Genomic DNA, 57292 nt, shown 5'->3' on the forward strand with positions numbered 1-57292 from the left:
TCGACCTGACCCAGTCCGCAAACGGCCGACACACGGTCGCATGTGAGGTGGACGAAAGATCAAGCCCGACAAGCTTGTATGTGTAACCTGATCCGCCAAAGGGATGGTGGTGGATCAGGTCACAAATCAGATCTTCCGTTGATGCGAGCTCGCCCGCCTGCTCCAGCAGGGTCTGTCCCCTTTGACCGGCTGGCGAAATTCCTCGGAAGGGATTGGCAACAACAACGCCAGTTACCCACTCGGCGTGTGGCGTGCGATCGTCAGGATCTCGTGACACAAGGTAGGCGACAGGTTGAATATCAATTGTTGTCGGGCTCATAAGATGACGGCGGATTGACTTTTCGGCCCGTGGACGAAAGTAGAGACCGTCATGGGCTCCGAGGGTGCGGCATAGTTGTAACAGTGGTTCGGTATCTAGCGGTATGCCCTGCAGTTGGAACGAGACGCCTGTCATCGTCGTTCGACGAACTTCATGTGCGGCAACATTTGCGGTGACTGTGTAGAAGCCGCCATCGCATCTGTCCACATAGCACACTTCCTCGCTGTGGTGAGCACTAGCGGAGGACGCCCGGGATTTCCAGAGCTTGAGTTCTTCAACGAACGCAGAGAAACCCAAACCATGCCACGTCCTAGCAGCCTGACGAACACTCCATCGTCCTTCTGAGCTAATCCAGCCGAGGTCTGCCAGCGTGCTAAGTAGGCCATGCAACCCTTCCTGATCAAATACCGGTGGTTCCACATCCAGAGTGACTCCGTGGCCTACCGCAGGCACCCAATCGATATCGGGAAGTCTATGAGCAAAAACCGTCTGTCCGTACTCTCCTCCAAATTCGATGACGTGACTTCGGTTGCCGTCCGTCGTGAGGTAGTAACTTTCATTGTGGGGCAGCCCTGACTTACTGAAGTTCGAAGCACGCTGAACAGGCTCGTCAAGGATGACCCTGCCGTCTACAAGCAGCGCCTGCTTCTTCTGCCAAAGCATCCCGGACAACGTCCGCAAGCCGCTTACAACTGTCTGCAGCTCATCTCCAGAAACGAGTAGAACTGGCTGATCCCTGTGCGATTCTACATCGGCCAGCACAGTTTGACTGAAGCCTCGGAAGCTGATTAAGAGTCCGACCACCCCTCCACTGGTTCGTCGTAACCGCGACCGTAGGCTGTCTATGTCATTGATGTTTGCCTTGTCGCTTCGCCACTTGCATTCGATCAGATATGCTTCGGTTCCCCTTATAGCCAAGACGTCGGTCTGCCTGGGCCGTGCTGTACCAGGATTCTTTATTACATTGAAGTGATATTGGCGAAATAGCTCTGCGGTGAGGGACTCCAACTCCAGTCCCCTCTTCGTGGCGCGCTCAATCTGGCTAATAGCATCCAACTGTTCCCGCAGCGACCGGTCTGTCATGGAGTTGTCATCGCCCATCTTCTACTGGAACTGCTGTGTTGATACGCGCCGCGTTGTCGGGCATTGGACGGCTACGGCTCAAGCGCGGCCCAAGAGTCGCCGATGATTTGGGGGACGGTGGAGTTCGGGGAGGTCCAGCCGAGGTCTGTGCGGATGCGGATGCTGTCGGCGATCAGGGTGTGGGGTTCGGGCTTGGGTGGCTGGTGCTGGACCGGGACATCGCGGCCAGTGCGTTCGGTGACCGTTTTGATCAGGTCGGCCATGGTGATGCCGGTGCCGCTGCCGACGTTGTAGAGGCGGCTCTCGCCGGGCTTGGTGGCCTCTAGAGCGAGGCGGTAGGCCTCGGCGACGTCGAGGACGTGGGTGAACTCGCGGACGGCGGAACCGTCGCCGTTGATGGCGACGTGCAGGGCCTGGCCTGCGGCGACGCGGAGGGCTTTGGGGAGGATGCGGGTGTCGTCGGGGTCGCCGATGCCGTCGCAGGCGCCGGCGATGGCGAAGGCGCGGAGGATGGTCGTGCCGATGGCGCCGGTCTGGGCTTGGTAGGTCAGGAGCTGTTCGGCGGCGTACTTGGTGGCCGCATAGGGGGTGTCGGGGCGAGCCGGGTCGTCTTCGCTCAGCTTGCCCTCGGCACCGCTGCCGTAGACGGAGCCGGTTGAGCCGAAGACCACCGTGGTTGGCTTGTTCAGGGAGCTGAGGCCGTCGAGGAGGCTGATGGTGCCGCCGACGTTGACGTCAAAGTACTCAAGTGGCTGCTCGAACGACGTCCGGACCTGGGCCAAAGCGGCGAGATGGCACACGCTGTCGGGGCGGAACGACACCAGCGCGTCGCGCATGCCGGTCCGGTCTCGGATGTCGGAGATCTCCAGAACGGTCACGTCATCGGGGCGAGGGCGGCTCTTGCCGCTGTGGGTCAGGACCGCTACGTCATGGCCGGCGGCGACCAGGTTTCGGGTCACCGCATGGCCGACGAAGCCGAAGCCGCCTGTCACGACAACTCGCATGGCACCACCTTCATGTCGCGTGCGAAGCGTCCTACGTTAGCTCCCAGTCGACGGTCGGTACGGCGACGCGGGGGCCATTGAGCTCGGCGAGGCGACGCAGGCCCTGCATGAAGGCGAACAGGCCTTCACTGGTCCAAGCCGGATCGTCGAGCAACTCGGCGAGCAGGCCGCGGTCCAGGCTGGAGTATCGCCGCAGGCTCGCGGCCTCCCAGTTCGCCTGGATCTGGCCACCGAAGCGAGCCCAGAACTCCTCGTCCTCGATCACGATCAGGCTGGCGAACTCGAAGTTGCCGCTGACCAGGTTCAGCCCGAAGCCCGTGCACTCCATCCGCAGCCGTCCCGGCGTCTCAAGCAGCCAGCTCATCGGCTCCGACAGCCGGCTCGGGTGCATCGGGTCGGCACTGCGCTGCTCGGACATCGTGTTGTCGATCTCGTCCTGGCGCCCGAACAGCTCCTCCTCCATCTCACGCCGGAGCGTGGCTCCGATCTGCGTGTCGCCGCTGATGTCGGTGAGCGGCTGATGGAACGCCTTCGGGATCACCGCGAGCCTGCCCGCCGCGTTGACCACACTGCTGGAGCGTTCCTGGACGAGCAGCAGATAGTCGGGGTTCGGATGGGTGAACGTCGCCGGGCGAGCGATGGCGCACAGGGCAAGCGCGCCACCACAGCACAGCCTGCCGGGCAGGTCGAGAACGCTCGCGAGGTCGGGTAGCAAGCTATCCCGCAGTGGGAGGGAGCCGGGCCGAGGTTCGACGCCTGCCGCGAGGGCGTCGAGCAGCTCGCCTTCGAGAGGATCAATCGTGAGGGCGTATTGGACGAAGCGAGACATGCCCACGTCGCCGGCAATGTCGCCACTGCGGATGTCGGCGGTCAGCAGTCGGTACAGCGGCATATCGACGAGTCTCGTCCCCAGGGCGAGTGTCTCGGCGAGGCGCTCCGCGGCTTGGGCCGCACTCCCCTCGTCCAGCGACGGTCCTTCGTACGGAATCGCGCTCGTCAACCTGAGGCGATCGTGCGCTGGAATCAGCGGCGCGCCGACATCCAGCCAGCTATCGGACGTGAGGATGCTGGTCTCGGTTCGCCCGCCGTCGAACCGTCCGGCGTACCTGCCGAATCCCGCGACTGCGTCGCCGTAGTACTGGCCGAGCGCCCTAACGGCGTCCTCGCGGCGGACTCGCGTCCTGCGCACTCTGCGGTTGTGCAGCTCGCTCGCATCTTGGCTGGTCAGTAGTGCGACGACCTTCCGCCGGCTCCCTCCCGGCTCCCATCCGGCGTGTTCGTCGAGCCAGTCAAGCGCCTTGCCGATGTTCCGATCTTCGTCGAGCCGTCGCTCCACCTCGGCCGATGACTCAAGATCCGGCGCACCGACGAGTTCAGCGAAGCGCGCCTTGATCTGTGGCGGGGCTTGCTCATACACGGTGTCGAGAAGCTGTTGCATCTCGGACCGGGGCACGAGTTCGGGCTTCTGGTGCCATCCAGCGACGGTCCGAAGGGCGATTCCGAGGCGCTCCGCGAAGGCGTCATGGCTGTCCCGTAGAGCCTCCTGGAGCGCACACGCGGTATGCCCGGTCCAGCGGGAACTCACTAGGTTCATCGGGCCGCGCGAAAAACCGAATGATGCATTGAACGTGCATTGGAGCTGCATTCCTCATGCATGGGTCGCCCGCCCGATCCAGCCTTGAATTCTAGGCATGAGCAAAGCATCAGAGTTTCCCCCTCTTGACGTATTCGACCACCGTTGCGAGATCGGCCTTTACGTCGTCCAGCCGTTCGGTGATTTCCGTCATGCGCGATTCGAGCGCATCGAGGCGGGAGTGCAGGCTCGGCTGACCGGTGGCAGCCAAGGGCTCGTCGGGGTCAGGCGGCTGGCGGCGGTTCAACACGGCGTGCAGGTAGCCCGGGTGCCAGCCGAGCGCCGTGGACAGAGCCTCCAACGTTCGGGCGCTGCGTCGGCGCTCGACGGTGTGGTTCTGGAGTTCGCGGACGGTGGCTTGCGAGACATGCGACCGCTGCGCAAGCTCCCGTTGGCGCCAGCCGAGCTCCTCAACGCGATCGTTGATGGCTCTGGCGACCGCCTTCCAATCCTCCGCCACGCCACAGAGATTAGCGGCTCTGGCATTTCGAATCGCGCCCCTCGGCGGCGCTATCTGCGCCACTTTCAAGGCAGAGCTGAAATCAACGAAATAGAGCTGAAATCAGCTATTCATTGGTCCATATTCGGCCATTTCTCGGGCGCTTTCGCTCACGAATCAGCGGCGCTGTCACGGATCGAGTCCGGCGTGTCGCGCAACGCCTCGCGAAGGGAGTCACGATGAAGACCAGGTTCACCTACGAGATCGCCACCAGCGAGGGCGACGGCCGCTGGACGACCGAGGTCGGGCGCACGCAGACGTTCGTCCGCCAGCCTCGCGAGATCGCACGCAGCCTGCTCGAACTCTGGATCCTCGAACACCGCGGCGACGTACCCGGCGGCGCCCGAGTCATGGTCTACGGCGGGCTCACCCGCGTCCGACCTCCCGTCGCGTACGTCCGGGTCCGGATCTACGAGGACGACGCCACCGACGCGCGACCGGTCGCGGTCGCCTACCTCGGAGAACGCGCCAGCGACTACCCCGACAACCGCATCGGGCTCGTACGGAGCTGGCGACTGGCGCGGGAATACCGACGCCACCTGGCCCGCCGGCACGACCACGACACCCGCCAGAACGGGGGTGAGGTCGCATGAGCCTGGCCATCTCAGTGCCGTTCGTCATCGCGCTCGGCGCCCTGATCTTCATCCTGCACAAGTTCGCCGGCCTGAAGTGGTGGCACGCCGCCGTCTGCGCGCTGTTCGGGTTCTACGTCGCCACGACCGCGTTCGCGCCCACCGTCACGAACCTCGTCAGCGGCCTCGTCCGCCTTCTGTCCGGGAGCTGAAGATGACTGACGAAACCGAAGACCTCCGGACGGTACTCGCACGCACCCGAGCGGCATACGCGAACCTGCTCGCCGCTGCCCGAGCGGCCCTCTCCGCCGAGGACGAAGGCGAACCGGACCCGCTGTACTACCTCCGCGACGAGCTGGACCCGTGGGGGCTGCGATGACTGAGCAACCCACCTCCACACCGAACCCCGAGACATCACCTGAGGCTGATGCGCCTCCCAACGCGGAGACGCAGCCAAGCACGGACTCGCCCCGGCCTGGCTTGCAAGGCGTGGTCATCGCCGTGGTGGTCGTGTCCGCGGTCTTCGTCGTCGCCGTGTTCGCGCGGTCTGGCTGGCCGGGACTGCTGATCGGCGTGCTCACGGCGATCCTCTTCGTGGTGCTGTTCATCGCCAGCCGGCGGAAGCGCCACCGGCAACGGTGGACGTTGCCGAGGCAGCGGCGCGCACGACCGGCCGGAAGCCGAGGACTCCGTTCCGGCAACCCCGGCAAGGCGATCACGGGTCGTCGGCATAGTGGCGGCCCTCGCGGAGGCGAGAGCAAGCGGCGAGGCTTGGCGGGGCGGCTCGGACAGTTGGGACGCTCCGGCCGGAAGAGCAACGAAGCGCGGCGGACAAGAGGGCTCGGTCGGAGGCAGCCCAACGGGCGCGGCGCTGTCGAGCCCCGGTCCGTCAAGCGTGCGTTGGGCTCGGCCGGGAGACGTCTGCGCGAGCGACTGACCGGCAAGCGAACCCAACGCCACCCGAAGCCATCCGCTGGCAACAGCGCGACGACGAGGCCGACCAAGCCCGCCGCTCGCCCGGGCGCACGTCCCAGCCGAAGAGCTGGCGTCCAGGGCCGTCCGTCCGGCGGCGCGGGCGCCAACCGACGAACGCACCCGTTCCGATCGTCGTCGTTCCGGGGCGGCGCGGCACGTCACGTGGCTGCGGCACGTCGCGCAGCCGGGCGGATGTTCGGCGGTCGGACGCCCAAGCCGCCCGCCGGACGGCAACCCACCACACCCACGCGCAGACCCGCCCGCAGCCGAACCCGAAGCGCCAAACCGCGACACTCACGCGTTCTGGCCTGGGTCGCTCGCACGTCGCGCGCGGCGTTCTGTCGAGTCTTTCGACGCCGGCCACCTGAACAGTCCTCGCCCGCCACGAACGCCAAGCCTTCCGGCCGCAAGCCGCTGCCGGAGATGAAGCCGGGCACGCCAAAGCAGCGCCCGAGCAAGAACCCCCAACCAGTGAAGGGAGACACCACCATGTCCAACGCACCCATCGAGAACGCCGCCGAAGCCATCACCGCGATCGGCTCGTGGGAGCCGGAGAGCATCACCGAGGTCGACAACTTCCTGCAGGACCTCGGCCAGCTCTACGAAGCGCTCGCTGTCACGCAGGCGAACCTCGCGCAGCGGTTCGCCTCTGACCTGCCGATCGGTTCCGCCGTGGTCGAGCACCTGTCCGAGTTGGCCTCGGCCGCCGGGTCGCTGACCGACCACGCCAGCCAGGCACGCGGGATCTTCCGCCAGCAGCACGCCGATGAGTTCGAGCGCCTCGAGAACCCCCGTCCACGCGAAGAGCTCTGGGACGTCCAGACCAACCGGTAACGACAGAAGGGAGGAGACCATGAGTCGCACGACAGCACGGCCAAGCCTGCTCGCCACGCCGTGGCGCTGGTCGGTCATCAGTACCCCGGTTATCGCGGCGTTCGCGCTCTACACCGCCGGAGCCGTCCTCGACGTGGTGCGAGTGAGTGCCTTGTACGTTGCCGCGGTCGTTGTCTGCGCGCTGATCGGCACCATCGCCGCGTGCCGGCGGGCCGACCCTGGACGGTTCGCCAGCACGTATGCAGTGATGGTCGTCACCGCTGCCGGAGCGTGGTTGGTCTGGACGACGGCGACCACGGCGTGGTCGATGCGGGCTGTCACCGGGCTGTCGTGCGGGCTCGGCCTGCTCGGCCCGCTGTGGTTCCTGGCCCGCCACACCCACTACCGCAAACGCTTCAAGGAGGAAGAGGAGCTACGCCGACGCAGGGAGGCCGCAGAGGCTCGCCGTTGGCCGGACCTCCTGGCGATGCTCGGTATGCCTGGCATCGTCCAGCGGGATCGGGTCGAGCATGGCCCTGGCTGCTACTCGCTTCGCCTTCTGCTCCCCGTGGACGGGAAGGTCAAGTACGCAACCCTGCGGAACAAGACCGAAGAGATCGAGATCGCCGCCGGTCTGCGGTACGGGGCGCTCTACGTGGAGCGTGGCAGCACGGCAGCCGACGTGTGGCTGCACCTCAACGAAGTCGACGTGCTGTCCAAGACGATTCCCATCCCTCGCGACAACCGGCCGCTCACGATCAACGATCCCTTGCCCCTCGGCGTGTACGAAGACTCCACCCAGCTGGAGGTCCCGATGCAGGGACGCGCGTCCAAGACGGTCGGTCTGCGCGGCAAGGGCAAATCCAACCTGATCAACGTCAAGGTCACAGGACTCACCCGCTGCGTCGACGCAGTCGTGTGGATGATCGACGGCAAAGGCGGACGCACCGCCCGGCCGTGGCTCCAACCATGGTTCGAAGGGCGTACGCATCGACCGGTCATCGACTGGGTAGCCACCACGCCAGCCGAGATCTCCCGCATGCTGCTCGCGGCAACGGCCGTGATCGACCACCGCGCCAACAGCGGAGCGGGCGGTGACAAGATCACACCCACGCCGCAGCTTCCCGAGATCATGATCCTCTGCGAAGAGGTCGCGCTGATCTTCGGACAACACGATGTCAGCAACGCCACGAACGCCCGGCTCGGGTTGAAGATCGTCCAACTCGGCCGCTCCGAGGCCGTCAGCGTCGACCTGGTCGCCCAACGCGGAACCGTGACCATGCTCGGGTCCGGCGACCTCAAGTCGCAGTTGGAGAACACGTTCGGGCTCGGCGTCGCCGACGCCAACGACGCCCGGTACATCTTCGGCGACACCAAGATCGCCGCCGACCTCGCCAAGCTCGAACATCCCGGCACCATGCTCGTCCAAGCCGGACAAGACACCCGCATCCTGCCCGCCAAAGCCTGGTGGGTCGCCTACGAAGAGATCGGCGGACCAGGCGGCATCGCCGAACGCAACACCCCCATCGGCCCCGACCTGGACGCCGGCTCGGCCGCAGCCGCCCACGCAGCCGGCAGATACCACGACCGGTGGAGCCACGAACGCGCCGGACACCTCATGCCCGGCGCCCAACCCCAACCCACCACGACCTACCAGCCGCCGACCGAACCGCAGACGACCGCCGAGAAACTCGGCCTCGAACCGTCGACGCTGATCCCGTCCCCGTTCCGCCGAGACGAGCAGCAGCCGAGCCAGCCGGGCAATGGCGGTACAGCGAAGGTGCCGCCGATCCTCGCGGCCGTCGACGCGGTCTTCCGCAAGCGCAACGTCGATCGGCTGCACACCACGTTCCTGCTCGCCGAGCTGCGCCCGGAGCTGTCCAGCAAGCGGCTTGGCATGCTGCTCGCCGCGTGTGGTGTCCAGCCCACCATGCACCCGTTCACCGAGGACGGACAGCGCGGCCGGGGCTACCTCCGGGCAGACGTCCGCTGGGCACTGCGGCAGTACCTCAGCGGCGCGGCAACCCCGCCCGAGGTCGCGATGACGTGGCCCGGCGGGAGCCCGGAAGGGCTCGACGATGTGTGACACGATCCGTGCGCCCATCTGTGCAGCGCACATATCAACCCGTGCGCCGCACGGATCGGTGCACGGATCCAAACCAGTCGATGACCAGGGCGGACAGTCGAAATGTCCGGGTGCACGGATCACGGATCGGATGCCCCGAACCCCGCGAAACAAGGCCGATTCCGAGGTCATCGGCCCTTCCGATCCGTGCGCACGGATCGATCCGTGCAGCCGCGCCGAGGAGGCGATCGCATGACCGCCAGGCCCGACGACCGCCGGCCGCTGAAGGTGACCTACGAGATCCTCGTCGTACGCGGCGAGGAGGCGAAGCTGCTCCGGCGTCGCCAGGCGGACGCGATCCGCGCCCTGCTGGTCTGGCTCACGGAGGAGGAAGACGGCGGAAGTACGGCAGCGTGAGGTGTTGACGATGTATGAACAACGCGCCTATCTTGTTCACATGCCGCCGACCAAGACGCCCAACACGCCGACACGCGGTATCCGGGTACCCGATCACGAATGGGAGATCTTCCAGGAAGTGACCGCCGCCAACGGGGAAACCGCGTCAGCCGTCGCGCGCCGGCTGTTCCGAGAGTACGTCCGCGAGAACGATCCCGAAGCCTACGCACGACTCCGGGAAGCTGCCGCGAAGAAGGGAGGCAGACATGCTTGAGTCTGTGGAACAAGCGATTCCCGCCGCAGCGGCGATGATCCCGATCGCCTGGGCGGCTCGCGTCTCCGACAAGGACTCGCAGGACCCAACGCTCTCGCTGCCACGTCAGCTCAATCGCATCCGTGAGGCGCTGCCGTCCAACGTGGTGATCGTGGCGCACTTCTGGGACGTCGAGTCCGGGCGGATGGACCTGGATAAGCGCGGGCACGGCACCGACCACACCGCGTTCGACATCAAGGTTCCCAGGGACGGCGGCGTGCAGGACTTGCTTTCCGAGGCAAAGGACGCGAACCGGCGCTTTGTCGCCGTCGTCTGCGAATCAGTTGATCGGATCGCCCGCGTCACCTACTTCGGAACCAAGATCGAGTACGAACTGGAGCAAGCAGGCGTTCCGCTGCTCGCGCTGGACGAAGGCGTAAGCCCAGAACAGCTCTCACAGGCTCTGCAAGGCATGGGCAGCAGCCGGCCGAGGAAGGCCGGAACCGTCCTGACTCGGCGGATGAAGCAAGTCATCTCCGAGTGGTACGTCCTCAACATGCTGGAGCTGTCCTGGGGCGGCTCCGTCGAGCACACCAAGCAGGGTTGGAACATCGGCAAGCCGCCGTACGGGTACAAGGCCGCGAAGGTGCCGCACCCCGTACCCGCCCGCCGCGCTGAAGGGCGAACGAAGCACCGGCTCGTACCCGACCCCGTAACCGGGCCGGTCGTTACGTACATCTTCGCGCTCCGAGCAGGTGAGCGGCTCGGGTACGACGACATCGCCGAACGGCTGAACGCCGACCCCGACCGATACCCGCCGCCCGTCCCACCAGACCCCGCGCGGGCACGCGGGCGCTGGACCTGGTCCTCCGTACGCGAGCTGCTGCACAACCCGAAGTACACCGGGTACATGGTGTGGAACCGCCGCGCCCGGAAGAAGGGCGGACGGAACAACCCGCCGAGCGAGTGGACCTGGTCGCCCCAGCCCGTACACGAACCGCTGGTCACGCGGGAGCAGTTCGAGAAGGCCGCTGAGATCGCCAAAGAGCGCGAGCGCACCCGTACGGGTACAGCCGCGAACGCGCACCCGGACACCAGGTACACGTACCTGCTGCGCTCCTACGTCGTGCACGAGGACTGCGGCCGGCGGATGTACGGCAAGACCGAGAGGTGCAACGACAAGTACACGTACCCCTACTTCCTCTGCTACCGGAAGACCCAACGGGATACGGGCAAGGCGTGGGCCGAGGAACATCCCACCTGCGTCCGCGTCCGGGAGAAAGCACTCAACGACGCCGTACACGAGTTCTTCGCAACACGGGTTTTCGGACCAGAACGGCAGCAGTTGTTTGCCGACGCCCTCAAAGCCGTCACCCACGACGACAGCGCCGAGCAGGAAAGACGGCACCGCACCGCAGCCCTGCACAAGCTGATCGCCGACATCCGCGCCAGGCAAGACCGGGTACTCGACGAGATCGAGGACCTCGACGACGACATGGACGAGGACACCCGCAAGGCGTTCCGGCAGCGGCTGCGCGAACGCTTCGCCGACCTCGCGAAGCAGCTCAAGACACGCCAGGCCGAGCTTGAGCAGCTCGCCGCCCAGCCAGCCCAGACCGGCCGCCAGGACGCGAGCCTGCTCGACCGGCTACCCACGCTCAGCAAACACCTCAGCAAGGCGCCCGAGCAGCTCCAGCGCGACCTGTACGACGCACTGAGGCTCCAGGTCGTCTACAGTCACAGGCGCAAGGAAGCGCACCTGAAAGTAACCATCACCGATGAATCCGCCGAAACCCTGACCACCGCGACTCGCGCCACGGCAGCCGGGTTTGCGGATCTGTTGAGTGCCCCTGTTACAGCGCTACTCGAACCGGCCTGGACTACTGGAAGGGCTGGTCAGCGTGCTGGAGCGTCTCCAGCGTAAGCGCTTGATTCCGCCGGAAGATCCCGGCGATACCCCACCACAACCACCACAGCCGTCGAGTGACCACGACGAGTGATCCGCTCGACCGGCGGTCTGAGGCTCGGCGCAGCCGGTTTCGGACACCACCCATCCCCAGGTCGGCCGCACCGGCCGACCTGGGGATCACCCACAACTTCATATGGAGGAACAGCCATGGAACAGCACCCCAACCAAGGAGGTGATCTTCAGGACACCCCAGAACCAACCAGCGCCACCGATGCCGAGCACAGCGAGTCTCGTGAGCACGTCGAGGCAGGTCTTCAGCCGCGGATCTACGCCGCCAGCGTGCACGACTTCAACTTCGGCATCCAGCACGGCGTGTGGCTCGACGCCGACCAGCCGCCCGAGGAGCTGCTGGCCGGTATCGAGACGATGCTCCGAACCTCGCCAATAGCCCGCGAGTTCGGTCTAGCCACCGACGAGTGGGAGATCCACGGCCACAGCGGCTTCGCCGGGCTCGAGGTCGGTCCGGACCACTCCTTGTCCGACGTCTCACGACTGGCCCGCGGCCTGGTCGCGCACGGCGAGGCCTACGCCCACTGGGCGGCTAGCACCGGCCTGGACAACGCCGTCCAGCTGAACCGCTTCGGCCAGGCCTACGTCGGCCGGTGGGAATCGCTCGACGCCTTCGTCGACCACGTACTGGATGACCTCGGCGCGCCGACCTACATCGCCAACGCACCCGAGTCGTATCGCCGACACCTGCGGCTGGATCGCCAGGCGCTCGCTGCTGAGCTCGAAAGCCAGCTGCACATCGCCCGCGGCGGCGACGGCGTGTACGTCTTCGACCCGTCCGAATGACTCAGCAGGCGGCACTTCGTCGGTGCCGTGCGGCCGCAACCGTCATCCCGTCAGAGGGATGGCCGGCCGCACCAACACCGAGGAGGATTCCGTGTCGGAACCCACATCCGGTCGAGGCACCGGCATCAAGACGCTGGCGCTTCGGCTACCTGACGCCATCCACGCTCGCTTCGCGCTGGTCGCCCAGGTCGAGGACCTGTCGCTGGCCGACGCTGGCCTGAAGGCCGTCGAGCTGTACGTGGCTCAGAAGCAGCAGGAAGGCGACTTCGCCGCCAAGGCCCAAGCCATCGTCGACGAGATCGAACGAGAGGCTGAAGCCCGCCGCAGCGCCATCCAAGGCCTGTTCGGCGCGTCCGACCAGGACGATGCGACGCCTCTCTCCAAGGGACGGGCCAAGCGCCACCCGAGCGGCCAGGCCGAGTAGTCGCGGAGGCGCGACCTCGCCAAGGGAGTGGAGCAGTGCCCAACGCACCTGCTCCACTCCCGAACAACAAAACCTCCACGCCAGACCGTGTTTCCCGAGGGCGGGCGATCGGCCTGGTGTGGAAGCGGACCCGCCCGCCAGGCAACCAAGCCATCAGGGTCCGGAAACGAGCAGCCATGCTGAGTGCCATCGTCATCCCGGCCGATCCGGGACAACCAGTCGCTATGGAGCACCTCGCCAAGGACGACTTCACCGCTTACCGGCGTCTGGTCGGTGGGCATCTGGAGGTCGTCAACCTGGAGCGACCGGCCGCAAGCCTCTACCTCAACGAGGAAGGCAAGCTCCTCGAGCTCCCACTTAACGCACGGGCTACAGCGCTGGCCTGGGTGCACAACACGACGATCCGCGGGCGCGACGTCATCGTCGGCGACGCCTTCATCCTCGGACCAGCCGACGAGGAGGGCTCCGACACCACGACGCCCGACGACCTCGTGGACCTGCTGTTCAGCACCGAGCGGTACCAGGTCCAGTTCCAAAGGGCCGACAACGATGGCTGGGACGTCGACAGCGAGGTCTTCACGGACTGGCATGAGGCCTACATCCCCGGCCTCCGCCTCGTGCACTGGCGACGGTTTGTCAACGACGTCCGGATCCTGCCCGAACCCTTGGGTGAGCTAAGCAAGAGGTGAACCTCAACCGAGCCGGTTCCTGGGCTCGGCTCCCCGCGGGAGACAGCGAAGAATGCTGCCCCCCGCTCCACCCAGCTAACAGGACCTGCCGCTTTCCATGCTTTAGATTACTGTTGCGCCTCCGTTGTTCTCGATAGAAGACTCAGAATAATACGATTCGTGGACTCAGCCTGTCGAGCCATCGCATCACGTTGAGGCTCCGCAACAGTGGGGTCGAGCGCATCCTCGACAAAGTGCGCGAGATGTATTAGTTCCAGATCAAGATCTGGATGTAGTTTCGAGAATAGTGGCGACAGTCCAATACAGATACCTTCAAGGGCTCGCACTGACGCCCCATCCGGCGCACATAGGATTGCGCTACGAAGTGCGTCCGCAAGGTGTGATAACTTGAGAGCAAAGATGCCCTCATTCGCGTCGCGTGGAAAATCAGTCATTCCATTTCAGTTTACCACACAATCATCCCCCGGGGATTACAAGGCTTCCGATTAGTGATCGGGTCCTGTGTAGTACCCTCTGTCTTCATTGAAGAACTCTCCGGGCCTACCGGCGTCCGGACCATAGTGATTGTGGTCGGCGTTGAAGCCCTCGGGATCGTCGGAGAAGTCACCGTCCGCGATTAGGGTGTGCCCATCGCGCGGACCACCTGGAACACCGACTTTGAACGAAAACACGCCCTTGTGTCCAAGGATCACGCCGACCTCTGGCGGCTCGGGGCGAGCAGGTGTCCAGAAACTCTGCCCGGGTTTCGGGTGATTCAGGTGTGCTGGCTGACTCCCGAGCGCGTCGCGCGAAATGTCAGGGTTGCCGCATGCCACGGTGTACCTCCTGCGTAACCGGCGGACAGATGTGACGCCCATAGTACATACGCTCATGTCCGCGTCCGATGGTTTCGGGGAGGAAGCAACGATGGCGCAGAGCGACCTGTCAGAGGTGATCGACGCGTACTGTCGTCGACAGGGCCTGATCGCTCCGCCCCCTCTCTTGAAGGCTCATGCCGCAGGTCATACGGAGGTTGACACTCTTCTATACCGACCGGACCCGGATACAACCCGTCCGCCGAGCGTTGAGTGGGCTATTGATCTGATCAATGCCAGCCCGTGGCCCTTGCCGCCCAATCTTGTTCCGCTCTTGCCGGTCGACGATGCATCGTTCGCGTGCGTCGTGGCGGCCACCCACGACAGGCCGGATCTACCTGGGGCTGGCGCTGTCGTGCGATGGCACATGAACGTCGGGGAGCCGCGACATCAGGCTGGGATGCTCGATACGGCCGCCGATGACTACGTCGATTCTGTCGCCGCCGAGCTTCGAGCGCGGCCCATCGGCTTGCGCCGGATGCTGGACGAGATCGGCCCCGCGTACGGATCGGAGTTTATTGATCAGGATCGACGACCGCGTGACTTTGTAGTCCGTCCTGTTCGCCTTGCCTGCCAGAATGTCATCGTCGGCCTGGCCGCGTTTGCGCACGATTCAACCATTGATGGCATGTCTGTGGTCGCCTGGCAGACCTGCGAGGTCCCTCACGTGGGGACGCATGAGGGTAATCGCGCACTGGCCGCTCTCATGCTGTGCGATGCCTTCCAAAGCGGTGGGACCATGGAGATTCGATTTGATCGGGCTCTGCGTATTGAAGGGTCGCACGCGAAGGTCGACGTCCGCTATCAGGGACACCCCGAGATGTGCGTTCCCGCCAGCCTCCGCCGCTTTGGACGTACCCGAGGCCTGGAACTCGGACGGGAGGACCCGGCTTGCATCAGTCCGGCCGAGGCCAGAGATCTCTTCCTCGCGGTTACCCCGATGCCTCCGGACCTGGCGGACCGGGCTCGCGAGGTTGTCGCGCTCGGGGTTACGACTCCAGAACGGCTGTGCTTCACACTGCTCTCGCAGACCTGGAGGGAAATCGAGCTTGACTTCATGTTGGCGGTCTCGGAGCGTGCGGGCTCGATACTAGACGGCGGTGCAACTTGGCGGCGTCGCCCGGATCGCCAAGCTGAGTCAGCAGTTGCTAGGGCGGCGCTTATCTTGGGGATGCTCTTCGGACGGCTCAACACCAAGGATGCCGCTGGCACGGGGGTCGAAGCGCGTGTCCTCGAGGACCACAAGGTCGGTATCACCTGGGAGATCGACGCAGATTGCGCTGCCGTTATGTTCCGCGGGCTTGCCGCCTGCCAGCTACCGTGGCAGGCCCGAGACATTCGGCTCGAGGCTGGGTCCGAGCTGGTCGTCCTGCCTCGCCACGAAGTAGATGACGAAGACATCCGCCTGGCCGTGGGCCTCCGCGACAAAGGTCTTGTCGCTCTCGCGGTCCCTGCTGATGCCGATGTCGATGCTCTGCCCGATGGCGTGCTGGTCGTTCGATGCCCCGACCGACTAGGTGAGCTTGATCACCAGATCGACGGACGGCTCCTACGATCGCGAACGGCGCGAGCATGACTGTCGAGCGCGCGCTTCTGGTACGAGTGCCTGGGGATTCCGCCGTTGCCGCTCTACTCGCCGACATTCGCGGAGCATACGCACGCGCTGCCAAGGCCCTGCCTGGCGATCGGACGGACATCAGTCGGTATGAGCTGGTCTCATCCCAGCTCGAGATCCTGGCGCATCGCGCTTACGCAGCCGGTGCAGCGACACTGTCCATTCCAACCTCTGACGTTGACTCGACGGCTGTAGTCGAGAGCCTGACTGATCCACGACTACCTCAGGTCGCTAGTACTGCCATCGACGAATGGATTCGATCCGGCGACGTCGCGGTCGAGTTGCGGCGCCCTTTCAACGCTGGGAGCACTGAGCATAAGGCGGCGCCGGTACCGGCGCGGTCACCAGCCGACCGCTGGCTTGCACCGACCGGCGTCGTGGGGAAGCGGGCTGTCGCGCTTCGATTTCGACAGCAGGTCGAGAGCGTTCTGGACGGCGCACCCGGCGCTGTTGTCAGCCCCGGCGGCGTCTCGCACGGCGTCATCACGGAGGTCCTACGCGAGTACGTAACCAGAGCTGGCCGCCCGGTTCAGGCTCCCATCGTCTACCGGGACGGCTCGGAGGCTCGGCCCTTCCCGCTTCGTGCGACGCAGATGGTTGAGGACATCCCAACGAGACTGTGGACTGAACTGCGCTTCGCGCTCCTGTCCATACGCCATATCGAGATGGACGTCGAAGTCGACGGCGCGTGGCTCCGCAACGCTGACATTTCACGGCTGCGCCCCGCTGGAGAAACCGATGAACTGGCGTTCGAGCTCAGCTGCCGACAACTGGGCCAGCTGTGCGAGACCGGGCCGTGCCTCATCTACATGTATCAGACGGGCCTTCAGCCAGCGATCGTCGGGTTCTACCGAGCCGTCACTCTGCATCTGATCAAGAACCCTAACTCTTTGGCCGTTGTGCCGATGTTCTTCCGACAGCCTGGCACTGAGAGCGGCTCGCACACGATGTTCTCCCAGGGAAGGCCGTGGGCAGTATGAGCGAACCGGGCCAGCGTGGCATCTCTAGGACTGTGATGCGCGACGTGCGCTGCAAGGACTGTCTGCGTGAGATGGCCAACGTCGCTTCGCCGGCCGACAGCCACTTTGAGTACAGCGAAGCCTGGGCCCAACGCCTCATCGACCGCGGAGGTAGTCGGACCGATCGTTGTCCGCGCCACCGCAAGCAGCATCGCCAAGTCATCCAGAGTATGGCCGTCGCCTACATCGATCTCCAGACGATCGGTGAAGTCTCCGACCGCTCCAATCCAACTGGGCCCCTTGGTGGGCTCGGCGAGCTGCCTGAGACGCACCGACCTGTCAGCCAAGCGGTTGACCTCGCGCCGTACCAGTTCGGGATGACGGACAACGACATCCTGGAGATCCTGAATCTTCTCCAGAGCAAGCGTGTCCTAATCCTCAAGGCCGGAACGGGGACCGGGAAGTCGACGTTCGCTCCATTCCGTCTCCTAAACCCGCCGAACGATGCAGCGATCAGGCTGGCTGATTACGGGCCCATCATCGTTACTGAGCCTCGAGTACAGGCGACGATTGGTGTCGCTCGTTTCGTGGGGGAGAAACTCGTTCGCGGTTGCCAGTGGCGAGAGTGCTCCGTACACGGAGCGTTCGAGGATGAGCATCCAGACACAATCGAGGCTCGGTGCATTATATCTGACTGCGCTCGTCATATCGGTCCCGGGTTTCCTGTTGGCTACCAGGTCAAAGGCGACAAGAACCATGACGACAGTTGCCAACTGATCTATGCTACGGATGGCACCGTGATCAACTGGCTCCGCGAAGGGCGGCTCAGCAAGATCGGGGCTGTTGTCGTCGACGAGGCCCACGAGCGAAGTTCCAACATCGACTTTATCCTCGGCTTTCTCAAACGGGAGCTTGACCGCTATCCACACCTCCGCGTGATCATCACATCCGCGACTTTTGACGTCAACTTCTACGTCGACTACTTTGGCGGACCAGAGAGGGTTGCTTGGAAGGACGTGCCTTCGGTCAAGTCATTCGGATACGGTGCACCGCTATTCCCAATTGGCAATGACGAACCGCTGCCGTGTAGCTGTGCGGATCCTTCCGAACACGGGGATCTGACGTTCAACGACTGGCTGACGATTCACTGGCCTGTGCGCCCCGGTCCGCTCCTTGACGACGGATATCAGGAGGACCTGTGGGACACAACACGACAACTCCATGAACTGCGGTTCGACAAGACCCTCCCGCTCGACGACTGGCGGCACAACATGCCCGATGCCGTCGCACAATTCGTGATCAACCTCGTCCAAGAGCTGGATCGACGCCAGATCTATGGGGACATCCTCGCCTTCTTGGCTACCGAGAAGACGATCACACCGGTGGTCGACCGGATCAGGAAGGCCCTAGCGCCAGAGCAGACGGATGTGTACCCGCTTCTCGCAACAGCCGAAGCCTCGGTGAAGGAGGCTGCCCTGGCTGCTCGTGGTCGCGACGAACGACGGAAGGTTGTGGTCTCGACCAACATCGCCGAGACGTCGGTCACGGTCCAGGGCGTGCGATTTGTCGTAGACAGCGGGTTGATCTGCCAGGAGGAGTGGAATCCGACCCTCGCGACCGGAGACTTTCCCACGAAGCCCCACAGCCAGTCCGGCCTGCAACAGCGTTGGGGCCGCGTCGGGCGGGACGCACCAGGCTGGGTGTTCCCGCTGTACTCTAAGGCGCAATTTGCCAGCCTTCCGCGAGAGACTCCCCCAGGCTCGACGCGGGCGAACCTGGAACAACTCGTCATGAAGGCCAAGGCCGGCGGCGTCGACGACCCGCTGAAGTTTCCTTGGCCCGCCGCGCACATCGTCCCAGACGTGGAGCTCGACGAGAGCGCCGAGCATGCCATCCAGACGTTCCAAGCCGAGATCGTACGATCCATCCGCGCCGCTCGCTCCAATGGAGTCCTCGACGCCGATGGCGACCTCACGCCATACGGCAAGGAGCTGGAGCGCTTCAGCGGGCTTGGGTCAGCGGCCTTCGCGGTCGCGGTCATGTACGCGGACCAACTCGCTTGCCTTCCCGAGATCGTCACGGCCCTGGCGCTGCTGGAGAACACACGGCTAGTCGGGGCACCGAAGGCCTCCACACGATACCTACTGCCAGAAAGCTTCCGCTGGCCGACAGAATGGCGCGTTCGTGCGCATCTGGCCCACCGCGCCCTCTCAGAAGGTTGCCGGGACGATCTCGATCTTGCTCTCCGGATCGCAAGCGCATGGGAGCGCGCCGACCCTGACCGCCTCCCGTGGCAGGACTCCGACAGACGTCGAGAGTGGGCGGCCAACTGGTGGATCGACCATGAGCTGATCCGTCGTGCTGTCAGCCACCGGCGCGATGTACTGAGCCTGCTCTCACCCCGCATGAAGCAGGAGGCCAAGCGCCAACTGGAACCGCGGTTGTTCATGCGTACGCGAGCGGTGTTGTCTCACGCTCTCCAAAGCCTTCAGTACCAGCTGGAAGATGACGGCAGCTATCGACCCACTGCCGATCCCACCCAATCGCCTGTATTGATTGAACCGAGCTCCCGGCTTTCGGGTCGGCAGGCTGGGCGCGTCGTCGCGCTTCGCCGCCGCCTTGATCGCGACGGCATTGGACTGATCGGAAACCTCATCGAGGTTCTGCCCTGGGCGGTCGACACCCTCGATCCGATCGAGCTGGTTCGGCAATGCGCGTTGCACTGCGCCCCGCGGAGTCTGAGCCCGGAATCTATCGATCCACTCGCCGACTACCTGGCCGTGTGGCCAACCGGTGCCCGCTTCCTCGCCGCTTTCGATGAAGACTCTGATGGGCTGCGCTTGACTGGCGTCCGTGACTATAGAGCGCCGTACGGCTATACCCAAGCGGCAGCAGCCGCAGCCGACGAGTCCGAGGAGGACGGCGGCGAAGACGACACCGATGATCTTGGGGTCGAGGGACGCGATCAGCTCGATAGCCTCGTAGCGGAGAGCGATGTCGCGGCCGATGAGGCCGCAGAAATCGACGTTAGGTGGCCGGGCGGCACCGATGCACCGGAGGAGGACGAGGAGGTCGTAGAGCGTCTCACCGTCCTGGATCCAGAAGACCCGGAGACCGGCCTCGAGGAGAACGACGATGATGAGCTTGCCGCCCTCGCAGGGCTTGCGTCGCCCGTCGACATCATGGCGACCTGGCGCGAGAGGGCGACTGGCACGAGGTTCGGCCAACCCCAGGTCATCGTCGACCACGCACCAGACGGTGAATCATGGTTCGTCTGCACCGGCTACCAGGTCGGCGACGGCGCCCGGGTAGCAGTTGTCCTGGAGCCTGACTGGCTAGCACCGGATATCACGGGCGATCCATCGCTTCACCCTGATCTTGAGATAGGGACCACCGTCCAGGTCATCGTCGGGCCGACCGTCAGCGACGGGCAGGCACGCTTCCGGGTCTTCTACCGGGAAGACCGCCGCGGCCGATTCCTCGTACCGGAGCAGTCCAACCCACGACGAGGCGAGGCGCCAGTCGCGCTCGACCCACGGGACAGTCAGCTCATCGCAAACCTCGTCGAGGGGGCAAAGCTCTCTGCCGTCGTAGTTCCTGGCCCAGCGAACACCAGAACGATCTCGCTGCTTCCCACGCTCTCGAAGCACGTCGACAACGCAGCACGCAGCCAACTCGTACCTCCTGGCCGGCCCGGCGGGAGCCGGGCTTCCTTCTGGCCCGCCGTCGTCACCGACGAACCAGCGGAGGGTCGGTGGGCCCGTGTCGAACTGATCCACAAAGATGAGTCCGTAGGCTTCCGGCACGCGTTCGGGATCCCTCCCTTTGCCACGGTGAGTGACGACGTACTGCTTTCGGCTGGAACCGAGGTCATGGTCCAGCTGGTCTCCGACCGGCGGCCGGCTTTGAGCGGGCGGCCTACCCGCCTCGCCGAGGTTGCCCTCAAACACGATCACCATGTCGTCCTGAGGAACGAGGATGGCACGAAGCCGCTCGAGTTGCGTGCGCGACGGCCGCTGTCGTATGACGTTGTTCGCTCGCTGCTCGCTGGCACGACGGGAGCCGACTGGTCCAGACGAGTCTGGAACTTCTATCTCGCGAGCCATCAGCGCCAGGTCCGGGCTGTTCTACCCGGCCAGCCGCCCGCCTCGCCACCGCCCGCGCCAACCGCTGCCTACGAGCAGTTTCGATCCGGGATGCTGGTCAACGGCAAGATCGGGTCCGTCGGTCAGAACGGCCTGACGATTCTTCTGGCAGACGGCGTCACCGGCTTCGCCGGCGGCGCTGGCGTGCCGCCTGGACACATCTACGGCGAGGGTGAGCCTGTCGTTGCACGGGTTCACGAGGTCGATCCATCGCGTCGTCGGCTGATGCTTGACCTGCGTGTATACATCGTTGAAGCCACAATCCCGCCATACTGGCGCGCCGCATTCAAGAGCAACCAGTCCCGCATCGAACAGATCGTGCACGCGGAAGTACAGGTCAACTCCACCGAAGCCAGTGCTCGCTTCTTCGATCGTCCAACTGCTGACAACGCTGTGAGGGCCCTGACACTGATCTTGAACAGTCCGGCCGCTCGAATCTCAGTGCTGCCGGACAAAAAGGGAATGGTTATCGGGACTGGCGGCCAACGCATTAAGCGACTGCAGCAGCTGACAGGGATATGGGATCTTCGGTTCGACGGAAGCTCCGCGGATCTTGTAGTCATCGCCGAAATGCCAGAGACTGTGCGGGAAGTCGTCTCACAGGTCGCACTCGCATGCACGACCGTTGAAGCCACGATGCAGATTCCGTACCCCGCGGCGAACCGCGTCCTGCTCGGCAAGGGTGGTGAAACGATCAGGCGGTTGATCAAACAGTCTGGCTGCACAGGTGCCGCCAAGGGCGACCATTCCTGGCAGTTGCGAGCCCGGACGCTGGCGGCCGTCGAGCGGTTTGTCGAGCTCGCCGAGCAACTCGTGTCCGGCTGCGCGCTCACCGAGGTTCTCGTTGACCAGCCGAAGGTAGTAGACCTTGCGACAAACCTCCCGGTCGCTGACTGGGAGACGCATCATTTTCACACACAGAACCGTGATGCTTGTGTGCTTAAGAATGGTTGACCTAATTACGGCCGTTTCAACTGACGGGCACGTAGTCGTCCAGAAAGACTCTCTTGTTGGGGCGCAGGTGTCTTGCCTTCTCGGCCACATCGTCGAGTTGCACCGGTGGTCAAGTCTGCCGGCTACGACCGCGTCACAGAAATGATGCACTATCTGGGCCGCGATACCGGCGGTACTCGTCCTGTGGCAGTTGCGCGGGATTGAGGTGCCCAGACTCCTCACGTCCGAGGCGGGGTTCAGCAAGGTCCCTGTCTTCGGCCGCCTCATCCTCCGGGCTCCAAGACGGCAGCCATGGAGAACCCACGTTGCCTTGCTCCCACTCCGCTCGGCAACCCCTTACGGCTGACGCATCATCGCCCACGTCGTCTTGTGACAGGTCGGCGCCGCTGTCTGTATCTTGCCGCCTTGACCGCTCTGGGCTGAGCACGTCCTCGACGAGCTCGCTAGCCCCCGCGGCCACCTTCGCTGTGCTCGTCGACCTGCCGCAGGATCGGTGGCAGCGGGCACCTATCGATGACGGCCACATAAAGCGCGTTGGGTTCCGTGGTCTTGAGCAGGAGCCGGCTTGCGCCGAAGGCGCCGGCATGGCGGACGGCGTTGCTGACCAGCTCGGAGAGCATCAACTGGGCGTGATCGGCTTTGTCAGTCAGCTGCCAGACGGTGAGAAGACTGGTCAGCCGACGGCGGGCCAGGCTGGGTGCCCGGGCATGTGACGGAAGCTCGATGGCGGCTTCCAGACCGGTGCGCGGCGGCGCCAAGACACCTTGGCTCAACGTCATCAACCCCTATAGCCGACTTGCGAGGTTCGCCGGATACCCGCTACGAGCCGGGTCATGCACTCAATCAGTGCCTGTCCGGAGGCGAACTCAAGCTGCAAGGGCGGCAAGGTCCCGTCGCTGCCCACGCTGTTTGACCAGCCCTGGCGTAACTTAGAGACGCGGCGACGTGACAGACGCGTCTCGATGTGGCATCTTGGTGCCGCTTCACTTGCGTACTGGGGCGCAAGCTTGCATGGCCGGGGAGGGTCATGGACGGTGACAACGGCGAGGAGCTCAACGGCGCGGGGGCGGGTAGGTCCCGAAGGCACCGCAAGACTTCCGGACTTACGCAGCGACTGCGGTGGTGGTTCAGTCCTCGGCGACTACGAGGGAGGGGTCAAACTTCGACACTGCAGGCAGAAGCGGCCCAGAGTGCCGTATCCGGCGAATCAGGTAAGTCCACTAAGCCCGAACCAATCACCAGTAATCGGTCAGGTCCTGAACAAAAGAGCCCGCCCCCGAAGATCTGGAATATCGATCGTCGATTGGCCTTCTTTAGCGGCGTGGTGATACCGCTCCTTATAGCAGCTGCAATTCTAGGTTTCGACATCTACAAGGACAATAGAGATAGATCCCAACCAAGCCCAAGCCCCGAACCTTCACGTTTCGACACCCCGCCGCCGAGCGCCAGTGTCACGCCGACGAATACCACCGTTGCGCCATCATTTACTCCAACGTCTACTCCGACTCCAGCGTCCACTCCGACTCCAATGCCTACTCCGACTCCGGTCAACCTTCCTTCATACCTATGTGGCCATAAGAAGCAGCCCTCCACTCAGCAAGGGGAGCGCCTCGGCGTGGAGATTCAGGTCACTGCCTGCACCGTGACGCCGAGGCCGGACCACAGACTAGTATTTAACATGAGCGGATCGATAAAAGGTGCGCCGCTAAGTGGCGAAGCGTTCCGGATGCTCAGGACAGATAACCCTCTTACGAAAGACTCAACGGACGCCAAGAATCCGGGAGTGAAGAACTTCTTCTTTTGGCGCGACGACAAGTTCGACCTGGAGCCCAACGGGCAATGGCGTGTTGACCAGGTCATAATTGGCTACGCCGAGTACTGTGGCATAGCTCCGAGGTTCTTCCTGGTGAGTATGCCCCAAGCCCTCGAAGACGACCTAGCTGAAAAGCTCGTCGCCGATCCTAGGCTGGACGATGACGGATTCACGGCAGATGAAGTCGCTGGCGCGACTCGACTGGACTGGTTCGAGATACCGACGCGTCGCGACTGCTGAGGCGGTCGACAACGTAGGGCGGCTAGAGGTCAACCGATGGGATGGAGCAGCCTCCAATAGGCACGAGCACCTGCCTCGTGCGAATATTCCGTCTGCCACAATCGCCTCCCTCCTCGCCGCTCGAGCGGCGTACATGGCTCGACAGTTGGGATCTGCCAGCGACTCATACCCGGCTTCAGCCTTGGTCTGATGTCTAGATTTTCGAGGTTCATTACTTCTATAAGAATACTTTTGGTCCTTCACCATTGGTGCGCGCCCGATCTAGCTCCACGCCTGAGACGCCGGACCGCACTCCCTCCATCCACCAAGTCCACAACGAGGGCTCGATGAACAATGCCCCTACGCTGCGCGCTGACCACAGTTTGTGGCATCTTATGGCCAGGCGGTTACAGAGTCGAACGCAAGCAGAGTGATCCGGGAGAAGCCATGGGCAAGGAAGGCTCGGAGGGTACTTCTCGCAATTGGCGCCATATAGCGTGGAAAAGTCGAAATGTCCGAACCGCGTTGAAGAGGGCGCGTTCGTGGCTGACTAGCCTACTTGCCATTGGTCATCAAAAAGTAGGTCAGAGTGAATCTGCGCCATCCCTTACCCCCGAGCCTTCACTCTCAGTACACACGTCTCGAAGAAGAGAGCGCGTGGCACGATGGGTAAAAAGAAATGCTCCTCATCCAAAGCGACAGCACTTCGCACGGGCAGGCCTCGTTGCCATCGTGATGATCTATATAATGACAGTGCTTGTCGCAGGGCTGCTGGGCCATCGCAACATGGCGTCCCTGGCACCTCCGGACCCGCCGGCGCACAGACCAATCATCTATGCGTGGCTTCGAGTGGACAGCGTGGACCTCAGCAGCGGTACGGTAACAGGGCTGCTTCGTCTGGCCGCGCACATCGACCAAGTTGACTCACTGGCACGTTCGAAAGCGACGTTTGACCTCGCGTTCAGCACCACTCCAACTCCTACGAGAATGCATATTGTAGTCGCCAAACTTGTGACACAACGACCGGAACCCGAACGCCAGGTCGATTCTTTCATCTCCCTTTACGAGCGAACAGTAACAGTTTCGATCCGCGGGACCGCACGTTCGTATCCGATGGATCGCTATGTACTCGGATGGGGGCTGCGGTTAACGGGAGTAGAGAAGGTCGATACGGGCCACGAGGGCGTCGACATCGACCTGTGGACCTCATGCAATTATAATGTGCTCGAAGAGTACGACTTCGAGCACCATATTGGGCTGACCCGGAAGATGGGGGATCAGGCCTTTGTCTGGGCCCTGTCGCTTGCGCCGCTGTTGCTTTTGATTCCAGTTATCAGCCGGCACGCGCTCTCGAACCATGGAGCCCTATCTCTTGAACTGGCAGTAGCACTATTTTCTATACTGCCGCTCCGGCAAGTACTCGTACCGTCCTCCATCACAATCCCCACCCTGGTTGACGTGGTCCTTGGCGTCGAGCTGGCCGCATTTTTGGCCATTGCCGCGGTAGGTTACCTCCTGAGCGACCGCGGGAGCAAGGATAAGGAACGCCTCCCGTAAGCCTACGCGACAATCGCTGCCTGGCCGGTTCGCAGGGTTGAGGCACCCAGCCTCCTTACGTCCGAGGTGGGTTCAGCAAAGGTCCCCATCGTCCGCCCCTCACGCTCCAGGCTCGTACCCACGACGGTAGCCATTAAGAGCCAATTCGCCTTACTCCCACTCCGCTCGGCGATCCCGACCACATCGCGAACCGACACCGCCCCGCCCTCATGACATACGCCAGGCGTAGTCAGAGCCCGAGAAACTACGTGCCGCATCGTTCTGGTCCGAACCCGCAACATCTACGTCCGAGCGGCGTATCGTCATCCTCAGCCGGACATGCAGTGGTCCGAAGATCTCAGCCCCTGATTCAGCACTGGAGTCCGGCGAGGGCCAGCCTCAGACAACCCCCTTGGTCGAGGCTGGCCCGCCCTGCGGTAGCTCGAGTCCGACATCCGCAGCGAACTCAACACCGGCGTAACCAGGCAAGAAGCTCGTCGTCTTGGTATCGACGCATCCATCATGGGGCCATGCGTCGGCAGGGCCAGGTCAGCCATTCCCGCTCGGCAGGACGGGCCCTGCCACTCATCTCGTGCCGCAATGAACCGAGCTGCACGCGGCCCGGCACGACGATCGGACTTATCACCGAGCCGACCCCGGCGAGCCAGATCAGCGCCCGCGCAACACCTCGGTGCCGTACAGGCTCAGCTGTGCTTGTCCGTAGCCTCCGGCGACGACGAGACCCTCACTGACCAGCAGCGTCATCCGCTCCCGTAGCACAGGAGCGAAGTGGCCGCCCTGGGCCGGCCGCGGGTAGGCCGTCAGCCGATCGCCGTCCGGCGTATCGAGCGCCACACCGCCGTTCGCCACCAGCGCGAGCAGCACCAGGTCGAGTGCGGTGGGCGCGAAGGTCATGGTGCCAGCATGTGCGGCCAGGAGCAGCCATGGACTGGCAGTTGGTCATCCGGTGGCGGTCCGAAGGTCCCAAGGCCGCCAGCAGGACGACGCCGGCGGGGTTGCGCCGCGTCGAGCAGGGCGCGAGAACGGGCTACCAGGCCAGACGTCCGCCTAAGCCGGGGGCGACTGCTGGCGACACAGGCATCTCTACTGCGTCAAACTTTCTGGCATGGTCCCAAGCAGGAGCGTCCGAAAGGGGGTGAAGAGTCCGCAGACCAACGGGGTGGTCGAGCGGTTCTTCGGCACGTTGAAGTACGAGTATCTGTACCGGTGCGATCCCCGATGGCGACGTGCTCGCGGTCGAAACGAACCTGTTCCGCCAGCTCTACAACACCATCCGGCCGCACCAGACCCTCGGCGACGCACACCCCCGGTATGCCTACCTCGAGCCCGGCCCATGACCCAGGTCCAGCCCTGGACGGCATGAGCGTGCCGCAGAACGTTGGAGGGGTCTGCGCGGCACGCTCAGACAAGGCCCGGTCGAGCCGGACCCCTGTGCTGGAAGAGGACTGGGGCGTGCCCTCCAGCATTCAGTGCCACCAACGCCATACCCGCCACCTGACCGCCCTAACACAGCGCGACCAATCCTGGCCAACCCGACGCCGGCCCCCTCACCGGTTCCGGTGCGTCAACTCCCAAATCTCGGCCAGCTTCGGGACACGACGCGGCAGGTCGGCCAACGCGGCCGCCGCTGCCTCAACGCCTGCTTCGGCGCGCTGGCGAAGATCATCCACATACGCCTTGCCCGGCAGGATCACCCTCCAGCAATGGAGACCGCGGATCGTCCTCTCTTGCCTCTTGGCCAGGGCGATCAGCCGAGTCCAACGTCTCGCGCGCCATCGCACGAGGTTACCCGCGAGCCCGCCGATCTCACCGGGCAACGCAGGAAACCCTGCCAAGCCGGTTCGTCGCGGCTCCAGACCCCCTGGAGGACGGTACTTCAACACAAAGGCGCAGGTCAGCAAGCTGGAGTCGCTCCTGCGGAAGCAGGCGGGACCGTCTACCATCTCGCCGAGCGGTTCGGGATCAACCGGCGGACGGTCGGCAAGATCCTCGGCCGTCATGGGGTCGACATACGTCGACGTGCCCTGACACCCGAACAGGTAGACGAAGTGGTGCAGCTTTACGAGGCCGGCTGGACACTCGCCCGCATCGGGGAGCACGTCAACGTGAACCCGACCACTGTATGGAAGCGGCTCCGCGAGCGAGGCGTGAACATGCGGCAACCGGCACGCTCGTCCTGATCACGAGACAAGCACGCCGATCGTTGTCTGGAGGAGGCCGCGTCGGTTCGCCGATGACGTGCCCAGATGCGAGCGACGTCGACAACGACTCAGGACGCCAGATCAACTATTGTAGTCGCGGGTCGCCCCAAACAGGCATGGCGTTCGTGCCGTAACGTGTCTCGTCGGGGTTCCATTTGACGAGTTCCATAGTTAATACAAGATGACTTCCGGTAGGTAGATCGGCGTGGATCGGGCAGGCCGAATAGTACTTGCAGGTCTTGCTCGCAACTGTAGCGCCGTCGATGGCCACAGAGAACTTGACAATCGCATCGATGTCAACATTCGAGCCCGGCAGAAGCCCTACAGTTGCATCAAATGAATGATATTGACTTCCACCAAGGTCATAGGAATACTCATCCTTTCTCATCTCCTCCTGAATGTGTAGTCCTTCTTCCAGGGATTTGCTTCCGTATCGAAGCGCGTGAGCATACAGGATGCCTCGTAGCGAGATTGGGTCTGGCGTAGCCATGACGGATTCTTCGGGAAGGTCGGCAAGATAAGTGACATTGGGCTGTGAAGTGGCTGTATCTGAAGGTACGGCTGGCGTGGAACGATCTGGCGTATCCCCCGGCGAAGGCGACGGGAGGTTCGTTGGCGTGACCGTCACCGTGACGGTGGGGCCAGGCAGCGGCGGCTTGTTGTCGTCAACCCCAATGCCGCCGAAGAGATAGGGAACGACGGCGACTCCGACCGTTGCGATAGCGCTCACCGTTGTCCCCGCCACCCCGATCAGTGCCCCACCAACTGTTCCCATAACTCCTATGACAGCGATGCGAACACCCTCGGGCTGGCTCTTCAGCCACGCACGAAACCCCATCGTCCCTCCCCTGAGTGTGGCGAGTCGCAGGCTAGCACGCACCGGTTGCTGCGAACCACGGGCGCTTACAATAGGCGTGTTGGTTCCGTAATGCTCTGATCATCGAATCACCTGCAGCAGTGGACCAACGTTCCACGCGGCGACCACGCATCAGTTATGGTCGTCCGAGGGAATCGGAAAGCCGTACTGATCGGAGATCAGCCGCAGCGCCGCAGGACAGGCAGACCAGATGCTCTCACGACCGCTTGCGTCCCGGATCTTCACCGAGGCGTAGGGCGCTTCCGGGCACCGCTGGCTATGCCGACGCTCACCGTGCCAGGTACATACGCCGCCAGCGCCGACCGCTCCGGTGTGGAGCTCCGGGTTGTACGGCTTGCACCAGACGACCTCGGACATTGATAGATCCCCCTCGACGACAAGGCTTGCCGCAGTCACTGCTTCACCTACCAGGCGTCCGGCAGCCCGAGTGGTTACATGGTGCGTTTCAACAGAGCCTGGTCTGGAGCCAGACGCAGCTGTGGTTCCGATCATGTCAGCCTGCGCAAGGCCCTTGTGCCGAAGTTCCTTGCGCCGACTGACTGGCCATCGATCACGGACGCGGCTCGGGTGGCTCACGGTAAGCCCGTACGACCGTCGCGACACCGCCTGTGTCGCATCCGTCGCGCGACTTCAGAATGATCGGTGCGGGATCGGGTGGAATCTTTGCGCGTGAGCCGTCACGTTCGATCGCGGTGAACTGGAAGTCCAGGGTGTGCGTGTCCGTCACGTTGCCGAACAGGTCACGTACTTCGAACGTGCAATTCACCCCGAATAGTGTGGTTTGGGTAAGTATCGGAAGCATGTCTCGTACTGTGCCGTCGAGGCGCCACTCGAAGGGGAGGCGATACGGCCCGGATGCTGGTTTCAGCAGCCAGACGTGCGGCCACGGGTCGCCGTTGCTGTCGGTAAACTTTCCGCTTGTTCGTCCGGCGTTGGTAATGAGCACTGCGTTCGGACCGAAGTTATAGAGCTCAATCATCACCCGGACAGTGAGCTTGATCGTGTCGAGATCGTCGCCTTCGATGTATTGCGGCAGTTGACGTATCGGAGGCCCATCGGCGTTCCGAAAGAAACGATGAACTGCCCGATCGGGAATGGATATCGAGACCTGCGGGGAGGATACGTCGTATCGAGCGTAGACGCTCTCCAGAAAGGAACGGTGAGCTACCTCGCGCGTCTCCTCGGCGTGCTGCGCCTGCCTAGCGGCCTCCTGGCGCTGCTGCTCTAGCGCGGCCCGGCTCTGCTCCAGTTCGTCGCGCTGCATCGACACCTGGCTGGTCAGGGCGCGGACTTGCCGGCGGCCCAGGAGCATGAGCTCAAACGTCAAGGCCGTGTAACCGACGGCCGCCATCGCAGTCAATGCCAAAGACAGTGCCTCCGGCCGACCCCGCAGAGGGTTGTAGGCCAGCCAGAAGGCTGCCGCGGTAACCAGGGCTTCGACGAGCCAGCGGGGCACATCCCGCAGCGTGAACCGTTGCTTCACCCCGGCAGTGTCCCACCGCAGGTGTGAGCGACGTTGGCGACGCGCCGTCATGGTTAGTTCAACCTACTGGTCACTGAGGAGAACACCCGCATGCGGAGCGCTACGGCGTACGTGACAAGGCGAAGTGCGGCGAAGCCTTTGTCGGCTTGGATAAGTCCCTTTGACTCGCCAGCGGGTTCCGGCGACCGTGACCTGGCTGGTGCGGCCGATCTCGGTGATGGCTTGACGCAGGAAGTAGGCGTGTTCACTCGTGGCCGGATTACGGCGGATTCAGCAGCCACCGGGCGGACTGCGGAACCGGGTCCCCGGATGGGTGGGGCGGAGTGGACCCGGAATCGGGGTTGTGCTCGTCTTACGCGAGACCGGCAATCAGAAGAAGGACAGCCAGGCAGTCCGCGCCATGACGCGGCGGGCCGCGCACGGTCATCAATGGATACGCACCGGACTGTCGGACGTCTTACAGCACAGGCGAATCAGCCGAGGTCACGAATCACGGCTGTAACTCTAGCTGCGACGACAGGTTGATTGGTCAACCGGCTATCGGGTGCCCTCGTGTAACCGACAGCTATGGCTGACGACAAGTGGTCATTACCGAAGCTGATCGATGGAGGCAAAGGGCTGATGAAGGATGAACGGTTTTGACTGGGCAAGGACTGGAAGTTTGAGATTGGTGGTGGCGGATTCGCCATGGTCTGTGAGCTGAACGGCGATGATGCCGTAGTCAGGCCTGCGCCGAAGGCACCGGGTGCGGATCGATTACTGGGACCGGCCGGCACAGCGCGCACCGTTCCATCGGGAACGGCCGAGGCAATGTATCGAGCGCGGTGATGAAGGGTTCTGGCTGAGCGGAGGGGAACGATGCGAGCCATCCACGAGCAGTACACAAGAGAGCTATATAAGAAGTGGCACTATTTTGCCACCTGGGCGCCTAATCTCCGGCTCGCGTTGGGAGACGTGGGTGTCCTGCGGGGGTTCCGCTTCGACCGTTGGACCTCTTTGGCCGACCTCGGTGTGGACTTCGCGACCCGCGCTCCTGGCGAGCCGGCAGATTACAGCCACTCCTCCGCCGGACAGGTCGACGTCTCGCTGGATGGCGACGTGGGCGCGCCCGCGCTTGCGGGTGGCGGCGCGCAACTGAAACTCACAGTCTCCTTCAAGAGCGCACAGGCGACCTACTTCCATGCCGTCCGCTGCACTTCCGAGGATGTCAGTGACTTGCCGTCGCTGGAGAGAGCGCTGGTCGAGCTGCGCCGGGCAGGGACATGGCGCCAGGAGTACGTCGTGGTGACCCAACTGGTGCGTACCGGCCCCGCGATCATCCTGGTCTCGGATCGGGCCGGTGCGCGGGCGCAGGTACAGGTCAAGGCCGATTATGCACCCGTACCGGTTGCGCTGGGCGCCGCATCGGCTGCCTTGACCGCGTCCACCGCTTCAGGCATGGCGACCAGTGTGATCTCCCCGGATGGCGGTGTGACGCCGTTGTTCCGCGTCGCGAAACTGCGTAGGTCCCTCGGCGGTAGGCGGGGGCTCATTGTCCGGGGAGGGAGAAAGGCAAGGTGGCGTCTGGGATCTGCATCCTGGGAGGACTTTGCCGAGGAGGCCTGAGAGGCAGTGTGGCCGCTGTGTCAGCCGACATTTCACTACAGCCATAGGGATTTCCCGTGCTTCAGACCGTGCGGTCTCTCGATGACAACGCGCGTCGCCTGCTGAGCATCGTTGATCACATGCCGGTACAGGTAGCGGAGCGTGACCGCATCGTGGCGGCACTTGAGCTGGCAGCCGCCAACGAGTGGACCCGGGTCGCTGTGGTTCTCACAAGCGAGCAGGTGCGAGGGCTGAGCCAGCCGGCGCTTTGTTTCACTCCGGACGACCTCGCGCACGTTCTGGAGGTCGCCGCCACCGTCGCACGCGTCTACGGCTTCGAGCATGTCGGAGTTGGGCATATTGCGGTGGCTCTGGCAGCCACCAGCCGCCGGTCCGGAACGGCCATCAACGCGATGGCCGACGCTTTCGGACTAGGCACCCTTGAGAGTTCCGGGGACATCGTAAGCCAGCACCTGGTGTGGCTGGAGGAATCCGGCAGCGAGCCGCAGACATCCTCCGCTGAGAACGAGCTCATTTATGGGCCCACCCCGAGGGCTCAACACTGGCATCGCGCGGCCACACTCATCCACCTCGGTCTGCGTGCGGCAGCATTCATCGCCCTGCTGATCATCGCGGTGCGAAGCGGCGACCCATGGGCGTGGCCGGTGGCCTTCGCAGCCTTGGTCTCGACTCGGGACGCACGGGAATCCCGGCTCCCGCTCGGCGACGAGGTCTCTCCCGCACAGCCTGCAGCCCGCTGGCCGTGGCTGGGCTGCCTGGTGGCGGTCGCCGGCTTCCTGGGGCTCTGGGCTTCAGCATCGGTCATCGTCGTTCTCTACCTCCTGCTGGAGGCGGCATCCTGCGCAGGGGTGCGTATCGCATCGCGCTACCTGTGGATGGAGGGCAGCCCAGGGACGGTCGTGAGCAAGTCCGTCGCCCGCCAGATCTCCGTCGTGGACGGCTACACGGCGCGCCAGCGGTGCCTGCGCCTCGAGGTCATAGCCGTGCTCGGGGTGCTGCCGTCGGCCGCGACGGCCGGGGGCTCGCCGACCTGGCCGCTGTATGTGATGGTTGCGGTTTTCGCCGCCCGCCGGTGGACTCTGTGCGCCGTGATCGCCTCGGCACTTGCGCTTGGCCTGGAAATCGGACCGGCCTGGCTGTTGCTGTCTGCTTGGGCTGGCGGGGCGGCGGCGCGTACCATGATCGCCTGGATCGACAGGCCGCCGACTGCCGCACTGCCGATGGCTGGCCCTGGGATCGGTGCGTTCCTCAGTCGCCGGGGGCGCGCCCACCTCAAGGCCCGTCGCTTGGTGCGCATCGGCCGTCCGGGCGCCGCGCTGATCTCGCTGCAAACGGCCGGTGCCGCAGCGGATCCCACGCTCACTGCACTGCGCGGCTGGGCCCTGCTGCACTCCGGCCACCCTGGCGAGGCCAAGAGCGCGGTCAGCGCCGGGCCGGCGTCTACTGAGGTATGCATGTTGATCACCTTTCTCGCCGAGCTTGACCTGTCCAACGCTGAAGCCGCAGGGCAGGCACTGACGGCGCTTGGAACCATCGAATACGACGACGTTTCGTCCGCGCTGTGGTATGAGTTGCTCGTCGCCCGGGCTCGCCTCACCCTGCTGAGTGAAGGCGGCTCCGAACACCTCACCGACGGGATCGCCCGCGGTGTACCGCGACGGCTGCGGCGCAGGGATCTGCTGCCAGCAGTAAGGTTGCTGCGGCTGGCCTCCGAAGGCGCGCTGTCGTCGTCCCCTGCGCTCTCGTCCATGCTGGCGGGGTTGGGCACGCTCTTGAGTCGGCCCGACCCGGACGCCGGGTCGGCTGGTTTCATCGTGCTGGGTCGGTCGAGGCCGCTAGTGCTGGAGAATCTGCGCTGTATCGTCCGCAGGGCCCTCGCCGAGTTGCGGGCAGGTCGCGCCAACACCGAGACGATCGCCCAGCTCGGCGCTGCGCAGGGCGCTGTCGGTTACCTGATGCGAATGAACCGGCCGGTGGAAGCCGCCGGCGTCCTTAACTCACTGGCTGACGAACTGACCGACACGCCGCAGTACCGGCTCACCGCGATGCTCAGCCGGATCGAGGCCCTCGCAATGCTCAACGCGGTCCGGCACCAGCTGACCGACAGCGGGGACCGGCGGCACTGGTGGGACGTGTTCGGCCGGACGGTCGAGGACGCAATGCGGGAGGCGACAGCGGGACAGGACTGGCAGAGCCTCGCCGAGCTGATCGAGTCAGCGCGGCTGCAACTAGGGCCAGGCAAGGACGGTGTCGCCTCCTCACGGAACGTCGCCCCGTTCATCCGGGTGAGGGGGACATCCTGTTTGGAGCAGGCGCATTGGTACCGGCCAGGCGAGCAGCCGCCTAGTTATGCCCTGGAAGACCTGGCAGACCGCGTGCTGGGATCAGGCACGTGGTGGTGGAGCACCTGGTCGACCGGCACCGAGTTGTTCTGGGCGCTGGTTCCGCCCGACGGACCGGTCAGCGGCGGCGTGCTTCCCATGGGCCGAGGCAGCGTCCTGGGCGACGCCCTGTGCGATCTGCAAGATGCACTGCGGGACTTGTATCCGGACGACAGCGATGAAAATCGGAACGATTACGTGGATGAAGACCTGAACGATCAGGTGGGGACCAGTCCGCTCATCTACGGTCCGCCCGAAGCGGAGACCGAACTCTCCCGGCGAATGGGGATCCTGCTTCCTACACCCCTGGTCGAGGCGCTGCTGCACACGTCGCAGCCGCTTCGGCTCGCCATCGCCCCCGCAGCCGAACTCGCCAACGTCCCATGGGCGTGCGTCGGCGTCCCCGAACATCCTCAGAGCGATCTGCGTCTGATCGAGCGGTGTGTTCCGGCGATCGCGCCACCGGCTGGCCTGCTCGCCGCGGTCTGCGCCCGCTCGCGGACCGCGACAAGCACACCCCTTACTCTCGCGGTGATCGACCCGGGCAGCGAGCTTGCCGGAGCAACGCGTGAACCGCTGCCCACAGCGCCCCTGCTGCTGGACATCCTGCCTCCGGGCGTCGAGATCATCACCCCGAGCGAGAGCATTTCGGTAGAGGACTTCGCCGCTCGTCTGCGCGCGCTGCGAGCGCTAGCCCCCGAGGCCAGCGCGGTCTTCGCCTGCCACACCGACGAATCAGACGACTCCGCGCCCAGCTGCGGGCTTCTTCTGAGACCGGCCATAGAGGGTGACAGACCGCATACCTCCGCAGAGCTGCTCACCGCCCGCCGGCTCATCGAAGAGCCCACCCGCTTTCCCATGCCCCGCGTAGTCCTGATGCTGGCCTGCGAAAGCGGCGACCTGCGCAACGCAGCTGCGGGCGAGTGGCTGGTCCTAGGACCAGCCATGCTGTGGGCCGGATCCGACCGCTTGATCGTTACCAGTTACCCCATCATCGACGCCATCTGCCGGGAAAACTACGACGTCATCGGCGGGGAAGAAAACTTCGACGTCATCGACCGCCACCTGCTGCGCCTGCTGATCGAACAACAGCCGCTCGCCCAGGGACTGCGTACAGTACAACTGACCCAACTAGCATCGTGGCGCGCCACCCGCCACCAGCCGCCTGACGGGCAAGACACCCCACGAAGCAGTCCCATCCACTGGGCCGGCCACGTAGCCATGGGAGCATTCGCCGACTCCCGTCCTCTACCCCCGCTCCACCCGATCCGCCGACGACTCGTCCACGGCGGCGTGGTCCAACTCCTCGACGCCGCGGCGAAACGCGCCGCGCGGTCAGGACGCTCCCTGGCCATGCGAGACCTGCTCATAGAACTCGCCCTGCACGGTTTCGAGGAAGACCTGCCACGCTGGCGCCGGCTATCCCTGCGGGCGGCGGCGTACCCATACACCCTGTTAACGACCGCCTTCCCGCGACGCCCGAACTCTCCACGTGTGACCGCTGCGGCAATCGGGCCTGACATACAGAGCCTGCTACGTTCTGCATCCCAAGGCGCCCACAATGCGCGGCACCGGGTCGTCAGCATCGAGCATGTTCTCGCGGCAATGCTCGGTGCGCCGGGATCAACGGGCCGAATCGCACGGGTGCTGTTCAGCTGGGACCCCCGCCAGCCGGAAGTAGCCAAGGAGATCCTCGGTGACACGCAGTACGGCTACCAGCAAACCGGCCTGCCGGAGTTGCAGTGCCTTGATCTGGACGGGCTCGCGACAATCTACGCCGCGCTCGACGTGCCGATACCCCTGTCAGAGGATGGCCAGTTGCGGCTGCTGAGCGATGGGTAAGAACGTCGTCGCGACGGCAGCAAGCGATCACTGCGGTATCGATCTTCTTGAGCAACCGCGGGTAGGCCGTCAGCCGATCGCGTCCGGCGCATTGAGCGCCATGCCGCCGTTCACCACCAGTGCGAGCGCACCAGGTCGATGGCGGTGGGCGCGAAGGCCATGATCACAGGATGTCTGCCCCACTGGACGAAGGAGCAGTAGTTAGTCACCGACGCAGTGGTCCGAAGGTCCCAAGGGCCGCTAGCAGTACGACGCCGGCGGGTTGCGCGGCGTCGAGCAGGGCGCAGGAGCGGGTCACGAGGTCATACGTCCGGGCGAGCCGGAGGCGACTGCTGGCGATACAAGCATTAGCGCAGTGCCGAACGTTGGCATCGGCAGGGACGAAGGACTCGCGCACCTGCGGTGGCGTCCGGGCTCGATCCGAGCTCCGCCGGCAGTCACCCTCGTGGCGGGTCCTCAATCCCTTGCACAGGATCCTGGTAGGCGAGACCGAGCATGGGACCGCACAGCTCCGCCCAAACACCGGCTTGGAGCGATCCTGTCGCACACTCACCGAGAGCTCGGAAGGGACGAAGGGGCCACAACGCCCACCGTCCGACAAGAGAGGTAACCGTGAGTCGCGAGCTCGCAATCCATGTCATCTGCTTTCTGGGCGGCGTGATCGCCGCAGGAGCCGTTGCGCTGCTGCTCTTGGTCGCACTGATGGGATGACGACGATCGCTGAGGCCCTCGTGCGAGGGCCTCAGTACCCAGTTGGTTCGGTCCGACTGCCCCGCTGGCGGGTCAGCCTCCCCTTGGGAAGCGAGTCAAACGTCTATCTGAGCCCAAGCTCGACAGCAGGCCGAACCCCTGCGATATCCACGAGGTTGCCCAGGCAGACGTCGACAGGTACGATTCGAACACATGTTCGACATACGGCTAGCCGGATCCGCCAATGTGCTACGTTCTGCGCATTGCGGGCCTCAAGCTGCGCAGATTGACACGGGGAACGACGTACGATGAGGGCAATGGGCAGACCTGGGTTTCCTCGGCGGGGTACGCCAGCGGCGTTCGTCGCCTTGCTGGCGGCTGCCCGCGCCCAAGGCGCCAGCATGACCCGCACAAAGGTAGCCAAGCTGCTGTATCTGGCTGACTTGCGAGCCGTTGACGAGCTGGGTCGCCCATGTAGCGGGATTCAGTGGCGCTGGCGCCACTACGGACCGTTTAGCAACGCGCTGCTGCAGGTCGAAGAGGAACTGGTCCTAGACGGCGCCGTCCAACGCGAGACTTGTGAGAACTACTGGGGTGCGGAGCACCGATTGAGGCTGCATCGACCAGAGCCGATTGAGGTGGATGAGGAGTTCGCGGCGATCATCGCGCAGGTAGTCGATGAGTACGGTCACTTGGCAGCTTCATCGCTTCGCGACCTGACCTACCAGACGCCCCCTATGCAGGAGGCTCAGCGAGAGAACGCTCGCGAAGGAGTGCTCGACCTGTTTGAGGGTCGCGTCGTACCGGACATCGGTGCAACGCTCGCCCGCTTCCAGTCCGCGGCAAATCGGCTAGCGCCACAGGACGACGCCGGCGACCCTGACGAGCTTAGGCGCGAGCTGGCTGAGTGGGCGCCCGGACGGGCACGAGCAACGGACGAGCTCAGCTGATGCAGAAGATCGTCACGGGTGGCGTCTACTACGTGTCCGATGAGAAGCTCAGCCTTCCCCCTGAGTCCATTCGACAGGTACACGAGGAGCGTCGGCGCTTCCTGGTACTTAGTGGGTCCGGCACGAACTCGGAGACCGGGTGGCTTGTTGTCACCGGCTGTCCCATCTCAGGATCGACCGGCTTCCGGACTCGGTTTGACGTTAAGCTCGCCGCGAATGAGGCTGGCGTCACCAAGAAATGCTGGGTGCGCGTCCCGGCCATTCAGCCGTTACTCAAGTCAGACCTTGAGGACCTGACGGGGACGCTCACCGCCGACCGTCTAGTCGAAGTGCAGACCCGACTTCTTCAGTACCTCGGCCTCGTCGATCAGCAGGCCTACGAGGAGCCACCCTTCTAGGTTTCGAGGTGCACGCCATTTCCAGATGCCCCTGGGCACTGGCTACCACTCCCATCGGAAGCCATACCCTGCATGCTCGACTGAGGTCAGATGACGATGCACTGAGTTTGGCCTGTCCCTCGACAGATCCCGCTCCTGTATGGGTTGATCGAATGGATCACTCCATACTGCCCACGAGATCTGACGAGGCACTCGCGCACCGTCGAACTGAAGGATCATGGTCGCGTTCTCAACACGGCCGAAGATGGTTCGACGGTACTGACACGCGCGCAAACTGTCTGGCACGATCTCAGCGCTGTACTCAAGTGCCGCTGTCTCGCCGCGACGAAGCTTCCTGGCCAGGAGGATGTCAACCCCTGTTAGAAGATCATTGACCCGACGTGGCCAGCCAGGGGATCCTCCCCGGTGGACGTCGATCGCCTTGAGGTCCCCCTCAAAGCGGAAGGGCACCCGGTGCACATTGTCGTGTAGTGCCCGAATCACCTGAATGACGCGTAGAAGGAACGTTCCGCCCTCAGTTACCCTGCACAGATCGTGCATCGTCAGAGTCTCGTGCTTCGCCTTTGGCACCGAATCTGGGCGCGTGGCAGAGGCGACGACAGGGCCCTGGATGGCATGCTCGTCGGGCGAGCCGGTGAGGTAGAACCAGAGCAGTTGAGCGTCTTCGTCTGCGATGTGGAAGGCCTCGATGAAGAGCCGGAGTGTCCGCGGGCTCAACACTTGACCAGCTAAGGCCCTAGCGACTCGATCTTTGAGATCACGGGCAAGGTAGTCGCCCTCAGCCTCACCCTCCTGCCACAGATGCTTAGCTAGCACCCGGGCCACTGCGGAGTGATTGATGCGGTCATCGTGGAGGAGGCCGGCCTCGCGCTGCCACGCCCGTCTGTAGGCTCCGCGCTGCGTCAGCAGTCGCCGAAGGAGCGTCGCTGCCGCCTCAGTCTGCGTTGACCGTCCCACCACCGTTAGCTACCCATCATCTCCCAGAAACTACAGGATGTTACTGTATTGAGACTCCTGTGCGACATCTCTGCATTAGCCTACTCGTACACCAACGCAGTGGTAGCTGCTTGGAGGTACTGGCTTGGGGCATAGGCGAGACCATCTTGTAGCGCGGACAGGGGCGACCGCATTGTGGGCAGCTTTCAGCGTTGACCGATAGTGCGCTTCGTTGTTTACTAGACGGTAACATGTATGCAGAAGAAGGCGCGGAAATGGAGACAGGGTTCAAGAACGGGTCACTGGCGGACGAGATGCTAAGGGATCCTGGCGGCTATTGGAACCGCGTCGAGGAAAAGGCGAAGGTCGACACCGAGGAGTGGTTCGAGCGCGAGATGGCGCGCCGAGCGGAGTTGCGGCAATCTGCTATGGAGGCTCGCGAACCCAACGAATCCACATCCGAAAAAACTGTCTCCGTCGGAGATTTGTGGGTAGCCCTAGGGAAGGTGGCAATAGCCGCTGTCGCATTGATTCACCGAGCCGCCGCTAAGGGGCTGTCGGCTACTGAACGGCGTCGCAATCATTAATTGACAGCGCGACGGCGTATGCATCAGCCAACAGTCGAAGCGTCAGAATCTGCTCCCTGGTCAGGTCTCCCGACTTAGGAGCATCCACCCTAAGGACCCCGAACTTTGCCTCGCTCGTCGCGATAGGTACGGCAATGTAGGTCTTGGCGTCCTTCCTCATGCCGATCTGCCAGTCTTCAGGATGCGCCTGATCGACATCCTCGACGAATCGATCCGTGTCCTCGTCGAGCATCTTGAACATGTCATCACCGGCCTGCTTGTCGCCTTCAACAAACTCCCTGACCGGGGTGGTTCTTTCGTTCTCGCGATTCCGCCACTTGTCCAGCTGAAGCACTCGCCCCGAGGCCAGTTGCTTGTTCCTGTAGATCGCCGTCCGTACGTCCAGGCCAAGCTTCGCAGCGTTGAGGACAATCTCCTTCATCGAAGCAACCAACTGCGCCTGACGAGAGTCGGAGGTTGCGGCGACGACTTGTTTTAGCCCGTCTAGGTTTGAGCTCAGCGCGCCGTGCGCTTCCGCTCGCGCCTTACGCAGGTCTTCCTTGGCCAGGTTCTCGGCGTCCTTCTCGCGCTGCTCGGCTACTTCGAGCTTTCGCTCAGCCTCGATGGCACGCACTGTCTCGGCCTCGAGCGTCTTCCGGTTCGTGCCGTTCTTCCAGAAGACGAAGACGGTGGCCGCTGCCCCGATGGCAAGCAGCGGCACCTTGATCCACCACGTCGTGATGGCACCGCTCAAGCCGGCGACCGCATACGGGACGGCCGCCAGGGCGTAGAGCACAAGCCAGCCCCACCTGCGCCGCTTGGGACGCGTAGTGGAAGGCTGAACGCTATCGGTCATGGGGGCAGACCATACCGGGAGGCGCCCCCCGTCGTCTCGCCACGCCGAGTCGAGAATCGGGCATTTCGGTCACTAATCGAAGTTGTTGTGATACTATCCGTGCTGCTACGTACCGGAAAGCGCTTGTAGCCCTTAGCGATCATGCTCCTAGCTGCGGAAATTGGAAAGCTGTGACATTGATCACGCTCGACGCGGGTCGTTTGCGCTGCGTAGAACCATTCCGACAAATCGTCCGGGAATCAGTGCTGGTCAGACCATTTGTTCTGCGGGAGGACCCACTTTGGTCGGGCGGGCTCGTGCCGTAGAGGTTACTGACAGGTAGGTGCCAGGGGCTTGCGAGTTCGCCGAGCACGGCACTCGACAGCCGCTCGTGAGATGTCATCCTCTCTTCCTCGCCGGTTCATCCCGGCCCCAGACCATCCCGAATGCCTCCAGCTCCGCGATCTGTGCTTTGGTCAGTTTGCCGCCGCGTTTGCGGTGGCGTTGCCCGGCGATCCAGCCGCCGAGTTTGGTGCCGTCTGGTGCGACGTACGAGGACGGGACGCGGACGTGCCCGTAGGTGGCTCGGTACTGCTTGAGGGCGGCGATCCACTTGGCGCGTCCGTGTTCGATTGCGTCCCAGACCATGCCGAGGGCGTCGAGCTCGGCGATCTGCTCGGGCGTGAGGTTGCCTTTACGGTCGCGTTGGGTGCAGATCCAGACGCCGAGCTTTGCGCCGTCCGGGCTGACGTACTTGACCGGTACGCGCAGGTCACCGTGCTGCTTGCGGTAGGCACGGGCCCGGATGAGCCATTCGTCGCGGGCGGCGTCGACGGCGTTCCAGGTCATGTTCAGCGCGTCGAGCTCGGCGATCTGGGCGTCGGTGAGGGTGCCTTGGCGTTTGCGGTCCCGCTGGTTGATCACCCAAATGCCGAGCTTCATCCCGCCGGGCGTGACGTAGGTGGGCGGGACGCGCAGGTCGCCGTGCTCGGCGTGGTACTCGGTGGCGGCGGCCAGCCCACCCAGCCAGGGTGAGGTGGTGCGCTCCAAGACGCGCAGCGCGACCGCGGCGGCGAACTTCCGGTCGACGCGTTGGCCGGTGAGCTGCAGCCAGGGCGGCAGCTGGTGGGCTTGTCGTGTACCTGGCTGCGCTACGTCGAAGGCGGTGACGCGGGCGCGGTGGGTGTCGAGCCAGTCGGCCAGTCGTTCGTCGTGGGCTCGCAGGGCGCGCAGCACTCGGTAGAGGACGTCCCAGGCTGAGGTGTTCAAGGCGGCGTCTGGGGTTTCGGTGTCGTTGAGCAGGATCGGGATGATGATGCTGGCGGTCTTGCCGGCGGACTGTCCGCGTCGCAGCGCCCGCCCGATTGCTTGCACGACGTCGGTGGCGGAGTCACGCGGGTCGGCGAACAGCACCGCGTCCAGCTCGGGCACGTCGACACCTTCCCCGAGGACGCGGGCGTTGGACACCACGACCAGGCGCCCGGCCGGCTTGTTCAGGTGGGACAGGATGGCGCGTCGGTCGTCGGCGTGCATGGTGCCGTCGACCGCGGCCGCGTACAAGCGTCGCGGGCGTTTACGGACTGGGAGGAGATTGGCGGTGTTCGGCAGGGTCTCGGCGAAGCGGCGAGCCGAGGCCACGCGGTGGTGGAAGGAGATCGCCCGGCGCACCCCGTGGTCGGCGGCAGCCTGCAGCAGCGCGAGCTGGGCGACCAGCATCTGCAGCGGCACGGCTGGTCCTCCGGCGTTGACCACTGCATCGGGTTCGAGGAGTTCGGTTTGGGTCATGGTGGTTACCAGGACCTGGTAGTCGGCCAGCAGGCCGTCGTTGATCGCCTGGGCGAAGGTCAGCTGGAAGACCTCGGGCCCGAAGACGGCCGGGTCGTCCATGCTGGTGACCTCGAACTCGCCGGTCTCCACGATCCGCGGTGTGGCGGTCATGTACAGCCGCCGGCGCGCCGGGATCGCCGCGTCGTCGTGGACGACGTGCCAGGCCCGATCAACCCGGCCAGCGGTGCGATGGGCCTCATCAGCGATCAGCAGGTCCCAGCGGTACGCCTTCTGGCGATGTGCGGCCACCAGCACCGGCAGTGACTTGTAGGTGCACAGCACGGTGACCCGGCCGCGGCGTCGCGTCCAGGCAGCGACCTCGTGCGGCTTGGTGGTGGAGCCGACGTGCAGCTCGTCCAGCTGCTCGCGCAGCCGGTGCGCCTCGACCGTGGCGGTGTCGTCGGAACACACCGCGCCCAGCGTGCCGACCTCATCGCCCAAGTAGGCGACGTACTCCTTGGCCGTCTGCGCCAACAGCTCCAAGGTCGGAACCAGGATTAGTACCCGGCCCGCGCTGGCCACCTGCGCCGACACGGCCGCACCCACCGTGGTCTTGCCCGTGCCGCAAGCCATCGTGACCCGGCAGCGGCCCTGCAGCGCGATCTCAGCCACCACGGCCTTGACCGCTTCCTCCTGGTGCGGCCACAACGCGCGCTGCCCCGTACTGCCTACACGAACACGCCCCACTGATGCCCCTCCCGGTTTGTATGGAATGGAGAAACTCGAAGAGTCCGCGAAGCCGCGGTTAGTCGGTATCCGAGTCGGTTCGCACGCGCATCGGAAATAGTCCGAAGCGGGCGATGCGAGCATGGCGCTGGTCGAGCCGATCGCCCCAGATCTGCACCAGATCGTGAGTAAACGCAATACAGATGTGGGATCGCGAGACGGGCGACCGGATCAGCTCGACCTCAACAGCCCAAGCCGCAAGCTGGGTGACGCAGCCGACCCCAACACGATCGCACCAGTGTTGGATGCGTCGGCGCACCGTCCGAGCAGACACCTCCAGCTGTCGAGCCGCTGCTTCATTGGCGTAGCCACAAACAACCAGCTCCAGCAGCTGAATTTCCCAAGGCGCAAGCTCCAGCAACGGCGACTCGCTGGTTCCTGGCATTGCCGGATCAATGCATTCACTGGTTGTTGAGTCGGCCAGAGGCGGTTCCTGGGACATGAGAAGGTTCCTTGTCGTTACGCGTGGGACGAGTGACAGTCCGGCGACCCTGGCCACATGTCAACCAGGTCGCAAATTCACTGTCGTCTGAGAGATCGAGGGCCAACGACATCCGTTGCCGAGTGGTGGCGTCCGACGGAGGACTTAACTTGAGCCAGGATGAACCCGTCATGCCCCTTGCTACTGACGGTTTGGACAGCCCCCGCTCGTACGCGCGGCTCGTTGTGTAGCGCTCTCACGAGCTCGCGCACGCACTGCACCGAAGGATGGTGGTTGTTGGGGTCGAGGATGGCGCCCTGTCGCACCTGATTGTCGAAGACGATCACCGCGTTCGATGCTGCCAGTTCCAGCGTCCAGCGGAAGTAAGCCGGGTTGTTCGGCTTGTCGGCGTCAATGAAGATGAAGTCAAACTGCCGATCCTGCTGCTTGACCAGCTCGCGCAAGCTGTCAGCTGCCGGACCGGTGCGCACCTCGATGATGTCGTCCAGTCCGGTGTCAGCGAAGATGCCGCGGGCGATCTCGGCACGTTCCTCGTGTAGCTCCAGGCTCAAGATGCGGCCGGCACTGCCCAGGCCGCGGGCCAGCCAAATAGTGCTGTAGCCGAACAGCGTGCCGATCTCGAGCACGTTCGCAGGCCGCTTGATGCTGACCAACAGTTGGAGGAACCGCCCCTGGCTCGGCGAGATGGCGTGAGACAGAGGCAGGCCGGCCTTTCGCCCGGCCTTGAGTGCCAGGTCCAAGGCCGGGTCTGGCGGCATGAGCATGTGTCCGAAGTAATCGTCAATGGCTGTCCACAACGCCTGATTCATGATGCCTGCCTTCGCGAGTCGCGACTTATCTGGTGAGTAAGGAGCGGCCGGAGCCACGGGGAGACTCCGGCCGCTCCCGTTGAGGCCCGCTACAAGTGCGCCGTCGCCCGGGCGAAGGGACGAAATGACGCACCTCTCGGAGTGAGCGAGCCTCGGGCGGTGCGGCGTCGGAGATCGAGGGCCGACGCGCACCAAGCCGGTCAATCGCACGCAGGGCGTTTGCACCATTGTCGAAGGGCTTCGCGTACAGCGTCGGATAGCTCGACGTCCGTCTCGCGACAGGTCCGCAGCAAGTCGGTGGCCAGGTCGAGCGGCAAGACCACCTTCACGTTGTCTGGCGACTCGTCGAGCAACAGATAGACGTCTTTATCGTTAGCGATGATGAGCGGCGGGAGGTTCTCGTCAATGGGGTCGATCGTCATGCGGGGTCCTTCTTGCGGAGTGTCAGGAGTGGCCAAGGACGCGGAGCGTCAGGTCTTCGGGGACGTCGATGTCCGCGCCACCGGCGCCGGTGCCAACCACGACTGCCGTGCCGTACACCGGCAGGCTCTGCTGGTCGGTCTGGCGCACCAGCTCGGTGGCCTTGAGATTGAGCGTCAAGTGCGTCTGCTGGCCGCGTTCGATGCAGTACAAGTGCCAGCCGTCTTCGATGTCGTAGCGAATGTCGACGTAGCCGCCGACCAGCTCCCGGAGCGACACGACGTCGGGCCAGGGTGAGATCTGGCGGATACCTGGAGCTTGCGGTTGCGGCGGAATGACCAGTGCGTGCACGGTTCGTCTCGGTCTCGGTGGTCGTGGGCTGAAGGTCGGCGGTTGGCTCAACGTCACACAGAGCCGTCCGACTGAGGCGGTACCAGTCCTGGCGGCGGGCCGGCGACCGTGTTGAGCTGCTCTAGGTGTTCCTGCCGCCAAGCGGCCTGATCGCGCTTGGGCAGCCGTTCCACCAGCTCCAGCAGCTCGTTGCGGAAGCTCCAGCCGAGCACCTCGTTACCTGCGAGGTACATCTGCGACTGCAGGGCGGAGATCTTGTCCAGGATTCGCTGCTTGCGAGAGGCGTACGAGCTGAGGCTGGTGGGTTGAGTAGTCATGACCGCTCACCTCGCCGAAACAAGCCCAACTGCACTATCGCCGCGCGGTCGTGGCGCAACTCGACCTGCTCCAGAACCGTTTTCACGGGCGCGGTCGCCGGAAAGGAGTTATGTTCCGGCAAGCTCAGCTCGCGCGCCGATGATCCACGAGCCGGAACATCCTGTTGCGGTGCGCCTCCGGCGCTGAGCAGCGGCAAGCACAGCATCGCCAGGGCTGCCAGCCGAATCAGGGAGCGACGAACGAGACGAATGCGTAGGGGCGATGTCAGCCAATTGGCTTCGCGTTGCCGACGCCAACGCTCCGAGCGGCATGGCCACGGCTGACCGTCGAACAGGCACTCCGGCATGTCGAATGCAGCCACAGCCGGCGAGCGGCGGTGGAGATGTGGGATTCGCTCGGCTATCTCGTCGAGCTGCGTGCGCGACCACCACTGCGGCACATAACCGGGTACGGATTCCCATACCTGCTTTGGCTCCAGCGTCACTGTCGTCGTCATGGCTTCGTCACCTCGCTTCCTAGCTGTGCACGGCGGCTGGGGTTACAGGGCGACCATCCCCAGCCGCCGTGACCTGGAGGGAGCGGCCGGTCATCCCGGCAACGCCCAGAACCAGCCAATCGGCGGGGGTGGGCACTAGCCCAGATCAGAATCCGCCCGGAAAGGGCGCAAGAAGGGCGCATGGCGCCCCCTGACCTGGGCAAATGCCTTACGGTTATCCTGACCACGACGGTTTCGGACCGGAACGGGAAGAATGCCCTCGAAACGGCGGAAACTTGCCGAAAGGCGCAAGGCGGTCGGCCTGACCCAAGAAGGGCTCGCCGAGGCCTTAGACGTTGCCGTCTCGACCGTCAAGCGTTGGGAGTCCGGCGAGACCGATCCGTCACCTCATGTCCGTCCCAAGCTTGCCCGCGCGTTGCGGGCTCAGCTGCGTGAACTCAACGACCTCTTGCAGGAGCGCCCAACCTCGATGGGTGCACTATCCGTCGTTCACGAGTTGCCGTCGATCGGATCAGTTCTGCCGTCGCTGCAAGACGGTCTGACCTTCAGCACCGAGCTGGACATCGTGGTGGGCGGGACTCGGCAGTTGTGGGCCGGGGACCTCCAAGGCTCGGTGATGCCCGACCTCATTCCGGCGGCCGAGTTGCTTCGCCCCGTGACGCGCTGGCTGGTCACGCCACCCGGCACATCGCCGCAGCGTCAGGGAACGCTCCGGGTCGGTACCGGCGACGTGGAGGCGGTTCACGCCACGGTGCGGCTGTTCGAGAAGCTGGACCACGACTACGGCGGCGGGTATGCTCGAAAGGCCGCGGTGCAGTATCTGCACAGCTCGATCATCCCGTTACTGGAGGGCAGCTATACCGCTGCGACCGGTCGCCGGCTATTCGCCGTCGCCACTGAGGCGACGTACAAGACCGGCGCCATGGCGTACGACATCGGGCAGCACGGCTTGGCCCGGCAGTACTTCGTCCAGGCGCTCAGCCTGGCCCACGCCTCGGACGATCGGGCGCTCGGCGGTAAGGTGCTCGCCCTGATGAGCCACCAGGCCAACTTCCTCGGCGAGTACGGCGATGCCGTGGACTTCGCTCGAGCAGCCAAGCTCGGCGGCTACCGGCAAGCCACGCCGCGCATCCGGGCTATGTATTGCGCGATGGAGGCTCGGGCGCTGGCCAGCCTCGGCGACCGCCCAGGCTGCTATCGGGCACTGCAGGAGATGGACCGGGCCTTCGGCGAGACCGATGCCGAGCACCACGACCCGGACTGGATCAACTACTTCAACGTGGCCGAGTTCCACAACGAGCTGGCGCACTGCTTCGCCGCGCTTGGCGAGCCCCAGGAGGCGTCACGCTACGCCGCGCTGGCGTTGGCCGAGTCCGGCGATCAGTACCCGCGTAGTCAAACGTTCTGTCGGCTGGCAGTGGCAGCCGCCCAGCTCAGTCCACGCCGACCGGGCGATCGCGACGTCGACCAAGCCTGCGCGCTGGCGGAGGGCGGCCTGTCGAGTGTTGCCAGGCTGAAGTCCAGCCGGGTGCGGGCCTACCTGGATACGTTCAACACCAAGCTCGACCGCTACGCCGACAGCACGGCGGCCGGCAACTTCCGTGAGCGGCAGGTCGCCACGTTCGCAGCCGACGAGTCTTAGCTGGTCAGCTACTCGCCGGGCGTCCAGTCGCGTGGCGCGGTGTCGTCGCGCAGCGAGGCGATCCGCTTCCGCGCTTCCGGCAACAGACGCGGCTCGCGGCCGGTGCGGGCCGCCAGCCAGGTGGTCATGCGCAGCTCGCGGATGGCGACCAGCGTCGCGAAGCCGTCCCACTCGGTGATGTCGTAGCCGTACGCCTGCGTGAAAGCGTCGTACTCGTCACGGCTGTACCAGCCGACGCGGTGGTAGACCGCGGGCACCACGATGTCCCACTCGCGATGGCCGAGCCCGAAACGCTCCAGGTCGAGCAGGAGCAAGCGGCCGTCGCCGGCGCGGACGACGTTCTTGCGGTGCGCGTCACCGTGCACGACGCCAAGCGGCCAGTTGTACGGCAGGTGCGGGTAGGCATCCTCCAGCTCGGACAAGCGAGCACGAAGGAAAGCCCGGTCGTCCTCGGACACATCCGCGGCCTCGATGTGCTCGCGCTGGCCAGCGAACGGATCGTGCGGGGCGAGCAGCCCAGCCGGTGGCGGCGGCAACTGGTGAAGCTGCTGGAGCAGCTCGCCGATCTCCGCCGCCGACGACTGCGCCAGGTCTGGAATCCATTCCCAGAAGCTCGCCGCCAGGCCGTCGTGGACGACCAGCTCGTCAACGTCGCCGGCCACGCGTACCGCGGGAAACTCCAGCGCAGCCAGCCAGTGAGCAATGCTCACTTCCCGGCGCAGGCGCTGCAGCCGTCCGGCCAAGGTCAGCCGCGCGACCAAGCGGTGCGCCGGCAGCCGAAAGACGGCGTTGTCGCCCACCGGGCCCAGCAGCTCGGTACCCTCGGCGTCAAGGCTCAGGCCTTTGCAGATCTCCCGAAGCGCGGCGACGGCCGAGTCGGCGGTCAGCTGACGGTCGGCGGGCTGATCAGACATGCGGAACTGTCCAGGTCACGGAGCACATGGCTGCAACGGTACCGGGGTTCGGCGAGCGAAGTTCCGGCCACCGATCTCACCGGCGAGGGTCGTAGCCTTCAAAGGTCAGCGGCGCCGGCTGGCGGAATAGCGGACGACGGATCGCCTGAAACGGGTTTCAGACTTGGTACTTGTAACGGCTGAGCGGATGCGGGATGGAGCAACTGGTCTCGCGCTCGCTTCGCCGAAGCTAGATCTTCATCGATACGCTTGCGAAGGTCCGGCTCTAGTTCGCGAAGGCTTTTGCCGCGCAAGTACGCACCGGCAACTGTCTGGCCATGGCCCAGGAGACGTTCGGCTGCCTCCATCCCACCAACTGATACGGCCTCGACAAGATCTGTAAGAAGTTGGCGGACCCCGCTGTCGTCAATGAGTGCTGCATTGGCGCTAATGGTTACGAAGTCCCGCTGATACTCGTCTTCAAGGTAACCCTCAAACATCCCGTCGGCGTATCCCTCTCCCTGTGCGTCCATGATGTAGGAGCGGCGGATGCCTACCAGGAGATCGGTACATCGATCCAAGATTGCCTTGGCTGCGTCATCGCTCCGCTGATGCACACGCTTACGCCGCTCCGAGCGCAGGCTGATTATCTGCGTCATCGCTCCGCCAGCGAGTGCCAGTATGCCACCCAGAGCTGTGGGGAGGAGAGTCGTCCAGTCCATTCACCAGTTCTACCTCCGCCGAGGCTGGCGCCGCAGTCGAAGTCTACAGGTTCGGCGCGAATGCACTGATCTTCAGACGTCAAGTTCGTACACAAAACCCCTACGCCAGCGCAGGGGTTTTGGATGCTCGGACCTGAGAATGTTATGCGCCACCCATGCTTGCCTCCTCCTGCTTACTGCTACTTTCATTGTACGCGGTTTGTCCGTTTTGAGACAGATAGTACCGCGACGGCCAGGTCCACGCTATCCCATACGAGTGGTACGGCTTGGGCCGACACTCCGTCACGGTGTAATCCACGGTGTTGGTTTCGCTGTTCACAGTTCGCACATGCACGAGGCTGCCTGCCACACGATCATGGCGAGGCGGAGCGTTGCCGTTCCAGATCATGCCTTCGACGAAACCTAGCGATTGAGGGTCTTCGTCACGCGGGAACCGTACAGTGGTAGTGATCTTGTGAGTCTTGTAGCGTCCGCCGCTTTCCCGGAAGTATGGGTGTTGAACCTCGACGTCATCTTCATGCGTCTGCCGTACCCCGACCGTGATTTCTCGCCGTTTGCCCAGCGGACGATGGGCGTATATCCACCGGTGTACGTATCCCTCCTCTTCCGCGCGTTGCCCATCGAGAAGGACATGATCGCCCATTAGAGATTCGACCCGCACAGTGCCGCGACTCCCTCGGCCAGTCCAATGTGCCCTGAACTCGATGAGCCGAAGACCGCGGCGAGTGGACCGCACCTTTTGCTTTCTGATGTATGTGTAGCGGTGATGGTCACCCACCGGTTCCACGATGAGAAGGCCGTCGAGTTCGAGAATCTCATAGAAGGTCGGGTCATAGATGTGCTCTACGTAATACCAGAAACTCATCATCGTAAGGCCCCACACCCCGAGGATTATCCCGACCGTCAGAGCGACGCCTGAACCGATCAGGTGTCGCAGGAAGGTGAAAGAGCCGAGGACGCCAGTCGCACTCAACGCGAATAGAACGGCACTAGCGGCACGAATCGTCGCAACAAGGTTGCGTAGGTTCTTCAGTGCAGGTCTATCAAGAAGCTTTTCCAGATTCATAGCACCCTCCCCAGCCGACGCCGCATGAGCGGACGGTGTTCAGGCCGTCTCGCGGCCTTCCGTCATGCTCGACAAGTCGACTCATGGCCACGGTGGTTACGTCGCGTAGTCGTGTGTAGGGAGACAATCAAACATCCCTACGGCATAGTGGGAGTAGCTTGATCGACGACGCGGACGGCCAACATGTCTCCACGACCAACCCCCTCCCGTAGCGATGTAACGGCACAGCGGTTCCTGACCCTGGCCGCTGAGCTCATCGATGCTTCGCTTGCGCCAGCCGGCAGGCCCAGACCACCTCGCCTGCGCTCGCTTGGCTTCCCGGCCACGCTGGAATGGCTCCGCGTGGATGACGTCATCCGACTGGCCGAGGAGAGCGGTACACCCGGCCTTAGCCGGAAGGCGTTTACGAATCGCTGGCCACACAAAGACGTCTTCGTTAACGATGCCGTGGTGTATTCACTGCTCTTTCGGGACAAAGCAGCCGATCCCGTCCTGGAGCCAAGTCAGCTCGTGCAACTGCCACAGGCGAGCACGCTGTCAGCCGGGATTATCGACGTAGCGGATGCCCACCTCGACCGCTTGTTTCACGACCCTCGCAGCTACCTCCTGGTTCACATCGGGCCGCTGCTTGAGCATCACCCGGAGGCCAGGTCAGAAGTGCTCCCGACCATTCGTGGGACCAGGGCATGGTTCGACGGCTACACCATGCTCCTGGCAAGCCTAGGGCTCGCACTCCGACCTAGCTGGACGTCTGAGCGCCTCGGGCTCTGTCTCCAGGCGCTACTGGACGGCTTCCTCTTCCGTTATCGCATCCAGCCGGAGGACTACCAGCCGACCCGTTGGGAAGGCGCGAGCCTGTTCGCGGACGCCGTGATCGCCTTCTGCTTGGGCGTGATCGACGTCGATCGATCAAGTCAGACCGCACGCGAGGCGCTAGACGCCGCGGTGGCGCGCAGCCAGGCATAACAAACGGTCGGTGTAACCGATCACGACGATCGGCGACACGTACCCAAACGAAGTGCCGGTTCGGTTCGGAGTTGCCATGGTCTACACACCTTCGACCACTGAAGAGTTCAACACCTGGCGTGAGGGTCATCCGGACGGCTACCTACTGAACCACTACCGCCGGCCAACCAAGATCTACCTGATCTTGCATCGCGCCACGTGCTCGTGCTTCGAGCGTGATCAGGAGTACGTCGGTGAGTACGGCAAGACCTGTGCTGCACGCATCGTTGACCTCCGCGTCTGGGCACAACAGGTGGTCGGAGCAATCAACGTGGCGGAATGCGGACGGTGTAAGCCGGTGTAGCTCGGCTTGCGGCAAACGCGTAGTCCACCTACCAGATACTTGCCCTTACGTCGTAGTAGGAGACAGGCACTGTCCACTCCCAGTGACCAGGAGCCGATTCGCCATCGTCGCTCGGTCGCCCGCACTGGCAGGACCACGGCTCGACACCATCACCCTCGACGGGCGACCAGAAGCGAAACCTGATCTCCTTGACCGTAGGGTGCGTCTTGTCGTCCGGCCAGTGTTCGATCTCGAAGGACTGAGGCTGGTTGGCGCGGATGACCAACGGCATGCCGATCGGTGCGGACGCGTTGGGGCCCATGATCGCCGTTGCCCGCACCCGGAAGTCGCGAGGCAGAACGACTGAGCCCATCAGGGCGCTGCGACCCCCACCGTCCTCAGAGTTCGTTTCCACATCCCCTTTGATCTCCGCAGGAGGAGTAGGACGCAGATCGTCATGCCGTTGATCGCGTTCGAGCTGAGCAGTCGCGGCTGCCTCGTCGGCTGAACGGCGGGCAGCTTTGGTTGCTGGAATCGCGATGAAGACGGCAGTCAGACCACTCACGGCGCCGATGACCCCAGTCACCGCGCCTGTCATTCCAAGCCAATCCATAGCGGCAACGTAGCCCGGCGCTTCCGCCCTGGTGGCTCGACCCGCCGGGCGGAACGTCACGAGTCGGCAGGGCCAAGGACCTGCATGAACAGCGATTCCAATGCTGATCAGATGTTGCGCTCAGTCGAACATCCCCAGAAAGGCCTCGAAGTCATCCGCCAGCTTGGTCACGTACTCGTACGACGGCGCCTCAGCTCCGAGCAGGTCGGCCTGGTCATGGTCGGACCACCACACCGAGCCGACGTCCTCACCCTTGACCTTCAAGGCAACGGTGCCGCCGCTGCCGTGGGCGATGCGGATCAGGTCGCGGGGCAGCAGCTCGTCGAAGCCGTGGTACTGGTCGGTGATGTTGTAGGTGCCGTCCAGACCGACGAACGTCTTGACCGTGCCGTCGACGGACTCGATCTCGTAGAGCTTGTCCGGGTGACCGCCGCCGGTACGCCCCAGCCACGAGCGGTAGGGCTCGGGCAGCCGGACGCCGAGCTTCTGCTCGGCCTCGACCAGCTGTTCTTCCGAGACTGGCCCCCAGGCCCTGACCTCAAGCATCGTCCGTCCTTCTGGTTCCAAGTCGCTGGCTAATGGCCCACCCACCATGGTGGCGGGTGGCGTCGTGTACGTCGGTCGGCACCAGCAGCAGGGTCCGGCCGTCCTCGTGATGGTGCCAGGTGTACCCGGCCTCATCAAGGACCTCGCCGGTCTGGTCGTGCCAAGCCCGCCGGGCGCGCCGTTCGTCGGCCTTCCGGGTCGGCCCGAAGCCCTCGTCCAGCTGCACGATGGCGGTGGCGTAGCGGGCGAACTCCGGGAACGCCTCGTAGGAGAACTGCACGCCATCCGGGTACGCCGCCTTGAGCTCGTCGGTCCAGCTGTCGTAGAAGACCCGGCCCGCGTAGCTGGCGTTAATTGGCTTCCTGCCAAGTACGTCCGTGGTGCGCGCCACGCCCTCGGCACTGGCCGCCTGGCGCTCCTCCGGCGTGTGCTCGGGGTTGAACGCCGCCCGCGTGCCGCCGAGCGGCGAGTACGGGTTCTCGCTGCGGTCCCAACCACCGGTGACTTCGGCTCGAGTATCCGCGCCCTCCGCCGGCGCCGCCGCGTCCGGTCGCTCCTCAGACGAAGACTCCGCGTCCTCGCTGCGAGCCTCGGACGATGCGTCATCCCGGTCGTGGTAGACAACCTTGCCCCAAACGAACGACACCCGCGGTTCGGACGGCTGATCCGAGTCCTGTGACTCGGAGCTGCTGTCAGCTGGGCCGCTCCAGCCGGGGAAGTGCCGCGTCTCGCCACCGCGCTCGGCCCAGTAGGCAGCTTTACGCTCGTCCAGCGTCTGCGGGCGGTCGAGTTGCGATGGCTCTGGTTGCTCGATGCGCGTGGAGGGCTGTGACTGACCGAGGTTCGTCGCGGCCGTGGGCGCCTGTTGGGCGATCTCGCCAGGTTCGGCTGGCTGGTCTGGATGGTGTTCTCTGGACCCGGCGTATGGGCTCGTGGGCCTGTCCGGGGCGTTGTCTTCGGGCTCAGCTGGATCGACCTCCCACCAGCTACGGATGCCCTTCCCAAGGTCCTGCGGCTCGGTGACTTCTGCGGGACGGTCCTGCTCGCGCTGGTCGGGTGCTTCGATCGGCTTGGCCGCGGTCGTAGTCGATCGATCCTCGCGAGCCGCAGGCAGGATGTGGTCTGGTTGGCTGTCCGGGAGGTCCTGGGTGCGCTGTTGCTCGGCCAGCTGGTGAGGTGGGAGATCTACGGAAGACGCAGGCTTCTCCGGCCTGGCCGCCTCTGGATCGTCGGCGTGGTCGGCGTGCCTGCCGACTGACGGTTTCTCCGTCGCTTCGTCGGCCTCCGCCGGTTGGTCACCGGCACCCGAGGAGTCCTCCGACTCACCGAAAAGCTCGTCGTACAGTTCCCTCGGCTCTGGGAGTCTGTACGGCAGTGGGCGATAGGCCGGTCTGGTGAAGTCGAGCGGACGATTGTCACGAGGACGCTGCGCATCGTCGTCGGGCGGATGATCGCTGCCGCCGGATCCCCGGTCGATCGGCACAGAAGATGATTACACGAACAGTTGTCCCATGACCAGCTACGCGGCGCCTGGCGTCCCGACGAGCGACATTCCTCGGCACCTTGAGGCACAGCCTTCAGCCCTCCACAGTCATCAGCTTGACGGGCGGTCTGGTCAAGTACTCCAGGCGAACTGGCCATGATGCGCCGAGGTACTCGTTGATGAGAACGACCAACTCTGATCCGCCGATGAGCTCGATACGACCGTTCCGATCAGCCTCACGTGTGGCATCTCGTGTAAAACCTGATGTTGCAACGAGCACGCCTCTGTTGGCACGTTCGTTTGAAATTACGCCGGCAAGCGCCCGAACTATCCGGACGCCAACGCGAGAACTCATTCGCTTGCACTCGATGAGTAGGTGTTCTTTCCGGCCAACAGCTGAGAAGCGTGCTACGACGTCTCGACCACCGTCGTGCGACCTGGGGGTGACTTCGACCTCATAACCCATCTCCTTATAGAGGTGGGCGACCATACATTCAAGCGCCTGTGGCGAAAGGCTCAGCAGCAGCCTCCGCCGACTCTCCGACGACTCAGGTACACCGATATAGCGCGCCTGTATGACCATCTCAGCATCTTGAATCGCGTGGACCATATTGTCCGTAAGGTTCCACATGTGCGCTAGGAGATAGGTCTCCAGAGCCTGCAACGCAGTATGCGGACGATGTGGCAATAGTCTCTGCACCCATTGGATACCTTGCCAAGGAAGGTCAGCGTTCGCGTGCTCGTGGTATCGAACTACACGTTGGAAGTGAATGTCCTCAGACAGCCGTGCAAGGTGCGCCTTGTCCTTACGTTTTCGACTGTCACGCAAGTCCAGATAAAGCTCGTACAGAAGGTCGTCTTTGGCCAGACTACAGGATGGGAGAAGCAGATGCTGGAGCACCATTTGAACCTCTGCGTCCGATCGGTCCTGAGCGGACTTGAGATACTCCTCGCGAACTTGATCGTCAGGAAAGTACCAGACCATTCGACGGTCATCCAGACCTAGGTCATCGGCCTCGTCCTCATAGAGCTCATCCAGCCAGCGACGCAAATTCTCAGAATCGTTCAATATCGTCACTCCCACCGGGTCGGCGCCGCCGTCAAGATCCCCAGTGCGGCTCGCACCACCTATGAACCACAACGGAGAACTATATCGTTTGAGCGTGAGGGCTCCGCGAGCGATGTTGAGGACGAGGCCATAGAAGCGCCCCTAGCTACCGAAGACCCAGCCTGGGTCGAACCGCTCCAGCACGATCCGGATCGGCACGCCAAGAGCCTGGGTAACGTGCCACAGTTCGATCACATCCAGCCGCCGCTCGCCGGACTCGTACTTGCTGACGAAGGACTGCGGCACCTCGAGTCGCTGAGCGACCTGCACCTGGGTCAAGCCGGCCTCGCCCCGCAGCTCGCGCAGTAGCTCGCAGAGCCTGCGGTACTCGGCGGAGTAGATCGACTTTTCCATCGACGCCAAGCCGACCGCCTGGCTTGCAATATCCCAAAATCGGATACTGTGGTGGCGGCCATGGCTGACCCAAAGGAGGTGGACCATGATCCGCAACGGCGGCGGAGGCGGCACCTGCTGACCAGTAGCCCCTGGCGAAGATGGGCATCCCCTGGATGAGTGGGCCGGGGGATGCTCACGTTTCGTGTTCAAATGCTGGCGAATTTCTGGTATAGTCAGTTCAGTAATTATGCCCAGCCTGCTTGACCAGCTCTACCAGTCCAAGCTGCAGCTCATCGCCGTCGTGTCGGTCGTTGGTGGCGTTGGCTTGCTAATCCTGGCGCAGTGGCTGGACGTTGCAGCGCTCTCAGGCTGGGTACGGTGGCTCCCCGTCGGCGAGCTCGGTACAACGCTCTTCTCCACGGGCCTGCTGGCCATCTTCTTCGAATACGTCGATCGCAAGCACGGTGAGCAACGGGCCGCGGAGCGCGTTCGTGAGGCTGTACGCCAGGAGGCGCCAGCGATCCGCGACGCCGTGCTCAACAGCTTCGCGTTCGAGCCGGCGAAGCTCCGTAACGTCGCCTCGGTCGAGACACTGGATCGGATCACTGCCAACGCCCTTGGATTGCGGCTCGGCGACCAGGAACTCGCCGCCGAGCTCTACGTCGACACCCGCAATCAGGTCATCCACTCGCCGGAGCGGTGGCGAGACGTCGATGTCTCGGTCATGCTGACACCCTGGAACGGCGGACCGACCTCAGGACCGGGCTCCATGCTTGTCGCCACCATCCGCTGGGAGTACCGCACCACGCCGGCCAACCCGACGCTCCGCTTCGCGTGCGTCTCCGATCCCGAGCAGTACCGCGAGCTGATCCAGGACCCGGCCATGACAGGCACCTGGCACTTCGACGCCTCGGCTGGCCTGGACGTCACCTCGAAAGAAGTCTTCGAAGTCGTCCAGTCGACCGTCAACGGCCGCGAGCGGCCGATACACCGCAGCCGACGCAAGGGTGCGCAGCTGTACAGCGTGCCGCTTGGCGACGAACTCGACCAGGGGCAGGTGACTGTGTCGTTCACCTACCGCGTGCTGGTACAACGGCACGGTCATCTGCTCTATCTCGAGGTACCCAAGCCCAGCAGGAACTTCAAGGTGCAGTTCAGCCACCAAGGCTGCGGTATCCGGCGGGTCAACGCACTCGACTTCATCGCCAGCGAACGGCTCTCACGCGTACAGGAGCTGCCGAGTCCGAAACCCTCGTCATCGGTCTCGATCGGCGTCGACGGCTGGGTGTTTCCGCGGTCGGGTGTGGCGTTCGTGTGGGTGCTGGAGGAGGAGATGGCAAGAGCAAGAGGGAAGAAACTCGCTTCGAACGAGCTGTAGTCGGCACGTCGCCTTGTGCTATCGACGCAGGTGATGGTTAGGTCGTCCCGTCGGCTCCGGGGAGCCGTACCGTAGGACGCCACCCGACCTGTGGTTGTTCGCTGGTAGAAGGAGCTCAGCTCGTCCCGGCATACGCACGTGGCGGGCAAACACCCATTGGAAGCTTTCCTGATGCGTTGAGGTCGGCGGCGCATGGAAGGACTGCTCATGGCACGTGACCTGCTGGCCCGCATCGCCCGTAACCGGACCATTTACACCGGCGAGACCTACATGATGGCCCGCCAGGAAGCCAGTCAGCTCGGACAAGGCGCCCCGATCATCCCGTCGACCAGAGCCGACCAGGCCCAGTTTGAGTCGCTCATCTTCGAAAAGCTAGCTTGGCCAAAGCTCCTGACGATCTATCCCTTCGGGATCCGACGAGTACGCCCTCGAACCGACTCGCTCCTCATTGAGTTGGAG

Annotated in this window: 53 protein-coding genes and 1 pseudogene (2 of these 54 only partly in view); 27 read left to right on the plus strand and 27 right to left on the minus strand. The window is 63.9% G+C overall.

Annotation, left to right across the window (positions count from 1 at the left end):
* From ACYVF6_RS35950 to ACYVF6_RS35965, 4 genes are all read right to left on the minus strand, one after another.
* Positions 1-1420 carry the 5' portion of a restriction endonuclease gene (locus ACYVF6_RS35950; RefSeq protein ID WP_460528068.1) on the minus strand. 5 nt of this gene lie to the left of the window's left edge, so the window shows 1420 of its 1425 coding nt (coding positions 1-1420); it begins with the start codon at positions 1418-1420; the stop codon falls past the left edge of the window.
* A gap of 53 nt (positions 1421-1473) precedes the next feature.
* Positions 1474-2406 carry an NAD-dependent epimerase/dehydratase family protein gene (locus ACYVF6_RS35955; RefSeq protein WP_460528070.1) on the minus strand — a complete coding sequence of 311 codons (933 nt, stop codon included), beginning with the start codon at positions 2404-2406 and terminating at the stop codon, positions 1474-1476.
* Between the two features lie 31 nt (positions 2407-2437).
* Positions 2438-3742 (minus strand): hypothetical protein, encoded by a 1305-nt coding sequence (locus ACYVF6_RS35960; protein WP_460528072.1) that lies wholly within the window; start codon positions 3740-3742, stop codon positions 2438-2440.
* Between the two features lie 367 nt (positions 3743-4109).
* Complete coding sequence (locus ACYVF6_RS35965; RefSeq protein WP_460528076.1) at positions 4110-4499, minus strand: helix-turn-helix domain-containing protein; 390 nt, start codon at positions 4497-4499, stop codon at positions 4110-4112.
* 218 nt (positions 4500-4717) lie between these two features.
* On the opposite strand from ACYVF6_RS35965, the gene ACYVF6_RS35970 reads away from it, so the two are divergent.
* The 14 genes from ACYVF6_RS35970 (at position 4718) to ACYVF6_RS36035 (ending at position 22016) form a co-directional block, all read left to right on the plus strand.
* Positions 4718-5131, plus strand: a complete 414-nt coding sequence (locus tag ACYVF6_RS35970; RefSeq protein WP_460528078.1) for a hypothetical protein — start codon at positions 4718-4720, stop codon at positions 5129-5131.
* A complete protein-coding gene (locus tag ACYVF6_RS35975; protein ID WP_460528080.1) occupies positions 5128-5322 on the plus strand; it encodes a hypothetical protein in 195 nt (64 codons plus the stop codon). Before ACYVF6_RS35970 ends, ACYVF6_RS35975 begins: the two co-directional genes overlap by 4 nt.
* A gap of 2 nt (positions 5323-5324) precedes the next feature.
* Positions 5325-5489: a hypothetical protein gene (locus tag ACYVF6_RS35980; protein ID WP_460528082.1), complete on the plus strand. Its 165-nt coding sequence runs from the start codon at positions 5325-5327 to the stop codon at positions 5487-5489.
* 1085 nt (positions 5490-6574) lie between these two features.
* The gene (locus tag ACYVF6_RS35985) at positions 6575-6919 is read left to right on the plus strand and encodes a hypothetical protein (RefSeq protein WP_460528084.1); all 345 of its coding nucleotides are present in this window, start codon (positions 6575-6577) and stop codon (positions 6917-6919) included.
* A gap of 19 nt (positions 6920-6938) precedes the next feature.
* Positions 6939-8984, plus strand: coding sequence for a hypothetical protein (locus tag ACYVF6_RS35990; protein WP_460528086.1), 2046 nt, complete (start codon positions 6939-6941; stop codon positions 8982-8984).
* A 231-nt stretch (positions 8985-9215) separates the two neighbouring features.
* Positions 9216-9380 carry a hypothetical protein gene (locus ACYVF6_RS35995; protein ID WP_460528088.1) on the plus strand — a complete coding sequence of 55 codons (165 nt, stop codon included), beginning with the start codon at positions 9216-9218 and terminating at the stop codon, positions 9378-9380.
* Positions 9381-9390: 10 nt separating this feature from the next.
* A complete protein-coding gene (locus ACYVF6_RS36000) occupies positions 9391-9633 on the plus strand; it encodes a hypothetical protein (RefSeq protein ID WP_460528090.1) in 243 nt (80 codons plus the stop codon).
* Positions 9626-11536 carry a recombinase family protein gene (locus ACYVF6_RS36005; RefSeq protein ID WP_460528092.1) on the plus strand — a complete coding sequence of 637 codons (1911 nt, stop codon included), beginning with the start codon at positions 9626-9628 and terminating at the stop codon, positions 11534-11536. The genes ACYVF6_RS36000 and ACYVF6_RS36005 overlap by 8 nt, the downstream gene beginning before the upstream one ends.
* Positions 11537-11728: 192 nt before the next feature.
* Positions 11729-12376, plus strand: a complete 648-nt coding sequence (locus ACYVF6_RS36010; RefSeq protein WP_460528094.1) for an antirestriction protein ArdA — start codon at positions 11729-11731, stop codon at positions 12374-12376.
* Positions 12377-12434: 58 nt separating this feature from the next.
* Entirely contained in the window at positions 12435-12800 is a 366-nt protein-coding gene (locus ACYVF6_RS36015) for a hypothetical protein (RefSeq protein WP_460528096.1), read from the plus strand.
* A 176-nt stretch (positions 12801-12976) separates the two neighbouring features.
* Positions 12977-13489: a DUF3846 domain-containing protein gene (locus ACYVF6_RS36020; protein ID WP_460528098.1), complete on the plus strand. Its 513-nt coding sequence runs from the start codon at positions 12977-12979 to the stop codon at positions 13487-13489.
* A gap of 906 nt (positions 13490-14395) precedes the next feature.
* Positions 14396-15919: a hypothetical protein gene (locus tag ACYVF6_RS36025; protein ID WP_460528100.1), complete on the plus strand. Its 1524-nt coding sequence runs from the start codon at positions 14396-14398 to the stop codon at positions 15917-15919.
* Positions 15916-16938, plus strand: coding sequence for a hypothetical protein (locus ACYVF6_RS36030; RefSeq protein ID WP_460528102.1), 1023 nt, complete (start codon positions 15916-15918; stop codon positions 16936-16938). The genes ACYVF6_RS36025 and ACYVF6_RS36030 overlap by 4 nt, the downstream gene beginning before the upstream one ends.
* Positions 16939-17147: 209 nt before the next feature.
* Positions 17148-22016 carry a DEAD/DEAH box helicase gene (locus ACYVF6_RS36035; RefSeq protein ID WP_460528104.1) on the plus strand — a complete coding sequence of 1623 codons (4869 nt, stop codon included), beginning with the start codon at positions 17148-17150 and terminating at the stop codon, positions 22014-22016.
* A gap of 443 nt (positions 22017-22459) precedes the next feature.
* Here ACYVF6_RS36035 and ACYVF6_RS36040 read toward each other — a convergent pair whose 3' ends face one another.
* The gene (locus ACYVF6_RS36040; protein ID WP_460528106.1) at positions 22460-22774 is read right to left on the minus strand and encodes an ATP-binding protein; all 315 of its coding nucleotides are present in this window, start codon (positions 22772-22774) and stop codon (positions 22460-22462) included.
* Between the two features lie 857 nt (positions 22775-23631).
* On the opposite strand from ACYVF6_RS36040, the gene ACYVF6_RS36045 reads away from it, so the two are divergent.
* Positions 23632-24069: a hypothetical protein gene (locus tag ACYVF6_RS36045; protein WP_460528108.1), complete on the plus strand. Its 438-nt coding sequence runs from the start codon at positions 23632-23634 to the stop codon at positions 24067-24069.
* A 636-nt stretch (positions 24070-24705) separates the two neighbouring features.
* Entirely contained in the window at positions 24706-25605 is a 900-nt protein-coding gene (locus ACYVF6_RS36050; protein ID WP_460528110.1) for a hypothetical protein, read from the plus strand.
* Between the two features lie 648 nt (positions 25606-26253).
* On the opposite strand, the gene ACYVF6_RS36055 is transcribed toward ACYVF6_RS36050, so the two are convergent.
* The 5 genes from ACYVF6_RS36055 to ACYVF6_RS36075 all read right to left on the minus strand — a co-directional run bounded on the left by ACYVF6_RS36055 (position 26254) and on the right by ACYVF6_RS36075 (position 30166).
* A complete protein-coding gene (locus ACYVF6_RS36055; RefSeq protein ID WP_460528112.1) occupies positions 26254-26499 on the minus strand; it encodes a hypothetical protein in 246 nt (81 codons plus the stop codon).
* A gap of 653 nt (positions 26500-27152) precedes the next feature.
* Complete coding sequence (locus tag ACYVF6_RS36060; protein WP_460528114.1) at positions 27153-27704, minus strand: hypothetical protein; 552 nt, start codon at positions 27702-27704, stop codon at positions 27153-27155.
* 187 nt (positions 27705-27891) lie between these two features.
* Positions 27892-28644 carry an NPCBM/NEW2 domain-containing protein gene (locus tag ACYVF6_RS36065; RefSeq protein WP_460528116.1) on the minus strand — a complete coding sequence of 251 codons (753 nt, stop codon included), beginning with the start codon at positions 28642-28644 and terminating at the stop codon, positions 27892-27894.
* 150 nt (positions 28645-28794) lie between these two features.
* Positions 28795-29040 (minus strand): hypothetical protein, encoded by a 246-nt coding sequence (locus ACYVF6_RS36070; RefSeq protein ID WP_460528118.1) that lies wholly within the window; start codon positions 29038-29040, stop codon positions 28795-28797.
* A 193-nt stretch (positions 29041-29233) separates the two neighbouring features.
* Positions 29234-30166: a hypothetical protein gene (locus ACYVF6_RS36075; protein ID WP_460528121.1), complete on the minus strand. Its 933-nt coding sequence runs from the start codon at positions 30164-30166 to the stop codon at positions 29234-29236.
* Between the two features lie 858 nt (positions 30167-31024).
* Here ACYVF6_RS36075 and ACYVF6_RS36080 point away from each other — a divergent pair.
* The 4 genes from ACYVF6_RS36080 (at position 31025) to ACYVF6_RS36095 (ending at position 38032) form a co-directional block, all read left to right on the plus strand.
* On the plus strand, positions 31025-31771 hold the full coding sequence (locus ACYVF6_RS36080; protein ID WP_460528123.1) for a hypothetical protein: 747 nt from the start codon (positions 31025-31027) through the stop codon (positions 31769-31771).
* 56 nt (positions 31772-31827) lie between these two features.
* Positions 31828-35994: a CHAT domain-containing protein gene (locus tag ACYVF6_RS36085; RefSeq protein ID WP_460528125.1), complete on the plus strand. Its 4167-nt coding sequence runs from the start codon at positions 31828-31830 to the stop codon at positions 35992-35994.
* Positions 35995-37085: 1091 nt separating this feature from the next.
* A complete protein-coding gene (locus ACYVF6_RS36090) occupies positions 37086-37634 on the plus strand; it encodes a Panacea domain-containing protein (protein WP_460528127.1) in 549 nt (182 codons plus the stop codon).
* Positions 37634-38032, plus strand: a complete 399-nt coding sequence (locus ACYVF6_RS36095) for a type II toxin-antitoxin system PemK/MazF family toxin (RefSeq protein ID WP_460528129.1) — start codon at positions 37634-37636, stop codon at positions 38030-38032. Before ACYVF6_RS36090 ends, ACYVF6_RS36095 begins: the two co-directional genes overlap by 1 nt.
* 42 nt (positions 38033-38074) lie before the next feature.
* Here ACYVF6_RS36095 and ACYVF6_RS36100 read toward each other — a convergent pair whose 3' ends face one another.
* Positions 38075-38989, minus strand: a complete 915-nt coding sequence (locus ACYVF6_RS36100; RefSeq protein WP_460528131.1) for a hypothetical protein — start codon at positions 38987-38989, stop codon at positions 38075-38077.
* A gap of 230 nt (positions 38990-39219) precedes the next feature.
* Here ACYVF6_RS36100 and ACYVF6_RS36105 point away from each other — a divergent pair, with 230 nt between their 5' ends.
* Positions 39220-39555, plus strand: coding sequence for a hypothetical protein (locus ACYVF6_RS36105; RefSeq protein WP_460528133.1), 336 nt, complete (start codon positions 39220-39222; stop codon positions 39553-39555).
* Here the strand turns inward: ACYVF6_RS36105 and ACYVF6_RS36110 are convergent.
* The 8 genes from ACYVF6_RS36110 to ACYVF6_RS36145 form a co-directional block, all read right to left on the minus strand.
* Entirely contained in the window at positions 39530-40390 is an 861-nt protein-coding gene (locus ACYVF6_RS36110; protein ID WP_460528135.1) for a hypothetical protein, read from the minus strand. The two genes, ACYVF6_RS36105 and ACYVF6_RS36110, sit on opposite strands and share 26 nt — an antisense overlap.
* Positions 40391-40768: 378 nt before the next feature.
* Entirely contained in the window at positions 40769-42883 is a 2115-nt protein-coding gene (locus tag ACYVF6_RS36115) for a helicase associated domain-containing protein (protein ID WP_460528137.1), read from the minus strand.
* 58 nt (positions 42884-42941) lie between these two features.
* Complete coding sequence (locus ACYVF6_RS36120) at positions 42942-43364, minus strand: helix-turn-helix domain-containing protein (protein WP_460528139.1); 423 nt, start codon at positions 43362-43364, stop codon at positions 42942-42944.
* A gap of 77 nt (positions 43365-43441) precedes the next feature.
* The gene (locus tag ACYVF6_RS36125; protein WP_460528141.1) at positions 43442-44173 is read right to left on the minus strand and encodes an O-methyltransferase; all 732 of its coding nucleotides are present in this window, start codon (positions 44171-44173) and stop codon (positions 43442-43444) included.
* Positions 44174-44373: 200 nt separating this feature from the next.
* Entirely contained in the window at positions 44374-44595 is a 222-nt protein-coding gene (locus ACYVF6_RS36130) for a hypothetical protein (RefSeq protein ID WP_460528143.1), read from the minus strand.
* Between the two features lie 22 nt (positions 44596-44617).
* The gene (locus ACYVF6_RS36135; protein WP_460528145.1) at positions 44618-44944 is read right to left on the minus strand and encodes a DUF3846 domain-containing protein; all 327 of its coding nucleotides are present in this window, start codon (positions 44942-44944) and stop codon (positions 44618-44620) included.
* 53 nt (positions 44945-44997) lie between these two features.
* Entirely contained in the window at positions 44998-45261 is a 264-nt protein-coding gene (locus ACYVF6_RS36140) for a hypothetical protein (RefSeq protein ID WP_460528147.1), read from the minus strand.
* Positions 45258-45758, minus strand: a complete 501-nt coding sequence (locus tag ACYVF6_RS36145) for a hypothetical protein (RefSeq protein WP_460528149.1) — start codon at positions 45756-45758, stop codon at positions 45258-45260. Before ACYVF6_RS36145 ends, ACYVF6_RS36140 begins: the two co-directional genes overlap by 4 nt.
* Before the next feature lie 253 nt (positions 45759-46011).
* On the opposite strand from ACYVF6_RS36145, the pseudogene ACYVF6_RS36150 reads away from it, so the two are divergent.
* Positions 46012-46191: pseudogene (locus ACYVF6_RS36150) on the plus strand (helix-turn-helix transcriptional regulator); the annotation flags it as partial.
* A 36-nt stretch (positions 46192-46227) separates the two neighbouring features.
* Positions 46228-47400, plus strand: a complete 1173-nt coding sequence (locus ACYVF6_RS36155) for a hypothetical protein (protein ID WP_460528695.1) — start codon at positions 46228-46230, stop codon at positions 47398-47400.
* Between the two features lie 8 nt (positions 47401-47408).
* Here the strand turns inward: ACYVF6_RS36155 and ACYVF6_RS36160 are convergent, their stop codons facing one another.
* The 3 genes from ACYVF6_RS36160 to ACYVF6_RS36170 all read right to left on the minus strand — a co-directional run bounded on the left by ACYVF6_RS36160 (position 47409) and on the right by ACYVF6_RS36170 (position 50081).
* The gene (locus ACYVF6_RS36160; RefSeq protein ID WP_460528151.1) at positions 47409-48314 is read right to left on the minus strand and encodes an aminoglycoside phosphotransferase/kinase family protein; all 906 of its coding nucleotides are present in this window, start codon (positions 48312-48314) and stop codon (positions 47409-47411) included.
* A gap of 98 nt (positions 48315-48412) precedes the next feature.
* Positions 48413-49015, minus strand: a complete 603-nt coding sequence (locus tag ACYVF6_RS36165; protein WP_460528153.1) for a hypothetical protein — start codon at positions 49013-49015, stop codon at positions 48413-48415.
* Positions 49016-49157: 142 nt separating this feature from the next.
* On the minus strand, positions 49158-50081 hold the full coding sequence (locus ACYVF6_RS36170) for a hypothetical protein (RefSeq protein ID WP_460528155.1): 924 nt from the start codon (positions 50079-50081) through the stop codon (positions 49158-49160).
* A 342-nt stretch (positions 50082-50423) separates the two neighbouring features.
* On the opposite strand from ACYVF6_RS36170, the gene ACYVF6_RS36175 reads away from it, so the two are divergent.
* Both ACYVF6_RS36175 and ACYVF6_RS36180 read left to right on the plus strand, forming a co-directional pair.
* Positions 50424-51047, plus strand: a complete 624-nt coding sequence (locus tag ACYVF6_RS36175) for a hypothetical protein (RefSeq protein ID WP_460528157.1) — start codon at positions 50424-50426, stop codon at positions 51045-51047.
* Between the two features lie 76 nt (positions 51048-51123).
* Positions 51124-51390: a hypothetical protein gene (locus tag ACYVF6_RS36180; protein ID WP_460528159.1), complete on the plus strand. Its 267-nt coding sequence runs from the start codon at positions 51124-51126 to the stop codon at positions 51388-51390.
* 28 nt (positions 51391-51418) lie between these two features.
* On the opposite strand, the gene ACYVF6_RS36185 is transcribed toward ACYVF6_RS36180, so the two are convergent.
* The 5 genes from ACYVF6_RS36185 to ACYVF6_RS36205 all read right to left on the minus strand — a co-directional run bounded on the left by ACYVF6_RS36185 (position 51419) and on the right by ACYVF6_RS36205 (position 55473).
* Entirely contained in the window at positions 51419-51982 is a 564-nt protein-coding gene (locus tag ACYVF6_RS36185) for a hypothetical protein (RefSeq protein WP_460528161.1), read from the minus strand.
* A gap of 120 nt (positions 51983-52102) precedes the next feature.
* Complete coding sequence (locus ACYVF6_RS36190; RefSeq protein WP_460528163.1) at positions 52103-52528, minus strand: SMI1/KNR4 family protein; 426 nt, start codon at positions 52526-52528, stop codon at positions 52103-52105.
* Complete coding sequence (locus tag ACYVF6_RS36195; protein WP_460528165.1) at positions 52521-54011, minus strand: HNH endonuclease signature motif containing protein; 1491 nt, start codon at positions 54009-54011, stop codon at positions 52521-52523. The genes ACYVF6_RS36190 and ACYVF6_RS36195 overlap by 8 nt, the downstream gene beginning before the upstream one ends.
* A 94-nt stretch (positions 54012-54105) precedes the next feature.
* Complete coding sequence (locus tag ACYVF6_RS36200) at positions 54106-55080, minus strand: restriction endonuclease (protein WP_460528167.1); 975 nt, start codon at positions 55078-55080, stop codon at positions 54106-54108.
* Positions 55081-55221: 141 nt separating this feature from the next.
* The gene (locus ACYVF6_RS36205) at positions 55222-55473 is read right to left on the minus strand and encodes a helix-turn-helix domain-containing protein (RefSeq protein ID WP_460528169.1); all 252 of its coding nucleotides are present in this window, start codon (positions 55471-55473) and stop codon (positions 55222-55224) included.
* 184 nt (positions 55474-55657) lie between these two features.
* On the opposite strand from ACYVF6_RS36205, the gene ACYVF6_RS36210 reads away from it, so the two are divergent.
* Entirely contained in the window at positions 55658-56833 is a 1176-nt protein-coding gene (locus ACYVF6_RS36210; RefSeq protein WP_460528171.1) for a hypothetical protein, read from the plus strand.
* A 207-nt stretch (positions 56834-57040) separates the two neighbouring features.
* Positions 57041-57292, plus strand: partial view of a hypothetical protein gene (locus ACYVF6_RS36215; protein WP_460528173.1) — the start only. It continues 714 nt past the right edge of the window; the window shows 252 of its 966 coding nt (coding positions 1-252); its start codon is at positions 57041-57043; its stop codon lies off the right edge, out of view.

Source organism: Flindersiella endophytica (genome assembly GCF_054779015.1).

Coding starts and splice junctions, on each gene's coding strand:
- ACYVF6_RS36140 (WP_460528147.1), bottom strand. CDS start 45,261: ATGACTACTCAACCCACCAGCCTCAGCTCGTACGCCTCTCGCAAGCAG.
- ACYVF6_RS35975 (WP_460528080.1), top strand. CDS start 5,128: ATGAGCCTGGCCATCTCAGTGCCGTTCGTCATCGCGCTCGGCGCCCTG.
- ACYVF6_RS36010 (WP_460528094.1), top strand. CDS start 11,729: ATGGAACAGCACCCCAACCAAGGAGGTGATCTTCAGGACACCCCAGAA.
- ACYVF6_RS36055 (WP_460528112.1), bottom strand. CDS start 26,499: ATGACCTTCGCGCCCACCGCACTCGACCTGGTGCTGCTCGCGCTGGTG.
- ACYVF6_RS36025 (WP_460528100.1), top strand. CDS start 14,396: ATGGCGCAGAGCGACCTGTCAGAGGTGATCGACGCGTACTGTCGTCGA.
- ACYVF6_RS35985 (WP_460528084.1), top strand. CDS start 6,575: ATGTCCAACGCACCCATCGAGAACGCCGCCGAAGCCATCACCGCGATC.
- ACYVF6_RS35970 (WP_460528078.1), top strand. CDS start 4,718: ATGAAGACCAGGTTCACCTACGAGATCGCCACCAGCGAGGGCGACGGC.
- ACYVF6_RS36070 (WP_460528118.1), bottom strand. CDS start 29,040: ATGTCCGAGGTCGTCTGGTGCAAGCCGTACAACCCGGAGCTCCACACC.
- ACYVF6_RS35990 (WP_460528086.1), top strand. CDS start 6,939: ATGAGTCGCACGACAGCACGGCCAAGCCTGCTCGCCACGCCGTGGCGC.
- ACYVF6_RS36165 (WP_460528153.1), bottom strand. CDS start 49,015: ATGGACTGGACGACTCTCCTCCCCACAGCTCTGGGTGGCATACTGGCA.
- ACYVF6_RS36000 (WP_460528090.1), top strand. CDS start 9,391: ATGTATGAACAACGCGCCTATCTTGTTCACATGCCGCCGACCAAGACG.
- ACYVF6_RS36005 (WP_460528092.1), top strand. CDS start 9,626: ATGCTTGAGTCTGTGGAACAAGCGATTCCCGCCGCAGCGGCGATGATC.
- ACYVF6_RS36155 (WP_460528695.1), top strand. CDS start 46,228: ATGGGTGCACTATCCGTCGTTCACGAGTTGCCGTCGATCGGATCAGTT.
- ACYVF6_RS36020 (WP_460528098.1), top strand. CDS start 12,977: ATGCTGAGTGCCATCGTCATCCCGGCCGATCCGGGACAACCAGTCGCT.
- ACYVF6_RS36130 (WP_460528143.1), bottom strand. CDS start 44,595: ATGACGATCGACCCCATTGACGAGAACCTCCCGCCGCTCATCATCGCT.
- ACYVF6_RS36145 (WP_460528149.1), bottom strand. CDS start 45,758: ATGACGACGACAGTGACGCTGGAGCCAAAGCAGGTATGGGAATCCGTA.
- ACYVF6_RS36035 (WP_460528104.1), top strand. CDS start 17,148: ATGGCCGTCGCCTACATCGATCTCCAGACGATCGGTGAAGTCTCCGAC.
- ACYVF6_RS36205 (WP_460528169.1), bottom strand. CDS start 55,473: ATGGAAAAGTCGATCTACTCCGCCGAGTACCGCAGGCTCTGCGAGCTA.
- ACYVF6_RS36110 (WP_460528135.1), bottom strand. CDS start 40,390: ATGACCGATAGCGTTCAGCCTTCCACTACGCGTCCCAAGCGGCGCAGG.
- ACYVF6_RS36190 (WP_460528163.1), bottom strand. CDS start 52,528: ATGCTTGAGGTCAGGGCCTGGGGGCCAGTCTCGGAAGAACAGCTGGTC.
- ACYVF6_RS36030 (WP_460528102.1), top strand. CDS start 15,916: ATGACTGTCGAGCGCGCGCTTCTGGTACGAGTGCCTGGGGATTCCGCC.
- ACYVF6_RS36180 (WP_460528159.1), top strand. CDS start 51,124: ATGGTCTACACACCTTCGACCACTGAAGAGTTCAACACCTGGCGTGAG.
- ACYVF6_RS36095 (WP_460528129.1), top strand. CDS start 37,634: ATGCAGAAGATCGTCACGGGTGGCGTCTACTACGTGTCCGATGAGAAG.
- ACYVF6_RS36080 (WP_460528123.1), top strand. CDS start 31,025: ATGCGAGCCATCCACGAGCAGTACACAAGAGAGCTATATAAGAAGTGG.
- ACYVF6_RS35995 (WP_460528088.1), top strand. CDS start 9,216: ATGACCGCCAGGCCCGACGACCGCCGGCCGCTGAAGGTGACCTACGAG.
- ACYVF6_RS36185 (WP_460528161.1), bottom strand. CDS start 51,982: ATGGATTGGCTTGGAATGACAGGCGCGGTGACTGGGGTCATCGGCGCC.
- ACYVF6_RS36065 (WP_460528116.1), bottom strand. CDS start 28,644: ATGGGGTTTCGTGCGTGGCTGAAGAGCCAGCCCGAGGGTGTTCGCATC.
- ACYVF6_RS35980 (WP_460528082.1), top strand. CDS start 5,325: ATGACTGACGAAACCGAAGACCTCCGGACGGTACTCGCACGCACCCGA.
- ACYVF6_RS36090 (WP_460528127.1), top strand. CDS start 37,086: ATGACCCGCACAAAGGTAGCCAAGCTGCTGTATCTGGCTGACTTGCGA.
- ACYVF6_RS36160 (WP_460528151.1), bottom strand. CDS start 48,314: ATGTCTGATCAGCCCGCCGACCGTCAGCTGACCGCCGACTCGGCCGTC.
- ACYVF6_RS36015 (WP_460528096.1), top strand. CDS start 12,435: ATGGCCGGCCGCACCAACACCGAGGAGGATTCCGTGTCGGAACCCACA.
- ACYVF6_RS36125 (WP_460528141.1), bottom strand. CDS start 44,173: ATGAATCAGGCGTTGTGGACAGCCATTGACGATTACTTCGGACACATG.
- ACYVF6_RS36120 (WP_460528139.1), bottom strand. CDS start 43,364: ATGTCCCAGGAACCGCCTCTGGCCGACTCAACAACCAGTGAATGCATT.
- ACYVF6_RS36105 (WP_460528133.1), top strand. CDS start 39,220: ATGTATGCAGAAGAAGGCGCGGAAATGGAGACAGGGTTCAAGAACGGG.
- ACYVF6_RS35955 (WP_460528070.1), bottom strand. CDS start 2,406: ATGCGAGTTGTCGTGACAGGCGGCTTCGGCTTCGTCGGCCATGCGGTG.
- ACYVF6_RS36170 (WP_460528155.1), bottom strand. CDS start 50,081: ATGAATCTGGAAAAGCTTCTTGATAGACCTGCACTGAAGAACCTACGC.